Here is a 57,671-nt window from a genome sequence, read left to right as displayed (position 1 = left end):
ACGACCTCGTCCTCGAGATGCCGGCGTGCGCTGGCCAGCGTCTCGTGATCAGAAAAGGGCGTGGGCGATCCGCGTTCCAGCTCACGAACCAGCACGCTCATCGCTGGGAGCGCGCCATCGTCCGGATATTCGCCGGCGAGCAGCTCCAGTGCCGTTCGCGCCGCCACCGCATCGCGCCGCTGCAGCGGCTCCAGCACGTCGTTACGCAACATGACATCACGGCTGTCGGCGAAAATGTCGAGCTGCTGAATGGTGGGCTGCTGCATGTTCATCCCGCTCAGAAGAGCTGATCGTGAAGAGCGGCCAGATTAGCCCACTTCACCGTGCTGCGGAAGGTGCTGCCGTCTTCGTGCACCGACTCGATGATCATGCGCACGGTCCGCTCGCCATAGCGCATCAGCGCGCCGATCGGCGGACAGACCGGGGCCTTCCGTCTCTTGCGCGGGCGGGTTCTATTTTCCATCCCTCTTTCCCCGCTTGCGGTGCACTACGGTCTTGCTGGCTGGCGCGGGCGTGACGCGCGGCGGGCGTGACGCGCGGCGCGCGTGAAGGGCGTGTCGCCACCGGGCGCGCCGGGGTGGAGGCGGACTTCGCGCGGGCTGGGCGGGCGTCGCGAGTATCCGCCTGCCGCAGTGCCGCCAGTTGTTGCTGCAGCGTGACGTTCGTGGCCAGCACGGCATCGAGCCGTCCCTGCAGCACGCCCGCCTGGTGACGCACGTCCCCGAGCTGCGCCTGCAGCGCCTCGACCGCCCGGTGATGGTCCGCCCCGCGACTGTCGGCCCGCTTCACCGCGGCATCGAGGTCCTTCTGCAGCTTCGCGGCCGCACCCCGCTCGCGGTCGATCTCCAGCAGCGCGCGCTTTTCCGACGCTCGCAGGCGCTCTTCGGCGCGTTCCGCGCTCTCGCGCAGCTTCTCGAGATCCCGCGAGAAACCTTCGCACCTTGTCCAGTTCACGGTCGCGCACGAGCGCCTCGGCCTTGAGCCGGACCACCTCGGCCTCGCACGCCTGCGGCGCCGCGTGGCCCTCGGCCTGCGCCTTTTCCAGTTCGCGAACCTCGACCTGCGCGGCAAGGAGCGCCGCCGTGCGCTGTTCGAGCGCGGTCTCGACGCGACCCAGTTCGTCGCGGGCAGCAACGACCGACCGTTGCGCCTCAACGCGTTGCGCCTCGACCTCGTCGCGCAGCGCGTCGAGCGCGGCTTCGGCAGAGGCGGTTGCGCGGGTCCAGAGCGCCGCGACCAGTTCGCCGGCAGCCGGCCCCAGATCGGCGGGCAGGTCGGGGTGTTCGATGCGCACCCGGCTCCTTTCGCGCAGTTCGGCCCAGAATTCACCGAGTACCTGGGTCGGCGTGCTCATGCTGCCGCGCTTGACCAACTGGTAAAGCCGGTTCGCGGTCGGCGTGATCCCGAAGCGGAAGAACAGGAGCGCGCAGACTTCGCGGTATAGCTCACGGGTCTTCGGGAATTCGCCTTTCAGGCGGTCGATTTCAGCCGAGAGGCGGGTTTCGTCGGGCAGGACGCACCTCGATGCGCTTGAACTGTCTGCCGACCTCGACGGCCGCGATGGCAGCAACCGGGCGCGCGGGCATTCACAGATCGCCGCCCACGACGACCTGAATGCGGTCCGCGCATGGCTCGCGCGGGTCGCCGACAAAAAGACCACCTTCGAGAATTACCGCAAGGAAGCCGAACGGCTGCTGCTATGGGCGATCGTGCAACTGGGCAAGCCGCTGTCGTCGCTCACGCACGAAGACCTGCAACTCTTCCGGCAATTCCTGAAAGACCCGTTGCCGCACGCGCGCTGGGTCGCCGACGGCGGGCGCAAATACCCGCGCCATGATCCGCGCTGGCGGCCGTTCTACAGGACGCTCCGGCCGAGTAGCCAGTACCAGGCGATGGTGATCATCAACGCGCTGTTCGCGTGGCTCGTCGAAGCCGGCTATCTGGCTGGCAACCCGCCCCGTAGTCGCTGACTATCACCACGCAGTTGCCTGAATGCAGGTCTATGTCACAGTTCGAAGAGTGTCTTGCGAACACACAACTTTGCCTCCCGGCTCCAATAAAAAACCCCCTCCAGAGAGGGGGCGATGAACCGCTCGCGAACCGTGCTTTTCGTATCGGATCAAAGCGCCATCAATTTCCCCACAATGAGACTTGCGAGGATCTCTGCGAGCCTTGCCGTCACACCAGCTTGATCGATGTCGGGTCTGCTGTCAGATAGCCGACCGACGCGCCGAAGCGATCCCTGTAATTCGCGCGCACAAGCGGATCGAGCGTGTCCCTGAGCGCCTGCGTATGCTGGCTGCCCCAGTCGCCGGCATGCTGGAAGTTGCTCATGATGTAGGTCCAGCCGTTGAGTTCGTCGACCGCATGCAGACCGGTCGATTCGGCGCCGGCGGGTGTCGACAGCAGACGCGTGAGCTGCTTCGTGTCGACGTTGTACGCCCAAAGGAAATTGTTCACGTGGTAGCCGCTGTCCTCGCCGATAAAGAGCGTGCGCAGCTTCTCCGAGAATTTCAGGTTGTCCGGATTGGCGACCAACTCCGGGTCGGCCTTGTTGCCGAGCGCGTCGGCGGCGATGTCCTTGCCGACCAGCAGCGCGCTGGTGTGCACCGGCACCCACTCGCTGTTGATCGCGGCACCCTGGTTATCCTTCTGGCCGCCCGCGAGCTTGTGCTGAAGCACGCCGCCGGCGTTGATCGCGGCGTCGACGGAAATGTTGCTCTCCGCGTTCCAGCCCTTCGCGTTGCCCTTCACCATCGAGTCGACGATGTTCTGCAAAGCGGAGTACGCGATCTTGTCCTTGATGTTGACCGTCGTCCCCTCCATCTTCGTGAAGCCCATGCTGCCGCCCGCCAGGTAAGCGTAGCGATGGGTTTCGAGGAAAGCCGCAACCTTCTCCTTGCCCGGCATGATCCTGACCCACTGCGCGGTGCCGCCGGCGAAGATCTTCCGGTAGTTAGCGTCGGCAGGATCGGTCCACTTGACGTCGATGACGTCCTGCGGCCGATTCGACTTCGCCATGGCCTCGACTTCCGCGCTCGTCGCGTGACCCAGTCTGATCCACGTCAGGTCCGCGCCCGCCGCGGCCGGATCGACCGAGAAGCCCGCGCCCACTTTCGCCACATACAACGTGCCGGCCGACAGGTCCTTCTCGTTGTCCGCCACGAACATGAAGAGGCCGCTGTTGGTCGCGTCGTCGCCCATCAGGACCGTGCGGTTGTCCGGCATCACCTGCACCAGTTCGTGCGAAATGCGCCCGAGGCAATAGTGCTTTCTGACCGAGCCGGTGCCATCCGCCTTGACCGTGATTTCCGGCAGATGACCATAGAGATACGGGTTGAAAGCGATGTTCGTGTTGCCGTACAGGTTATCGTTGAACGCCTTGTACTGCGCCAGATTGCTCGAGCTGGCCGTGAACGCATCCGGCTCGTATTCCTCGCTCGACAGATGCGTGTTCCACGGCGACAGGCTCGCGCCGCAGGTAATCCACAGTCCATTCGCGGGCGACGTGTCGACGTTGTGATACTTGACGAGCGTCAACTTGCCGGTGGCCGGATCCTGATCCAGCGTCAGCACCGCGATCGGCGACGGGAGGCGGCCATACATGTCACTGCCGGACTGCGAGCGCGTCGTGTATTCGAACTGGACCACGGCGAACACCGTGTTGCCCTTTACGCCGGCGACCTTCGCGCCATCGATCTTCAGCAGCGACGTACCGTCCGGCGAGTCCGAAAAGAACTGGCGCCGTTGCGCGGGCACCGAATCGTCGTCGATCGGCTGGTTGTTGATGTCGAAGTACCCGCCTGCCAGCACGGTGCCGCCGTTGCCGTCCGGGACCAGATCGCCGGTCATGAAGAACGGCTGGTACGCGAGTTTGTAAGCCTTTTGGGAGCCGTCGGAATACGAAACCGTCAGGCCTGAGCCGACCGTGGTGGTTGCCATCAGCGACGGATTGGCGAGCGACGGCGCCGGCATGCTGGTGAAAGACGCCGAAGTGAAGTTCGCGACTGGGGTGGCAGGCGTAGGAGGCGTGGTGGAATTGGCCGACGGAGTCGCCAGATCGCCGCCGCAAGCGGTCAGCATCGACGCCGTGGCGATGCCGCCTAGCGGCAGCATCGGCGCACCGGCAAGTAGTTTCAGGGCCTTGCGGCGGGAAATGTCGAACGGCTCTGCCATGTTGTCGTGATCCAGGGTTCGGGTAGCGTGGGTGAATACACAGCCGGCACGCAGTCAGCCCGAAACCACATGGTTCACGCTCGCGCGGCTATGACGCGAGGATTCTATGAAGTTAATATGAAAGTATATTGACAGGTTTTAGTAATTTTTGAATCAGCCTGGTCTGCCGGCCTGCCCGGTTGTGGTGCAATTCCGGTGCGTCGGTCTGTTACCTTGAGCTTTTGACGACCACGAGCCAATGAGCAAGCTGAAAGATCTCGAACGGTTGTTCAACGGGCGTCATTTCGACCGCGAAGTCATCGTCCTTTGCGTGCGTTGGTATCTGCGCTACAAGCTCAGTCTGCGTGATCTTGTCGAGATGATGGCTGAGCGCGGCCTGTCCCTCGCCCACACTACGATCCTGCGTTGGGTGAAGCGCTACACGCCGGAGTTCGTCAAACGCTGGAATCGGTTGGCTACGACAGCCGGTCAGTCGTGGCGAGTCGACGAGACCTACGTGAAGATTCGCGGCAAATGGGCCTATCTCTACCGCGCCGTTGACCGAGCGGGAAAGACGATCGATTTTCGCCTCAGCGCGAGGCGCGACGTGGCGGCAGCAAAGGCGTTCTTCGCGAAGGCAATCAGAACTCAGGGACGCGCTCCTGAGACGATTACGCTGGACGGCTACGCGGCGTCTCTTCGGGCGGTCCGCGAGATGAGGACCGACGAGTCGCTACCCAGGCGAACGAAATTGCGATCCTCGAAGTACCTGAATAACCTCATTGAGCAGGATCACTGCCACATCAAATCGCGGGTGAACGTGATGCTCGGGTTCAAGCGGTTCCACAGCGCCGCCGTTACCCTCTCCGGCATCGAACTGATGCATCGCATTCGCAAAGGCCAATTCGATCTCACCAGCATGCACCTCAAAGATACCACTTCGCCCTCGATTTGGATGCCGGTTCTTTCAGCTCGTTGAGGTCTCCGAAACATGGGCGATTTCTCGCCCGCCTACCCAGTTTGCACCACAGCCACCTTACGTATGTGGAGCCTCGTCTTGACGACTGCTGCTCCACGCCCCGCATACGATCCTTCGATTACGAAAGCTTCAAAACGGTGCCACTCATCGTCACGCTCCCACTTGATACAAGACGTGATATCGCAAGCCCAACCCTAGCTTCGGCATCTCCCGGCGTACGCGACATTCCAATCAGCCGACACACGGATTTGGCGACGTCAGAGGTTGGTGCACTGCCCGTTTCTTCAAGCACATGAAGCACACCGTTAGCCAACTCTTCCAGGCACACATCATCGACCTTCCGACGTGAAGTCTCCTCATCCGAGGCCTCACGAAAAACGCCCCACTCTGCCGGATTTACCTTAGCTGGCCAGTAAAACGTCGCGTTTCCGTCCGAGGTTCGACCTTGCTCGCGAGGCGTCAGCATCCGGAGACGATCAACAATTCGCGTACCCGTTCGCTCCAAACCCCACGCTCTTGCGACTCTGCGGTGAAGGACACTCTCGTGAATCGGTCCTTCAGCTTCGATTATCTCGATCAGTTGTTCCGTCAGCTTCCGGCCGTGGGTGAGGTCGTAAAAGTCTTCCGGCTTGCCTCCCGCTGGGATGATGACCGTGTACTTAGGTAGAGAGACGTCAATGTCCGATGCAAGAGTAGCCGAAGGAACGCTGTCGACGATTTCGGTCTCTACCGTCTCCGGGATTGACGCCGCTGCTGGAGCCTCCTCGTCGGCACCATCATCATCGAGAAGTAGCTTGTCCAAACGAGCGAGGAGCTTCTGAACCTCGACATCCGGATTTAACCACCAGTCGGTCGACCAGATTCTATGTATGCGCCATCCCAACCCTTCGAGCACTACTTGACGAAGGCGGTCTCGATCACGCGCAGTCGCACCCGAGTGGTAGGCGCGACCATCGCACTCTATCCCGATGAGATAACGGCCCGGTGCTCGGGGATCAACGACGCCAATGTCGATGCGATACCCAGAACAACCCACTTGAGGATGAACAACCCAGTTGTGGTCGCGGAGCACCTTGATGACCTGGCCCTCGAATGGACTGTCCGGCTCCATTCCAGTAGGCAATGATTGCTCCAGCAACGCCTTGGGGCCCTTCAGCGCAAACTCGAGATAGTGCTTCAGGTCGCGCACACCCGCAGCCCTCACGCGGGAAAGATCGATCTGCTCCGGTCGCAGGGTGCTGAAAATCACCACTCTTTCGCGAGCACGGGACACCGCCACGTTGAGTCGTCGCTGTCCACCCTCGCTGTTCAGTGGCCCAAAGTTCATGGTGAGTTTGCCGGCTGCGTCGGGACCGTAAGTAATCGAAAAAAGAATCACGTCGCGCTCATCGCCCTGAACGTTCTCAAGGTTCTTGATGAACAACGGCTCGCGCGACTGCGCAGAGATCGCCTTGTCGAGCGCGGCATTGGCTCGGCGACGCGCGTCAAGCAACGACTCAATGAGCGACTGCTGCGGCTGATTAAACGTGACAACGCCCAAAGTCAGATGTTGGTGCTTTGAATCCAGAAAGTGTTGCTCGATTCCACGCACAATCGCTTCGGCCTCTGCCCGGTTTGTCCGGCTACCACCTCTGTCGTAGACACCCGTGACGCGCTCAAGGCGCACCGCCACGTCGTCCGTCACCGGCGACGGAAAGGTGATGAGTTGCGAGTCGTAATAGGTAACGTTGCTGAAGGTAATCAGACTCTCATGCCGGCTGCGATAATGCCACTGCAGCCGCTGACGATTCATCCCCGCACCCAGACATTCGTCCAGAATGCTTTCGAGGTCTTCGATCTGAGCATCATCGCCGCCGTTGTCGTCTGAATCCGTCGACTTACTGAAGAAGCTCGTGGGTGGCAGCTGCTTCGTGTCTCCAACAACGGCCAGTTGCTTGCCACGCGCTATGGCGCCCACGGCGTCCCACACGGGAATCTGGGAAGCCTCATCGAAGACGACGGCATCAAACTGTGCGTGCCCAGCGTCGAGATACTGAGCCACTGATAGCGGCGACATCAACAGACACGGTTTCAGCTTGGGGAGCAGACTCGGAAGTCCGTGCATCAGTTGGCGCACCGGCGCGTGGCGTGTCTTCTTTTGCAGTTCCCTTCGCAACAGCCCGAGTTCACTATCGCTGCTGACCACCATGCCTTTTCCCGCCGGCACCTTGCCAGCAAGCGTCGCGGCAACATGTTGCGCCGTCAGATGCTGGAATCGCTCGTCGGACTGGCGGAACTCACGAATCTTCCGTTCGTGGTCAGCGCTGGAAAACGTGCGCAGCACCGAGTCTTTGTCGATGACCTTTTTCACCCACCAATTCTGGTAGCTGTACTCGAAGTGCTCCTCGACACAATCCAGTGGCACACGGCCATCTTCCAGCGAAGTTACGACGCCTTGCAACCCCAGATGCACGGCCTGCTCTCGAACCTGCCGCCACAGACACCATGACATAAACTGGCTCTTCGCCCGATGCCACGCCGCAGTAATACCGAGCATCCGCTCCAGAGCGCCGTCAGTGTCAGTCGGCCCCTGCAATGGTGCAGTCGGTTCTGCCAGTGCTTCCAGCGCCGACAGGCTGGCACGCACTTCACGCCACGCGTCGCGATAAGCAACCAGCGACTTGCTCATCGGACCTCCCGGCTGCAGCAAAGCACGGTTTTCGACCACCATATGCTGGAAACGGGTTCGCAGTTCAGCTGCCGCGACCGGATCTCCAGCAACCAAGGTGACAGCATCTGAGAAACGTTGCGCCCATTGCTCGCACCGCAATACCTGGTCCCAGTCCGTCTTCACGCCGTTGAACGTATCCTGCAGTACACGTTCCGCGTTGCCTTTCATCGCGAGAAGCTGCTCGTCCTCGGCATTGACGCCTGCAAGATGAGGCAACATTGCTCCAACAGCTTCGTCCGTCGGCCGCGCTCCGGTAATGCTGTAGCTCGCAAGCCGTGTGCGGATAGCGCGCTTCTTGATCGCTGATTTAGGCCACCAGGTGTTCGACGCTTGCGCCCACTCGTCTTTTAGAGATTTCGCGCTGACTTCTGAGATCCGCTCAGTCCAACTCGCCTCGAGATTGCTCCATGACTCGTTGCGCGCCTTCCCATGCCGGGCAAGCCGTTGCAGTTGTGCCCGGACTTCAGCGTCGTAAGCTTGTGCGGCAACGCCTTGAGGCACCTGTGGCGCTCCGAGCAGAACGTCTGCCAAACGGTCAACCTTTTCGTATCCCTCAAGGCTCAAACCGGAAACCGGAAGTCCCAGGCTGCGTTCCGCCTCGGCTGCACCGCCTTTGAATGCCTGGATCGCCTGCTCAAGCGAACGCGCAGTTGTCAAGAGTTCGTCCTGCCAGCTCGGACTCCAGTCGGTTCTGCCAATATGTTCAAGCGGATGGCCATGCAGCGCGACGAGCGCCCCGGAAAGGGTGGCCATCCGTCTCGATGTTTCTCGCAGGCTTTCGAGGGATTTGTGATCGTGAGCGGATACATCTGCCCAAGACATCAGGGAGGCTTCCTCGCCATCGTGCGCGATGCAAGTTCCGATTGCCTGATATACGGTGAGCCCGTTGGAGTGCGGGTGATGTAATGCATCGACGAGATCGTTCAGATCCTGCCGCAGTTGGGCCAGACGTCCTGCTTCCCGGCTCCAGTCTTCGCTCGTTCGCTGGCCGCTGAAATCCAGAGCCTTGCCGAGTTGCTGCAGGACTTCCGACTTCCGCGCTTTGGACGAATGCAGTTCAAGACAAAACGGCCCCAGACCGACCGACTCGAGTCGCCGATGCACAACCTCCAACGCGGCCATCTTCTCGGATACGAACAGGACCGTCTTACCTCTCGCTAACAAATGGGCAATCAGGTTTGTGATGGTTTGGCTTTTGCCCGTACCGGGCGGGCCCTCAAGAACCAGATCACGCCCGGAGTCGACTACGCAGATGGCCTTTAGCTGCGACGAGTCAGACAGCATTGGCGTGAACAGGTCCTGAGGCTTGTGCGATTCATCCAGCCTCTCGAAACGTTCGTCGCCCTCCTCCTTCTCAAATGCTTGCCCGGGGTTCTCTATGAGATGTCGGACTACTCGATTCGCCTTGAGTTGCTCTGTCCGATCCTGGAGATCCTTCCACATCAAATACTTGGTGAAAGAGAAAATACCCAGGTGCGCCTGCTCGACGACCTCCCACTTGGGGATCTCGCGCACCGCCAGACGGAACGCCTGGAGCACCTTCCCGACGTCGACGCCCTTCTCATCCATCGGCATAACGTCCAAACCTGGAATGCGCAATTCGAAGTTCGAACGCAACATCTGCAGCAGCGTTGGATTGATGATCGTCTCATCGTCATGACGGCTAAGCCGGAAACCGCTTCGCACCGACTGGCGCTGTAGCGCCACGGGAACCAGGATGATAGGCGCCTGAGGCACGCTCTCGGCGCTTTCCGCCTCCGTCCACCGCAACATGCCCAAGGCGAGATAGAGTGTGTTCGCGCCGCCTTCCTCCCAAACCAGTCCGCGCCGCACTAAAAATGCTCAGAAGGTTGCCATCCAACGCCTCCTGCGGCATCCGTGCGATCAACTCCTTGTTGTCCAGGGCGTTGAGTGCCATGTCGTCAAGGGGGTGGTGTCCGCTGCGACTCGCATGGACCTCGGCCATGCGCGGATCATTTCCCTCCATCAGGGTCGGCATTGGCCGCACGCGAAACTCGACGCCTTCGGCGATGGCGTCCTCGAGCTTGGCCAGGTCCGGCGCGACCAGCGCCAGTGTCGATTTAGTCGACTTGAAGTTGAGAAGCCGGTTACGAAGCGTCAGATCCAGCAACCGGGATTTCCACTTCGACAAGCGCCCTTCCGGCGTCTCGTCGCCACCTAGATCGAGAGACGTCAGAGACTCCGGGTCAAGCGGTGGGAGGACCGGCGTCGGTTCAATGGCCGCGGGCTTTTCCGCGTCTTCGGTCTCGGATCGCTTAATCCCTGCTACGCGGGACGGCAATGGCCTGATTTGCAGTTCTCGGGCCCGATGGATATCAACCGCATACCGGAACGTGCCTTCTTCGAGCAGATGGACCGCACCCTGTTCCAGGGCGATTCTCAACGAGGGGCGACGGCTCGAATGCTGTGCGACTGCCGTGGTCTCGAATACCAGAAACTCGCCGCTATCGACGCGTTTCCGTACCGCCTGAACATCGTCGGTGAGAGGATCGGCGAAACAGGCCTGATGAAGCCATACACCTACCCAGGCATGACCATCCTTGAGCAAGACAACGGGACGTAGACCAGCCTGCTCCAGACATGACGAGAAAAGCATCGCGAGGTCAAGGCAAGTGGCTACTCTTCCCTCGATAACACGGTCAGGGGTTCGGATTTTCTGACCATCCACCCCGAAAGAAGCTGGCGGCTCAGCGTATTGCAAATTCTCCGCGGCCAGCGTGCTGTAAATCGCGGAAATCTGCTTCCACACCACATCGCGGCTCTTCGACTGATATCCATTCATCGACAGGTCGCTGTGCTGCTCGCGAAGCAACTTGGACGCCTTGCCAATGAGGATGTCGATCGCCGGGTTGTTCGGCATTGAGAAGCACGCGAGCAACTCGGGCATGGCGCGCGTACCGGCCCATTGATCGTAGGCCAGAATCTCGACGGGGTGGTTTATCCGGGCCAGTTCTATATCGCCGGCCTGCGCGACCACAGTAACCGATGAGGTAATAGCCTCCTGGAGGTCGGCCAGATAACCGTGGTCGGCTGCCAGATCTAAAGGGGATATGCGCCTGCTTTCGTCCGGAGTGAGCTTTGCAAAGTGAAGCTTCACGCCTTGAGCGAAGCGAGGATTGCACCCGACCAGGACATCCACGGCCTCGAGAGGTTCGCTACCGCGGTTCGTTACGCGCAAGGCACGGACTACGGGCACGGAATTCTGGATCGACGCATAGCCCAGTGTAGGGTCGGCCTCGATCTCCAGAAGCAGCGGCGCAGGGGTTGTTTCCTCGGCGGTTACGGATTCCAGATCCGGTTCTTGTTGGACGTCCATCGTACCCCCTTATCAGCGTTCTTTTTAAATCGTTCTCAGGTTTTGCACGTAAGAATACGCCAGATGGCCGTCAATCGGGCAAGCCGAAATCGCATTATTGGCTGCATTGAATCGCGGGCTGTTTCAAGCAATCTGGCCCGGACACGCTTTTGCCACCCCTGTCTCGAGGGATCCGAGACGATCAGCGCGCTGGCCGCGCGGGACGGCGTGAGCCGCAAGTTCGTCTACGCGCAAACGCGCAAGGCCGGCGTCGCGCTGGCGGACGCGTTTGCGTCAGCGATACCGGAGGATGAAGTGCTGTTCGAGTTGCCGGTCAGCAAGAGGTGGCTGCGTCAGGTGATGGTCGCGCTGACGCTGATCTGCCGCAGCTCGTATCGCGGCGTGGTGGAGTTCATGCGCGACTTGCTGGGCGTGTCCACCAGTGTGGGCAACGTTCACGACGTGCAGCAATGGGCCGCGCAGCAAGCGGCCGCGCTCAACCGCGAGCAAGACCTGTCCGGCATTCGCGTGGGCTTGCACGACGAGATCTTCCAGGGCTCGCGGCCGGTGCTGGCCGGCGTCGATGCCGAGTCGACCTACTGCTACTTGCTGGCGGCCGAGGCCCATCGCGACGGCGACACCTGGGGCGTGCACCTGCTGGACGCGGCGCAGCAGGGACTGGCGCCCGACTACACGATTGCCGATGCCGGCCGGGGCCTGCGCGCCGGGCAGAAGGCCTCCTGGGGCGACACGCCGTGCCATGGCGATGTGTTCCACATCCAGCGCCAGTGCGAAGGACTGGCCAACACGCTGGGCAACCCTCGCCAGGGGCGCCCGGTCGCGGCGCGAGAAGCTGCAAGCCAGGCTCAACCAGCCGCGCTCGCGGGGGTGCGCCGGCGGCTTCGCTGCCCAGCTGAGGCGGGCACGTCGGACAGAAGCGCAGGCGCATCAGTTTGCCTGCGACATCCGCACGCTGACCCAGTGGCTCAGTCATGACATCGTGTCGCTGGCGGGTCCGCAACTCGCCACGCGGCAAGCGCTGTTCGACTTCATCGTCGAGGAATTGGGCGTGCGCGAAGCGCTGGATACGTGCCGCATCCGCCCGGTGCGCATCGCGCTGCAGAACCAACGCGATGACCTGCTCGCGTTCGCCGGCGTGCTCGATGAGAAGCTCGCCGCGATCGCGCAGCGCGCCAACGTCTCGGATGAGCTCGTGCGCGCCGCGTGTGTGCTGCATCGCAAGCCGCGCACCTCACCCGCGTACTGGCAGGGATGGGGCCGACTGGGCGGCCAGTTCCACGCCGTGTTCGCCGCGGTGTCCGAGGCCATGGCCCACACGCCGCGCAGCAGTGCGCTCGTCGAAAATCTGAACTCGCGCTTGCGCAACTATTTCACGCTGCGTCGCCATCTGGGCGCCCCTTACCTCGACCTACTGCGCTTCTTCCTGAATCATCGGCGCTTCGTGCGCAGCCGCCGGGCCGAGCGTCAAGGCAAAAGTCCGTGCGAGTTGATGACAGGGCGGGACCACCCGCACTGGCTCACGATGCTGGGACTCGGAGCGCTTCAACCGCGGCAAGCCTGAGCGCGGAAGGTCGATACCCAAGACCTCCAAATACACCGGGATACTAATCAACAATCAACACACCGCCCTCCACGAGCGGTGCGGCTCAGTTCGTCCGTGTTACCCAAAATCGGCGCTCTTCGAACCACGCCGTCTGCCGCTCGAGTCGCCCCGCCAGGCAGGTCTCGGTGCGCTCATTGCTCAGCCGAGCCTTATTCCAGCTTGCACCCATTGATCGACTTAGGCAGACACCGTTGCCCGTGGGTCCATCGGGCACCAGACAGATCAGATCCGCTCCAGCTTACATTCACAAACCGCGCGTCTTCGAAGTTGGAATTGCGTAGATTCGCGTTATCGAACGAGACGTTTGTCAGGTCGGCTCGAGAAAAGTCGACACCAGATAGATCCGCGCCACTGAAATCCACATTTTTGCTCACGCTTTCCCGCAACGATGCCGAGGCGAGGTCGGCACGGACTGCACCGACGTTTTCAAGAGTCGCATGGGACAGATCCTTCTTCTTCCAGCTCACCCCCTTCAATTCAGTATTCTGAAGGACGATGTGTGACGACGAAACCTGATCCGATGCAGATCCTTTAGTCACGCTGGACGGCCGAACACCACTGATATTCATTGTCGCCGTCGAACCCGGACCGATTTGCCTGTTAGTAATAATGACATTATGCAGTTCGAGTACCTGATTGGATTCGGTGAATGAATTTTCGGCCAGCGCAGCGCGGCCGAATAGCGCCACATAGACAAATAGCAAAGCGCGGCACATTGCCATTACGTGTCTTCCTAGATTCATTTTTCAACAACCTCTTCCGAGAGAATATCTGCGTGTAGCGGCTTGTCGGCGGAGATATTGGAGGACGAAGGAATGCTTGTCTGCGCAATCTGTCTCATCCAGGCAGGATCAAGCTGCTCGCCATTAGTTGCTGAGAAGATCAATCCAAGCATATTCTTCGCGCGGGAGTACTGTCGCTCTGCGGAGCGCCTGTACCAGACGAGCGCCGCCGAATAATTGATAGTGGTCCCCTTGCCGATGTGGTACATCGTCGCGAGTTCATACATCGCAACCCGATCGCCCTTCTCTGCTTCCTGACGTACATCGGTAAATTGCTCGCGGGCTGTTTTCGGTTCATTCCCGCCATTCAATCGCATCAGGTTGCGAGAGGCAGCAACCAGTCCCTTCACAGCGGCAGAGGCGTACCATCGCTTTGCTTCGGCCAGATCTTCCGGGACTCCGTCGCCCGACTCGTAGATTACTCCGAGTTCGTTCTCGGCGACCCGATTGCCTGCTGACGCCGCCGTACGAATCTCGCGTAGTCCTTTCTCCACATCTCCAGTTGCCCGCATAACGAGTCCCAAAACCAGTCGTCCGCCGGCATTGCCCTTCACAGCCACACCATTCGCGTAGGACTGAGCGGAGAAGAGGTCGCGTGCAACACCACGCCCGTACAGGTACAGCACAGCCATTGCAACATAGTTCCGAGCGTCACCGGAATTTAGACCTTGCTGCCAGATCGCTGCCGCGTATTGAAACTGGCGACCAGTGTCATCCGATTCCATTGCCGCCATGCCAGCACGATACGCCGTAAGGCCGTCGTCATAGGTCTTGTCGGCCAGATCGTCGTATGTGGTTGCGCCTTGCTCGGTCACGCCGCGCTTTGCAGAGAACGATGCATCGCTCTCACCGCGAATACGGAAGTCGGAAAACCTGTCAGACAGTCCCTGGACATCCGGCGCTATCGTGGATTGGTGAATGACCACGGTCGCGTGCGCGGAAGGCATACTCATCGATACGATCAGCGGAAGGAAGCTGGCCGAGCAAGTTTATCTTTGCCGAAATCGGCCACGTATCTTTCTTTGCATATTTCGATTTCACTTGAGTTTGCGGGGCTCGGAGGAGCCCCACTATCGGCTGCCGACAGCGACGTTTAGCCGACCCACACTGAGGCTCGGCGCATTGAGCGCAAGCATCGCGTTCGTAATGTCTACCAGTGCCGGGAATCCCGTGATGGTCTCGAGCCCTGGACCCTTCAACTCGGATGGAAGATGTTCGAACACAGAAGCGTTTGCAGCGAAACACAGCACCTCCTCGTGGCCCGGTTTTTCGAAACGGATTGAAAATCGCTTGTCTTTAACAGGAATCGATGTGCTCGAATAGGCTTGCACCTCGCTCATCGGCTCGAAAGGGTTGGGATAAATCTGCGTAACGGTATGGCTCGCATCTTCGTAGTAGCAACGCAGCGCCGCACTTCGATTGAGCCGCACGTCCAGATTGAGCTCGTCACCCACCCGGGGATGATCGCCGCCTTCTGCACTCAGCGTGACGTCGATCGGACCTTGCCCTCCCTCCTTCAATGACAAGGCGTCCGACGCCGGAGCGACCGCGGATAGATCAACCTTCTGTACATTTCCGTGGACGTCAACCGGAACTCGCTTCGCAAGCATCGCCTGATAGGTCGGGAAGCTCAGCAATCCCGTGGACGGAATGTCCTGGTCCATCTGGAATTCCGCAATCGCAGCCTTCAGTTCGGTGGACGATATACCGTCCACGGGACCGTCGTAATAGGTCTCCCGGCGCAGGACAGTCTGCGCGAGCATCGTGAGATATGCCGGTGTTGCCGCGTCGTACCACGTGCGCAGTTCCCGCTGGAATTCCGGCGCTGCTTCGTTGAGCGACAGACATTGCCAATATGGCAGTTTCAGCCACTTTCCGACCAGCTCGATCATGCCGAGATCGACGAGGCTGCGCAGTGCGAGTCCGGACCCCTGGCTATGGTCGTTGCTCAACGAGAACTGCACCCCCGTCTTGAAGATCGTGCCGCCCCCTTCGATTCCGCTGCCGCTTTTTGCAACGATGGCGGAGTTGGCCGCATAGATACCTGGCACCAGCGTGCGGGTTCGTAACTCGCCCAGGTGCAATTCCAGCGCAATAATCGACGCATGCACGTCGCCATCATAGGCCAAGTCTGTGCTGAATTCGTGACCACGAATCGACCCGTCTGCCGAAATGCCGAGGCTACGCCGCTTGCCGACAACGTTTTCGTCGATATAGCTAACCGCGCCGGACACATAGACCTGCGGCGGCTCGATGTTCATTGCGTTCATTCCGAGCAGCAGACTGCTGAGATATTGAACAGTGTCCTGCTGAACCAGATTGATTTCGTAATCGACGAACTCGAACGTCTTGCTGCGCTCGGACATTTGCGCCAGCGCGGTAATCACGAGGTCCTTGACCGATGTTCCAGCCTTGCCGGAGGGATCGGCGATAGATTTACTCGTGATGCGGATAGGAGTCTGATGGGTGCTGGCGAGCATTTCGTCCATGCACGCCAACGAGCGACTGAAGGAGCTGATCGAACGAACCGGCTCGACGACGGGACTGCCTTCGGAATAGGCCTGCGAAATGACTTCCTTATGGTCGCGAGGCGTAAGCGCACACGATGTGACCGAAACCGCTGTGATGGCCGCGCAAACACGACCTGCAACGGAGGCGACAGGGTGCGGCCTCCGTTGAAAATAACGGTAAATTCCCAATTGATTCGCCTGAAAAAACAATAAGTGGCACTCAACAGCCGTTAACTATGGGACCCTTGATAACGACGATATTATCTTTCGGCGCCCTGACCCCTGGACGCTGGTTACCAAGGTCTACATTGCCGATGTCTGTTGTGCAGCCCTTGCCAACAGACGCGCCTGATGACGCGGAACTACTGGACGAAGAAGAGCCAGGGTTGGCATCCGCCCCGGTGCTTTTCGACAACAGACGATTTCTCGCCAGTGCCCTGGTCACCTTGCTCTGTTGACTGGGATCAAGACCGGTTCGAGAACCAATTTCGTTGGCGCGCGTGGACGCGCCATGCAGTGCGGCGAAAATGACAGCATTAGTAACTATTGCGAAGAGAATGGCGCGCACTCGGTGAGCTCCGCTAAGGCCGCGAGATACGATGTTCGCGACGCCTAAGTCTTACTTGCCCGAGACGGAGCCGATGTTGAGCTTCGCCTTACTCATGGCACCGACGGATGAGTTGGCCAAACCGCTGTTCTCGATGCTCAGCGTTTGCTTGTTATTGCCGCCGATCTTCACGTTGCCTTCGACCGAATTGGCGTTTAGAACAGATTCCGATCCAACACCGACAGCCGAGTTGGCAATCCCGGAGTTCTTGATCGTGGTGCTCTGGTTATTATTTCCTGCGATCTCCACCTTAGCTATAGCGACGCTGGCAGAACAGGCGAGAAGCGCGCACAGAATGTATGACTTCATTAGTTATCAAAAAATGTAAAAATAGAATGAAAAAATGAAACGGCCGTTAAATATCATTTGCAACCATTGTTCATGCAACGGCTCCATCTTCCGACTTTTCATCGAAACATACAATAAGAGTACTCTTAAATTACAAGTTTATATTTGCCAGGGGTGGACGTCGCATGCGCGGCGCGGCTCGAGTGCGCTTCTGTCCACTGGTTGCGCCATAGCGCGGGGTCGAACATGGCCGATGGCAACCTCGATCTGCGGCTCGCGCACGACAAGCTCGACCACGCGTCGCTGACGACCACAAGCCTGTATCTGCACAGCGACGATGTTCAGCGACATCAGGAAACAGAACTGAAACACCACATCGACTGGTGAGGGGTATCCACTTCACCTTATGGCTATTGAGGGCATTGCGCAATCGATCGCGCCTTTGAGAGGCTCCTGGCCGACCTCTGCCCGACGCTGATCGGCCCATCCCGACCCACAAGGGACAGTTGGATTTCTCCGTAACGGACGTTCAAGCGACTGGAAACGTTAAACCTCGCAAATAGCCAGGCACGGGCTGTAGTCGATCCGGGCTAAGCTTGACGCGCCCACGCAGTCTGATGCTGAGTCGCCCCGTTGCCTCCAATCTCGCCCATCAGATAATCGATGAACGACGCTATTCGCGAAGAAACGGCTGTATTGCGGTAATAGACAGCATGGATTGGCTGACGGACGTCCTTGGTTTGACGGGCGAGGATCTGCACGCGACGCCCTGTTTCGCGGTCCCGGTCGGTCATGAAATCCGACAGGCAGACAACGCCCACGCCTTCGAGCGCCAGTTGACGAAGCGTCTCGCCGCTCGATAAACTTGCCACCGGCTCGATACGGTACGGCTCACCGTCGGCACCGAGCAACGGCCAGACATTGAGCGACTCCGGTTGTGTAAAGCCCAGCAGTACGTGCTTGCCAAGGTCAGCGACCTCGCGCGGATGTCCGTGCGCCTCAAGATAGTCGGGACTCGCAAGAACACGCATGCGGCTACTGCCAACAAGCCGGCTATGCAGCGTCGAATCCTTGAGCCGGCCAATTCGAATAGCGACATCGGTGCGGCTCTCGAGTAGATCGATGATGCCGTCGTTCGTGTTCAGCTCCAGGTGAACGTGCGGATAGCGCGCGCGGTAGCCTTGCACAAGCGGTGCGATCATGTGCAGCATGAAAGGCGACGCTGCATTGATCCGCAGGAGCCCCGATGGGTTTTCCCGCCGCGCGACCATCTGTTCCTCCGCGCTTTCCACGGAATCGATGATGGCGCGCGCGTGTTGAAGGAACGCGCGCCCTTCCTCGGTCAGCTCCATCCTGCGCGTGGTCCGGCGCATCAAGGTCGTTTTCAGCTTTTCCTCGAGGCGCCCCAGCGTCCGGCTGGCCGCCGACACTGTCAGGTCGAGATGTTGGGCAGCTGCCGTCATCGAGCCGGTATCGACCACGGCCATGAAAGTCGCCAATTCGTCGAGGGTGATATTCATTCTTGATTTCTTTTCAAAAGAATTTTGTTTATAGAGCGGTTTGTGAACAAAAGTAAAGCTGGCAGACTCGGTCCGTCAGAATCCTCAATTCCTTCACGAGGGAATACAGCCGCCGGAGGGCGAGACAAAACTTTCTCCAATGTCACGGAGATTTAATAAATCCAACAGGCTGTTTCTGGAGACATACGCCGCGACGTTCAGGCTTGCGCAGACCAGGCGGGCAACTAACTCTGCTTAGCCGGAATGCGACTGACACCGGCATAAAGCCGGCGCGCAACTCACCTCGATCAATGCGAGCACAAACATGACGGTTACCGAGCGACCCGCGAATTACGGCACCAGCATGATCGACCTGGGCCGGTTTCAGATCGATTTGGAGATGCGGACGCTGCACCAAAGCGGCACGCTCGTACCTGTCGGATCTCGCGCCTTCGATATTCTTGCCGTGCTCGTGTCGGCCGCTGGACGACTCGTTACGAAAGACGAATTGTTGGATAGTGTCTGGCCGAAAACCGTCGTCGAAGAAAACAATATCCAGGTCCATCTGTCCGCGTTACGCAAAATACTTGGTGAGGATCGCAACCTGATTGTCACGATCCCTGGTCGCGGGTATCAGTTGCGACGACGACCCGTTGAGAGCCCGGCTCCTGCGGTCGAGTCCCGAGCCTTCAGACGTAGCCTGCCGCTACGCGAAACCCGGCTCACAGGCCGCGACGCGGCCGTTCGGCAGATCAGCATGTTGCTCCAGACTACGCAGGTATTGACGCTCACTGGAGCCGGCGGTATAGGGAAGACGAGCCTGGCTATAGAGGTAGCACGGCAGGCATCGAACGATTCTTCCCGCGCTGTGTGTTTTGTCGAACTTGCCACGGCAACAACCGAAGATGCGGTCCTATGCGAGGTCGCCGAAGCATGCGGGCTGTCCACGCTCGATGCTGCAGTCGACATTGCGCAACTGGCTGCGGCGGTTTCCGGCAAACGTCTGCTCCTCGTGCTGGATAACGCCGAGCATGTGATCGACGCGGTCGCGCGGATCGTCGACGCACTCGTAGCGGCAAGCGAAATTCTGCGTGTGATGGTAACGAGTCGTGAACCGCTTCGCCTGATGCAAGAGACGGTGTACCGGGTCGAGCCGCTCGACGTGCCGCCTTCGCATTCAACCCATGCGGAGATCGTCCAGTTTTCAGCGGTAAAGTTGTTTTTGCTGCGCGTCAATTCAATCCAACGGTATGCATACGCCGGCTGCGAGGAAATTCATCTCATCGGCGAGATCTGCCGCCGGCTGGACGGCATTCCTTTGGCGATCGAGCTGGCAGCGGCGCGCGTCGCTGGCCTCGGCATCGGGGGAGTTCATCGCTATCTGCACGACCGTTTCAGTTTGCTGACGGGCGGCTACCGGACCGCTCTGCCACGCCATCAAACCTTACGTGCGACGTTCGACTGGAGTTTCTTCATCCTGAATCCATGCCATCAGTTACTGTTCAGGCGCCTCGCGGTATTCAGCGGCGGCTTTACGTTCGATGCGATGTGCGCGGTGGTGTGCGACGAGAAATACGCTGTGGCGGACGCGATCGGCGGCATCGGCGATCTGGTGGCGAAATCGCTCGTCAACATTGAGCTGGAGGGGCCGGTAAGCAGGTATCGCCTTTCCGATTCGGCACGTGCCTATGCGCTGGAAAAGCTGCATGCGCAAGGCGAGCAGAGGCTGATCGCGGCGCGCCATGCACGCTATGTCTCCCATTGCTTGCGACCGTGTCTGGCTGACAGTGTCGCTGAACAATTGGACCTGGAAATCGATTTCCGGCAGTCGCTGGATGATGCACGCAGCGCTTTCGATTGGGCGTTCTCGCAGCATGGCGATACGCGGATTGGAGTCGAGCTCGCGGCAGGTCTCACAGAGGCGCTGCTCGATGCGGGCCTGATTCACGAATGCCGCACGCGTGCTGAGCAGGCCATCGATGCGCTTGAAGAACTGCCCCCTGCCTCGGTGGACTCAGACACCGAAATGCGCGTACGTGCCGCTCTCGCCTCGGCATTGATCTATGCTCAGGGGCCCGTGTCAAAGTCGGCACAATCGTGGACGGAAGTGCTGGCTCTTGCTGGCGATACAGGCGACGGTTCTGGTGCAAATAGTGAAGGTGAATCGGTTAAAGTGTTGCCCCCCGATCTCATCATCCGACAATGATGTCCGAGCGCGGCCTGTCGCTGGCCCACACGACGATCGCGGTCTCCTATTCGAACTCCGCGATCCGCAGGCCAATTTCCCAATGGCTTCATATCCATTCCGTTATACGACACATAACGAATCGATATTTCGGCCTTGATATTGACTCACCATCATCGCTGACGCGACGCAGCCAGTCGGCTGGACGACTGGCGTCGTCCCCTTCCAGTTCCCCATCTTCGGAGACTCCATGAGAACAAACTTCGCTCGCGCGGTGGTGCGCTCACTGCGCCCTGCGGTTACGCTTTTAGCCGCGCTTGGCATCTATGTCGCGTTGAGCCCCACTGCCACCGCCGCGGTGCCGATGGGCGTCGCGTTCGTCTACCTCGGCAACCCCGGTGACGCTGGCTGGACCTACGCACACGAACAGGGTGTGAAGGCGATCGAAGCGAGGTTCGGTGACAAGATCAAGGTCACGCGCGTCGAGAACGTACCCGAATCCGCTGACTCGGAGCGCGTGTTTCGCGACCTCGCGAACAAGGGCAACAAGATTATCGTGGGCTCGAGCTTCGGATTCCAGGACTTCGAACTGAAGACTGCAAAGGATTATCCCGACGTCGTCTTCGAGCATGCGACCGGATACAAGAAGGCCACGAACTTTGCGACCTATGACGTGCGCACGTACCAGAGCGCCTATCTGGCTGGGCTCGTCGCCGGCTATACGACGAAGACGAATACGCTCGGCTTCGTCGCCTCGGTGCCGGTCCCGGAAGTGGTGCGCAACATTAACGCTTTCACAATGGGTGCGCGTTCGATCAATCCGAATGCGAAGGTAAAGGTCATATGGATCAATAGCTGGTTCGATCCAGGCAAGGAGAAACAGGCGGCCGAAACGCTGATCGGCCAGGGAGCCGACGTGCTGATCCAGAACACCGATTCGACGGCGACAATGCAGACTGCCGAGCAGAGGAAAGTGCACGCGTTCGGTTGGGACTCGGACATGAAGAAGTTCGGCCCGAATGCCCAACTGGGCGCATGCGTGAGCTACTGGGGCGTCTACTACTCTCACCTGATCGAACAGGTGCAATCCGGCACGTGGACCAACGCGCCGACGTGGTGGGGTCTCAAGGAAAAAGCAATCGACCTCGCTGACATCAACACTGCAGCCGTATCGCCTGCCGCGCAAAAGGCGCTGGCGCAAAAGCGCGACGACATTATCGCGGGCAGATTCGATCCGTTCTCCGGACCGATCAGGGATCAGAATGGCGCGATCAAGGTGGCAGCCGGCACGTCGCTGCCCGACGCCGAGCTGCTGCGGCTCAACTGGTTCGTCCAGGGGGTCGAGGGCACGTTGCCGAAGTAACTCAGCCAACGTGGAGGAGACACACTTTGAGCCTTGCCATTTCCCCGAAACAGAACGCGTCGGCGTTCCCTGAGCAGGGGCTCGCGCCGACACGCGAGCAGATCGTCCGCCATCTGCGTCATGCAAGCGTCATCGCAGAACGTGCGATGCTGTTGGGCCGTCACCCGTTTGGCGCCATACTTGTCGGGCCTGATCAGGAGTCGGTTCTAATGGAACAGGGCAATGTCGATTCCGTCAATCATGCGGAAGCGGTGCTCGCGCGTATCGCCGCGCTCGACTTTACGCCGCAATTCTTGTGGGGTTGCACGCTCTATACGACGGTTGAGCCATGTTGCATGTGCGCAGGCACGGCATATTGGGCCAACATTGGGCGGGTGGTGTTTGCAATGACGGAAGAGCGCCTGCTGCAAGCCACGGGCAATCATGCAGAGAATTCGACGATGAGTGTGTCGTCGCGGTATGTCTTCGACCATTGCCAGAAGCGCATTGAACTGGTTGGACCCGTGGCCGAGGTCGAGGAAGAAGTGATGCAGGTGCAGCGCAGGTTCTGGGGACGCCGATGAGCATGGCGCATCGCGGCCTTATGTTCGCATCATGCCGCGCGCGGAGCCGCCACCGCCCGCGCAGCGGCCGCCGCGGCAACTGACGACAACGGTGGACACGAGCGCTGTGCAGACCGGCACGCGGTACCCTTCACCACGCCGCAAACGCGCTACCGCTGCGGTACGCCGTCGCGCCACTCGCCCCAATGCGTGACGATGTCCTGCACGAGCGGATTGCCCGTGAGGAACAGATTGTCGATCGCGATCGTGAAGCCCCCCTGCGACGAGTAGTTGAGCAGATTGTCCGCGCTCGACTGGCCCGCGTACGGCCGGTCGAAGTCCGAGCCAGCGCGCAGCACCGCGACACGGTTTAGGTCAACGCGATGCACGGTCGCCGCGCGCGTCAGCGCCTCGAAGGTGGCGTTGTCTTCCTGCTGCGTCGTGCAATAGGTGCCCTTGCCGTCGGTCAGGATCTTCGTCCATTGCCGCGCGCGCTCGCCGAGATCGGTGCCCGACCACCAGGTATCGCCCGCCAGCGTGTCACACTGGATCACGGTCGGCGGACGGTTCGCGGGCGCATAGTTGTATTTGGCGCGGGCAGCCTGCGCCTGTGCGTCGTCGGTCAGCGTCACGTTGCGCGACAGCGCGAATGCCGCGCTCGAAAGCGCCGGATTGAGCTGGAACACTTCGGTGCGATAGTCGAGCGGCGGCTTCTGCGTCGGGCCCGTCGTGTTGATGCCGAGATAACCGGTATTCCAGCCAGGCGGAATTTCGCGTCCGTCGATTTCCCATTGAATCCCGAAGTCGACGAGCCAGTTCGCCCACGCAGCGGAACCGACGGTGCCCTGAAGCGGATCAATACCAGCGATGCCCGCCACCATGAAGTACGTATGACGCAAGTCGAAACGCGGCGAGAACGTCAGCGCCATGATCGACGCGGCGGCATTCGCGTGCCCCATGCCCGTCGTCATCACGCAGACCTCCTGGCGATTGCAGTGTACGGCAGGGTAGTCAGGAGACAGGCCCGCGACGGTGATGTCCTGCCACGGGCCGAGATGATCGAGCCACACCTGGCCTTCCGGACCGAACATCGAAATGATCATCACCTTGACCGGCCGGCCATGCGACGCGCCGTCGTCCCGCGCGAAGCTGTCGTCGGCATGCGCGATGGCCGGTGCAACTGCCGCGCCTGCCACGAGCAACGAGGAAATCGCTGCACCAAAAGCACGATTTAGCATAAGAGGTCCCACCTGATATGTAAGAACTGCGGTTGCAAACGTGAATCGCGTGCCGTGTTGTCGACTGACGTCGTGGTTTTTTGTCGGCGTGCAGCGTGGGACCTGGGCGTGAGCCGTTCAGGTGACAGTGAGTATAAGCAGAGAAAAATCTGTATTGCCAAGCGGACGAATGTCATGCTCGGCTTTAACCGTTTCAGGAACGCCACGATCACTCTTGCAGGCATTGAGTTGACGCATCGCATTCGCAAAGGCCAATTCAACCTGGCGAAGCTCGGCCTCAAAGATACCGCCGCGTGAGCACACGTTGTGCGCTCAACTCGCGCAACACGCGCGAAACGGTCATGCGTGCGACTCCGGACTCCTCGACCAACTCGGTTTCCGAAGGGATCGCGTCTCCAGGCTTCCAGGTGCCATCGGCTATGCGCTCGATTACATAGCGCTTGATCTATTCGTATGCTGGCGCAAGCTTGCGCTGCAGCTTCAACCGCTTCGCCTCTCCACCCGCCTGCGCCGCCTCAGTCATGACTGTCCTGGTTGCACCGTGAACGATTTGCGCGCGCCGCGCGACGCCGGCCTCAAGTACCGACCGCCCCGGGCAAAGCATCGTTCGCCGAGGCCGCCGCGCTGCCCGCCACGCAGTCCGTTGGTGCCGGAATGCAGAAATCCCGTGAGGGCCGGACCGTCAGCGGGCCGGGCAACGGCGGCGGACCATCATCCATGATCATGTGGAATGCGCGTGTCATGTCGTCCGCAAGCGGACGGTCGTCACGGTAGGTCGGCAAGACAGCGCGAACCTGGCTATACAACGCCTGCGTATACGGCGCGCGCTCGGCCACGATAGGCTGCAGGTCGTATGCCTGAACCGCGGCAAGCAGTTCAATGCCAAATATGCGGCCGCTGTTGTCGATGACGGCCAGCGCCTTGAGCGCGGCCGGCGTGGCGTGGCAAAGGTGATCTTCCTGCAAGCCGGACGTCACACCGCCGTCGAGGCTCGCGGGCGCGGCCTCGCGGCGGTTCTGCGCGACCAGCGCCGCCGCCGTGTATTGCGCGATCATGAAGCCCGAGCGGGTGCCGCTCGCTTGCGCGAGAAACGCGGGCAACCCGCTCACGAGCGGATTGACGAGACGATCGAGACGCCGCTCCGCCATCGCGGCCACCTGCGCGACCGCAACCGCGAGGCTGTCCATGGCGAGCGCGATCGACGCGCCGACGGCGTGCGCCTGCGAGAACACGCGCGGCTCCTCGGGCGTGCCGGCGATGATCGGATTGTCAGTCGTCGAGGCGAGTTCGCGGTTCACGACTTCGGCCGTCGCAGCCAGCACATCGCGCGCCGCACCGTGCACATGCGGAATCGTGCGCATGCTGAGCGGATCCTGCGTACGCCGTCCGAGTGCCGCCGCCAGCAGACCGCTGCCCAGCAGCGCCGCGCGCATGCGCGCGCCGACCTGCGCAAGGCCCGGTGAGATGCGATACGCGAGCGAGCCCGCGTCGAACGCCACCATCTGCCCGCCGAGATTCTCGAAGCTCATCGCCGCCACGGCGTCGGCCCAGTCGAGCAGCCGGTGCGCGCGTTGCAGCGCGAGCGCCGCGAGCCCGGTCACGCACGGCGTGCCGTTCACGAGGCTCAAGCCTTCTTTCGCTTCGAGCGACAAGGGTTCGAGCCCCAGCCGGCGCAGCGCCTCCGCGCCGCTGATGCGCTCACCACGCCAGTTCACGTGCCCCGCGCCGACGCACACGAGTGCGATATGCGCCATGTGGCTCAGATAGCCGACCGAACCGAGCGCGGGCACTTCGGGCAGGCAATCGGCCTGGAGCAGCGCGACGAGCCGCTCGACGAGTTCGACGCGCACGCCCGAATGCCCGTGCGCGTAATTGTTGATGGCTGCGGCCATGATCGCGCGCGTCTCCTGCGCGCCGAGCGACGCGCCGACGCCCACCGCGTGGCTCATCAAAATGTTGTGCGAAAGCGTGTGCTGTTCGGCCGGCGACACCACCACGTCGCACAACGCGCCGACCCCGGTGTTCACGCCATAGGCGCGCATGCCGCGCGCGATGATCTGCTCAACGAGCGCGCGCGCGGCGCCAATGCGCTCGCGCGCTTGCGCGGAAAGCTCGAGCGGTGCGCCTGCCGCGACGGCGCAGACTTCGCGCCAGTCCAGCGGGCTTCCGGTACGGATGACGGTCATGATGAACCCCGACGATGGATCAATGTGCGTTGCGGTCCTGATGGCTCGACACGAACTGGCGGAAGCGCTCCGACTTCAGTTCGCCGAATACCTCCGCGGGCGTGCCGTCCGAATCGACCTGGCCCTGATCCAGGAACATCACGCGATTGGAAACGTGTTTCGCGAAGCCCATCTCGTGCGTGACGACGAGCATCGTGCGGCCCTCGTCGGCAAGCGTGCGCATGACGCGCAGTACTTCGCCCACGAGTTCGGGATCGAGCGCCGAAGTTGGCTCGTCGAACAGCATCACCTTCGGATGCATCGCGAGTGCGCGCGCGATTGCCACGCGCTGCTGCTGGCCGCCCGAAAGATGTGCGGGATAGTGGCCACGCTTGTCGGCGAGGCCGACCTTCGCGAGCAGCGCCTCGGCTTCCTCGACCGCTTCGGCGCGGCTGCGCTTTTGCACGCGCATCGGGCCTTCGATCAGGTTCTGCAGCACCGTCATGTGCGACCACAGGTTGAAGTTCTGGAACACCATACCGAGCTGCGAGCGCACGCGGTCCACCTGGCGGCGGTCGCCCGGTTGCAGCTTGCCGTCACGGCGGCGCTTCATCTTCAGCGCTTCGCCGGCAAGCGCGACGGTGCCGTCGTCGGGCATCTCAAGTAGGTTCAGGCAGCGCAGGAACGTGCTCTTGCCCGAGCCGCTCGCACCCAGGATCGAAATCACGTCGCCTTCGTGGGCGTCGAGCGAAATGCCCTTGAGCACATGATGGTCGCCGAACGACTTGTGGATGTTCCTCACGGACAGGGCGACCGGTGCGACTGCGTTCATACGATTCTCCGGAAAGATGGGCCGATCAAGACGCGACGCGGCGGGTTTCGAGTTGCGTGGCGGGACGGCGCACGACGGTGGGCGCGGCGCGCAGATGGCGCGAGAGGCGCCGCTCGACGAGGCCGATGAGGCGCACCACGAGGAAATTCAGGCATAGATAGATCAGCGCAGCGCACGTGAACACCTCCGTCGTGCGATAGGTCTGCTGAATGATCTGTTGCGCGACACCAGTCACTTCCCAGACGGTGACAAGGCTTGCGAGCGCCGTCGACTTGACGAGCAGCACGGCTTCAGTCGAATAGGCGGGCAGGCACTGCCGCAACGCGATGGGGCCGATCACGCGGCGCAGCAGCGCGAAGCCCGACAGGCCGATTGCATGACCCGCCTCGATCTGCCCGACCGGCACGGCCATCAGGCCGCCGCGGATGATCTCGGCGGTGTAGCCCGCCGTGCACAGCGCGAGCGAGAGCACGGCGCACACGTAGGGCTCGCGCAGCACGGGCCACAGGAAGCTTTCGCGGATCACGCCGAACTGTCCGAGCCCGTAGTAGACGAGAAACATCTGGATCAGCAGCGGCGAGCCGCGGAACACGAGAATATAGGCGCGCGCGAAGCGGTTAGGCAGCCAGTGCGGCGAGACGCGCATCGTGACGATCACGAGCGAAAGCAGGCCGCCGAGCACGAGCGAGGTGAAAAAGAGGCTCAGCGTGGTCGGCACGGCGGCAACGAGCTGGCGCGTCGTGTCGAGAAGAAAATCGAAATCGATATGCATGATGAGGCCGCCCTTGCGTCAGTTGCGCGCGAAGTTGCGCTTGAAGGAGCGGCCGACGATCGTCTCCGCCCGGCCGAACACACGGTTCGAAACGCCCGTCATCGCGAGATAGAGCGCTCCGCCAACGACGAAGAACAGGAAGTACTGGTGTGTCGATCCCGCCGCGACCTGGCTGGCACGCAGCAATTCGACGAGACCGGTGACCGAGATCAGCGCCGAGTCCTTGAGGCTCAACTGCCACACATTGCCGATACCCGGCAGTGCGAATCGCAGCACCTGGGGAATCAGGATGCGGCGCGCCATGGTGAACGTCGGCATGCCGATCGCGCGCGCAGCTTCGAGTTCGCCGCGCGAGACAGCTAGCACGGCGGCGCGATAGACCTCCGTCTGATACGCGCCGGAAATCATGCCCACCGCGAACGCGCCAATCACGAACGGCGGCACGCCGATGAAGCCGTCGGCACCGAACCACTGCCCGATCGAGGACACCAGCGTCGAGCCGCCAAAGTAGAACAGATAGATGACAAGCAGTTCCGGCACGCCGCGGAAGACGGTCGTGTAGAAGTCGCCGATCACGCGCGCCGTGCGAAAGCGCGAGAGCTTTGCCGCTGCGACGAGCGCGCCGAATACCGCGCCGATCGCGAGCGCCGCAAGCGTCAGCACCACCGTCATGAACGCACCGAGCAGGAGCAGGCCGCCCCAGCCATCGGTCCCGAAGCCGAGCATTTCGAAAAGAGCCATCAAGCCACCTCACCAAGCCTGCGAAACAAGCCGCGCGGCATCAGCCTTTCGAGCCGGATCAGGCCGAAGCGCGCGGTCACGTTGTGAGCGACGCTCAGGGCGTCACGTCGGTCTTGAACCACTTCTCCGAAAGCTTCTTCACAGTCCCGTCGGTAATCGCCGACGTTATCGCCGCGTCGAACTTCGTCTTCAGGTCCGCGTCCTGCTTGCGGAACGCGAGGCCTTCGCCCGGCCCCCAGATCAGGCCGCCGATCTTCGGGCCGGCCGTCACCGTCGGCATCGCTTCCTTCTTGTCGGCATTTGCGGCGTAGTACGTCACATCGTCGAACGACGCGTCGATGCGGCCATTGGACAGATCGAGATCGCGTTCCGGCGAGGTCTTGTAGACGCGGATCGACGCGACATCCTTGAAGTTCTCGTTGATGAAGCGCGTATAGACCGTGCCCGACTGAATGCCGATGGTCTTGCCCTTGAGCGCCGTGCGCAGCGCCTGGACAGCGGGCGCGTTCGACTTGGCGTCGGTATCGAGCTTCAGCGACGCCGGGGTGTCGGTTGCCTTCGGCAGGATCTTCGTGTCGGTGACCGCGAAGGTCGCCGGCGTGGACGCATACGGCTTCGAGAAGGCAATGATCTTCTCGCGCTCTGGCGTGATCGAGATCGCATCCATCAGAACATCGAACTTTCCGGCTTGCAAGCCGGGAATCATGCCGTCCCAGTCCTGCGCCACCAGATTGCACTTGAGTTGCGCCCGCGCGCACAGGTTAGCGGCGAGTTCGGGTTCGAAGCCGCCCAGCTTGCCGCCCGGCAGCGTCATGTTCCAGGGCGCGTAGCCGCCTTCGAGGGCGATCGTCACTGTCGTCCAGTCCTTCGCCTCGGCGGTGTTGCCCGTAAGCGCCGCCGCTCCAAACGCGGCACCGATCAAACTCTTGACCAACCATCTGCACTTCGCCTGCATGTCCACACTCCTTGGATTGCCGAAAACTTCATTACGGTAGCGCGCCAATCGCGGTTTCGTCTTGTCTAGACAAGATGCGGGAAGTCGAATTTTGGCGCAAGCGCAATTTCTGAAAATGTCGCCGATTCAGGGTATCCACCAGGTCAGGGTCTCGGATCGGGCGCTTTACCCCGCCTGGCGGCGAACGCACAGTGGCAGTCACGGGTAAATCGCATCAGCGACGATGCCGATGCAGTTCGTCGCTGGGCGATAGCCGGGGAAGGCCTTGTCTACAAGTCGCGACTGGACCTCATCGACGATCTGAAGGCAGGTCGACTGGTGGAGTTGTTTCCGCCGGCGTATTGGAGCCTTCGCCGCTGCACTTGATTTGTGCTCACCGTGCGCAACTGACACCGACGATCAGCGCGTTGAATGCCTTCCTGCGCGAGCGCTGCTCTGCATTGCTGGCCAGCTACCTCTCGGGAGGCTCCCGATCTGCGTAACGAAGTTCGCCCTTTCCTGATCGTCTCAATGAGTCGACCGAAGGCTCAGGCGCTAGCTCAGTGTCTTGAACTGGATACCCGGCCAGGTGAGTTTTGGCAGCCTGCTTTCCAGGCAGGTGCGGAGTTCCTGCACCTGCGCCGCTTGGTCGGAATCTTCCGGTCTGATGAGGTAATACGCGTCACCACTTCCAACGGCGGTTTTAAACGGCAGCACGAGTTGCCGCTCGTCGATCGCGTCCTGTCGACCAGTTGCATCTCGCCGACGACGTTGCGCTCGCGGTCCGCGCGAACGTCGCGGTCATTACGACGCTCTCCGCACAGATCGCCATCGTGGAAAAGCGTCTTCGAAAAAACGTCGCACACACGCGGACTGCGCCCTCTTTACTCCAGTACCCGGCAATTGATGAAGCACGCTTAATTCGCACCCTTTGTCTTATAACAGTTTCACGAATTGATTGAATTAAATGTCATTTCACTTATCCTGTTTCCATAGTCGCGCGATGGTCCAAACCAGCAGTCCTCTCGTCGGAGGTCACGGCCAATGAGTCCCGTCGTCGTCACCCTGCTCGTGCTGCTGGGGGTCGGGCTACTGCTCGCGCTCCGCCTCATGGGCATCTACAACGGGCTAGTGGTCGCCCGGAACCGCTTCGCGAACGCCTTCGCCCAAATCGACGTGCAGCTCAAACGCCGCTACGAGCTGATTCCGAACTTAGTCGAAGCGGTCAAGGGCTACATGGGTCACGAGAGGGAGACACTCGACGCCGTCATCAAGGCCCGCAACAGCGCGATGGCAGCCGAGCAGAAAGTCGCCGCCAACCCCAGCGACCCGGCGGCCATCAGGGGGTTTAACGAGGCCGAGGCCCAGCTCGGCGGCATTCTGGGCCGGCTCTTTGCGCTATCCGAAGCGTACCCGGACCTCAAGGCCAACCAGAACATGCTCGCCCTGCAGGAGGAACTGAGCTCGACCGAGAACAAGATCGGCTTCGCCAGGCAAGCCTTCAACGACGCCGCCACCGACTACAACAACCAGCGCGAAGTCTTCCCAGCCGTCATGGTGGCCGGCATGTTTGGTTTCAAGGAAGCGTCACTGCTCGAAACCACAGAGGCCGAGCGCGCAGCGCCCAAGGTGTCGTTCCGGTAACCCGGAACCGCCACGGCTCCGTGCGCTTCACGCTCTCAAAACCGCGCCGGCCATGGCCACCAATTTCTTTCAGCAGCAGGATTCGGCACGGCGCAAGACCTTCCAGCTGGTGGTCTATTTCGTCCTCGCGTTCCTGATTCTGATCGCCCTCGTGTACGGTCTGTTGGTGGCGCTCAGCATGTATGGCGCTCACGAGCCAGTGTCCTGGTGGCAACCTGACATGCTCCTGCTCGCGGCGCCGGCGGTGGGCATCCTGGTCGGCGGTGCCAGCGCGCTCAAGGTGGCCCAGCTCGCTTCTGGCGGGCAGGCCGTCGCCTTGATGTTGGGCGGTAAGGAGGTGCCCGGCACGACCACCGACGCGCGGCAGAAGCGGCTGCTCAACGTCGTCGAGGAGATGGCCCTCGCTGCGGGAGTGCCGGTGCCCCCCGTATATGTTCTGCCGGAGACCGGCATCAATGCCTTCGCGGCCGGCTACGCCCCGGGCGATGCTGTGGTCGCCGTCTCCCAGGGCTGCCTCGACTACTTGACCCGTGACGAGCTGCAGGGCGTGGTGGCGCACGAGTTCAGCCATATCCTCAACGGCGACATGCGGCTCAACATCCGGCTGATCGGCCTGATCTTTGGGATCATGGCGTTGTCCATCATCGGCCGCAGCCCCAGTTCCTGCCGCAGCGTCAGACGCGTCCATTGCACAGCTCGCCGCAAAAACTGGCGGGTTCCGGCCGGCCTTCCCACGCCAACAGCGCGGGATCGAAGAACCGGGGGTTACACCCCCTGCTCCGGTTTTCTGATCGCGGATGACCCTGCCTGACCGGCGGCTGCGCCGGTGACCGACGCGGCCGTCGCGCTCGGCACGATGTGCAATTCACGGGTGCGCAACGGCAGCGAACATTGCGCGTCGGTCAATGTTTGACGCACCCGGCGCGCGAGTTCCCAGCGCATGGTCCAGAACATGTCCGTGTTCGACCAGACGCGGATATTCAGCACCGCGGTGCTGTCGTCGAAGCGGATGACCATCACCTGCGGCGCGGGATCGCGGAGCGCACGCGGGTCGGCGGCGGCGAGCGTGCGCAGCGCCTCAAGCGCGCGATCCACATCGTCACCGATCGAGATCTCCACTTCGAGATCGAGCCGGCGCATCGGATTACGGCTGAAGTTGCGGATCGAATTGCTCCACAACGCGCTGTTCGGCACGTATTCGCAGATGCCGTCGGGTTTGGTGAGACGCGTCGTGAACAGATTGACTTCGTCGACCGTGCCCGCGACACTGCCGGCTCCGCCCTCGATATACTCGCCGACCTTGAACGGCCGCAACACTAGCAGCATGATGCCGGCCGCGATGTTCTGCATCGTGCCTTGCAGCGCGAGACCGACCGCAAGACCGGCTGCGCCAAGCACGGCAATGATGCTGGCCGTCTGGATGCCTAACTGCGACAGCGCACCGACGATCGCGACAATGCGAATGCCCCACAGGCCGATGTCGCAGAGGATCGGTCGCAGCGTGGCGTCCATGCGTGATTGACGCGCAAGAAGCCGGCTCAGCGACATCGAAGCGCGGCGCGCGACCCACCATCCGATCACCAGTATGCCCGCAGCGGCGCCCAGATGAATCGAGAACGCGGTGAGCATATCCAGCAGGAAGGCCCATCTGCCTGGACTGATTTCGACGAGAAGATTCTCCATGTTTCTTGACGATCCCTATATTGGACAGCGGGTAGATTGCCGCGCGCGAGCATCGACGGTATATGTGGACGAACTCGACTGGCTTCCGGGAATTTAACCAGATAACTTCCGTTTTGGGCATTATCAGCGGTTAAAGCTGCGTGTTTTTTCTGAGCTGTTATCCAGATCGCTTCTGTCGTAACGGCAGCCGCCCGAGCTAGCGGCTGCCCGCCTCGAGTTCCGTGAACGGCCCCGCCGGCGTGACTTCGAGAAGACGGAAACGATGTCCTCACGCCCCGTTCGACCTTCTCTGCAGGCGTTTCGATAACCACTCAAGATACCCACAGAAGCTGGGCACAAGCCTGTGGACAACAGGCTCATGACTCGCTCAACTCATTGAGCGCATTGGTTTTCACTCACTTGCTTCCGATAGGTCGGCTGCGTCGCGGCCACACGCGTGTCGGACGAGCCGCCGTCGCCGCGGCGGCGCTCTCGCTCACCTTCATCGTGCGCGGCGCGCTGCACGTACCGATTGAAGGATCGGTCGCGCTCTTTCTCGCTGGCGCGGCGCTGCACCTGTTCGCCACCACTTCGATGGGCATTTTCATGGCCACGCTCGCGCGCAGCATGCCGCAGTTCGTGCAGAACGTCATGCTCGCCGCGCCCACCACGCATTTCGTCGAGCTCGGCCAGGCCATACTCTTTCGTGGCGCGGGCATCGCCGTGGTCTGGCAACCCTTCCGGTGGCTCGCGGCGATAAGAGGTCATGCAGCGCATGAATGAGCGCCTGCTACGCCGCGCCGAGGTCAAGCAGCGTATCGGCCTGACCGGATCGACGATCTATCTGAAGATCGCGCAAGGCAAGTTCCGCAAACCTATCAAGGTCGGCGTGGCGGCGGTGCGCTGGCGTGAAAGCGAGGTCAATCAATGGATCGCAGGACATCCACCCGACCCGCATCGCGCGGGTCTTTTTTTGCCTGCGCGCTGCGCTCGATCAGATCGCAATCACACTTCCGATGTTTGTTAAATCACGTCAAAGTATTGACAGTGCATAGCATCCCCGTTGCAAATGCTTGCGTATCTGGGTAAAAGATTGTCCGTTCGTAGTGCATACCTTATTAAAAATGAGGTCGTAACCATGCAGCGCTCATTTGACCATTCAAGGAAAAATTCAAGATGCCAATTCCTGCCCATATGTGGCTGAAAGATGATGGCGGCGCAGACATCAAAGGCTCGTCAACCGTTCAGGATCGCGAGGGAAGTATTGAAATTATCGGCTTCAGCCACGGCGTGAATCTGCCGGTTGATGCGGCTAACGGCAAGATCACCGGCGCGCGTGCGCACTCGCCGATTGCGTTCGAAAAGGAGTTCGATGCGGCGACGCCTTATCTTTACAAGGCCGTGGCGAAGGGGCAAACGCTGCAGTCCGCCGAGATCAAGTGGTATCGCATCAACGATGCAGGCAAAGAGGAAGTCTATTTCATGATGACGATCGAAGGTGTGAAAGTGTGTGGCATCAACCCCGGCATGGCTAATACCAGGCTGGCGCAGGCATCCGCACTCAATCACGTTGAAGCGGTCTCCATGATGTACGACCGCATCACGTGGCATTACCTTGATGGCAATATCAAATACACCGATTCGTGGAATGAGCGCGGATAAGGGGGCGTGACAATGGCCTATCAGGGTAAGTTTTTGGTGAACAACGAGCAGTTTTCACCGCTCACAATTTTCGGTGTCGGCACGTTCGACGCGTATTCTGGAAACGGTCAATACCGCAATCGCGGTGGCTGCACGGCTGTGCCAAGTAACGGTCCAATCCCTACCGGAAAATACTGGATCGTAGACCGGCCCACTGGCGGTATCGGGTCTCAAGCTTGGGCTTCGATAAAGGACACAGTTAATTCAGCGATTGGGAGTGCGGTACATCATCGCGAATGGTTCGCACTGTATCGGGATGATGGACTTATTGACGACGTGACATGGATTGATGGTGTCAAGCGCGGACAATTCCGGTTGCATCCGGCAGGTGGCGAAGGTATTTCACTCGGCTGTATTACGCTTCCGAGCCGCACGGATTTTCTGAGAATCCGTAACGCGCTGCTGCACACCATGACCATTCCTGCCGGCAATTCGGGGCTTCGCGCCTACGGAACAATTGAGGTCATCACGTATGGCAACACTTGTCCGTAGGCTGTTCAAGGTGGCGCTATTTGTCGGCCTGTTCTGCCTTTCCGTGCCCTACGTCCACACATACCCTATACCGATGCCGGAAAGGCAGGCGCTTGCGTGGTTACACGCTGCAAATCGGCTTGGCATTCGCGACCCGGATGATTTATACATCCCGGTCATGCTGCTGGCTGATCTGCTTGTGGCGACGCTTGCCTATGTGGTGATCATGAGGCTATGGCGGCGCTATCAACGCAAAAACTAACAGGGTCGATGAGCGGCGATCAGGCCGAATTCATTCCTGCGCGGTCCCGTCCAGTCCGGCGCGTGATGATCGCGTTGCGGGGGTTAACTGGTGGGTCAGAAAGTGCGCGTTTGCTCAGAGCCAGGCGGGACAAGGCTTTGCACGGCGCGCGCGAATTTTGGTCTGGAAGGCGATCCCTTCGATGATCCCGGTGATATCCGCGATTCTGGTGGAACTCGTCCTGATCTCGCTCATCGTATCGACCAACGACGGTGCTCAGCGCAATTTTTCAAAGACCCAGCTCGCTCAGACCTGGGTGATCGTCGGGGCGGCGACCCAGCGGCGAATGGAACTTGCGATCGCTTGCCTTGATCGGCATGTCGTTGATACAGGCATACCGGTGGTGCATCAGACCATCAGGTCCAAACTCCCAGTTCCCGTTTCCGTGGGAGCGAAACCAATTACCAGCGTCTTCCGCAAGTCGAACCTTCTCGATTGCCGATTCAAGGGTGAACGGCGGGATGGGCGGGCGCACTTCAGCGTTTATGGACATCACAGACTCCCCTTATCCAGGCGGGATTGAGATAGAAATCGGCACTACTCAGCAGCGCAACCGCGCTACACGTTCGTCATCTCGAGAGAACTCAGTCTGAGAAATCGGTTGACGCCGACAGTGCCTTCCATGTTTCAGTTTCCGTAGCCACATAGGCGTTCTTTTCGGCTATCGCCTTCAGCGTGTCGGTTCCGAGCGGCAGACGCAGTGGCGGTCTCGGTACATCGACAAGCGTGACGAGGGCCTTCGCAAGCTTCTGCGGGTCGCCCGGCTGATTGTGATTCATTCCTTCAGCGAATCGACGCACGTTGCCCGACGTCTCGTCGTAGTCGTCGATGACCTCCTTGCCGACGACGAGCGACGACGCATCGAGGAAATCGGTACGGAAATAGCCGGGCTCAACGACGGTCGCGTGAATGCCGAGTGGCTTCAACTCCGCGTGGAGCGCTTCCGTAATGCCTTCGACGGCGAATTTCGTCGAGCAATACACCCCGAATCCCGCCGCCGAGCGATAGCCGCCGATCGAGGACACGTTGATCACATGGCCCGAGCGCTGTCCCCGCATCACTGGCAGCACCGCACGCGTGACATTGAGCAGTCCAAAAACGTTGGTGTCGTATATGCGACGCACGTCTGCGTCGGCCGATTCCTCTACGGCTGCGAGCAGTCCGAAGCCGGCGTTGTTGACCAACACGTCGATCCTGCCAAACTTTGCCAAAGCTGCCTGCGCGGCTCTTTTGGCCTGCTCCTCGTCAGTTACGTCGAGCGCGACCGGCAACAGCGCAGATGATTCGCCGAGACGCTCAATGATCGCCCGAACGTTGCGTCCCGCCGCAACCACTGCATTTCCGTCCGCCAGGGCCGCTTGTGCGATCAGTGCGCCTAACCCGCGTGAGGCGCCCGTAACGAACCAGACGCGCTTGAACTCGTGCTTCGTAGCGTTGCTCATGATTTGCTCCCGTTTCGTGGTGAACGTGAAGAGAAGCATAGGGCGCGCGATTAACAGCTACTAGGCATCGAATGCTAGACTCATAATCAACCAATATTTGCGAATGGACTCAGCCATGAATGAGGTCCGGGCGATTTCGGTGTTCGTCCGCGCAGCAACGCTCGGCAGCTTCCGTCGGGCAGCTGCGGACCTGGGCATCTCGCCGCAGGCCGCGAGCCACGCGGTCATGCAGCTCGAAAAGTCGCTTGGCGTCCGGCTGTTTCATCGGACAACGCGAAAGTTGAGTCTGACCGAAGAGGGGCAAAGACTATTGCAAGGTGTCGAGCCAGCGCTCGCTATGTTGTCGTCCGCGATTGACGATGCTCGCCGTTCAGGGGAAGAAGTTGCGGGGCCCCTACGGATAAGCGCTCCGACGGCACTCGGGCGAACGGCACTCTGGCCATCGATCCTTGAGTTTGCGGCGCTATACCCTGACGTGCAGATCGATATTCGCTTCGACGATCATTTCACGGACCTCGTCAGCGATCGCGCCGACGTCGGCTTGCGCGGCGGGTCCCCGCCGTCCGAGGGGGCGATTGCCAGGCGACTGCTACCGATTCAGTTGATCGTATGCGCGTCGCCAGCCTATCTCGAACGGTACGGCACGCCGAAAACCGTGGACGAGCTCGATGCGCATCGTTGTTCTGGATACCGGCGTGCGAACACCGGCAAGCAGGCGCCGTGGGAATTTATGGTGGGCGGGGAGATTGTGTATCGGGAGATGGCTGCTTCGGTCTGTTCGAACGATATCGACGCGGAAACCGAAGCGGTACTGGCCGGCGTGGCAATTGGGCAGCTTGGAAGTTTCTCGGCCGTCTCACACATCCGGGCTGGACGGCTCGTGCCTTTGCTCACTCAGCATTTGACCCAGCGCGAGTCGATTTACGTCTACTACCGTCGCCGGATGGAACAACCGCTGCGCGTGAGAACCTTCATCGACTTCATCGTTGCGCGCCTCGCGGACAACAGTCAATTTTTCCTCACAGCAGAGGAGTTGGTTACTTCGACGAGCAGAAGCGGCCGCGCCAGGAGCAGACGAAGTGCCGCGTAGGGGTGTCTGTTGCGGCAAGCGTAGCCAGCCGTGGTAAATCACTCCAAACGCAGACAAGGCTTCGTAGCGGGACAAGGGCGTGGCGAACGAGCCGTTTGCGCCTGTACATCAATGATCGTGTAACAATCCCTCCAACGACCGCGAGACGCCAGCGAGCGTCGAGCCGGCGGATGCGCACGTCAGCCCGGGAGCATCAGATGAAGCCCATACGTAATACCGACTCTGCTTCAGGAGAGTGGTACATCGACACTGCATGCATCAATTGCGGTGCATCTCGTCACGTCGCGCCTGGGCTGATTGTCGAGCGCAACGACAAGAGTGTCTTCGTTCGGCAGCCGGCCACACCGGAAGAGCAGCTTGATGCCTGGCGTGCGGTGCTCGTCTGCCCTACGGCGTCGGTACGCAGCGAAACGAAACAGCTTCGTCCTAACGCAGCGATCTTTCCGCAGCAGATCACATCGGGCGTGTGGCGCTGCGGATTCAACGCACGGTCGTCGTTTGGCGCACATTCTTATTTTGCCGCGCGTCCGGAAGGCAATCTGCTCATCGACTCTCCGCGCTATGCGGCGGAACTCGTGAAATGGTTTGACGGCGCTGGCGGTATTGCGCACATTCTGCTGTCGCATCGTGACGACGTCGCAGACGCGGACAAATACGCGCGTCAATTCGGCGCGCGCGTCTGGATTCACCGCGAGGATGTGTCGGCCGCCCCATATGCGACGGATCTGCTCGACGACGGTTCAGCACTGAACATTGCGGCCGGCGTGCGCGCGATCCCTGTACCCGGGCACACTCGGGGTAGCGTCGTGTACCAGCTCGATGATCGCGTGCTGTTCTCGGGGGATTCGCTTGCCTGGAGCCCACGCCAGCAGGACCTCGTCGCGTTCAGGGACGCGTGCTGGTACTCGTGGACAGCGCTCACCGAATCGCTCGGCAAGTTGGCCGCGTATCGCTTCGAATGGCTGCTTCCTGGTCACGGTTGGCACGCGCATTTGCAGGCTGCGGAAATGAATGCCCGCTTGCTCGCATTGGTTGCACGCATGCGAAAGGACTGAATTCGCTGTTTTTCGCTAAAACGCGTCGTCCTTGCCCCTGTGGAAACGCTTGAACTCGAACCGCACGTGCTAAACAATCGCCTCGACCAGGATCGACGAAGTCGTCAACGATCTGGAGCGCGGGGTCGAATGACTCTTTCTGGGTCGCTTGCCGCCTCCAGAGTCCGCAAGAGCCGGGCTCTATAGCCGCTCGATCAGGCGTCGGTCTCCCTGCTCGCAGTATTCATGACACGCCGCACGTGCCGCGTTCGCTGCGCCGTGCACGAAAAGCGGCGCATCCGCGCGTCGGGACATCGACACCACGATGGACGGCGGCGAGGGCTGCAGCGGCAGTTCGACCACCTCGCCTCGCGCGATCAGATCATCGACGAACAGACGCGGAATTGCCGCCACGCCGAAGCCGTCGCGCACGAGTTGCACGATCACCGAAATCGATGGCGAACCCGTAATGCGCGTATCCGCGAGCGGCACGCCGTTGGCGAGTGCGAGCTTGCTGACGATGTCCTCCAGCGCGCGATGAGGCGCCGTCCCGCGCCCGAATGTGAGGATCGGATGACGCAGCACGCGTTTCGCGAGTCCGCTGCGCGAAGACGGCAGCAGCCCCGCGCGCGCGATCCAGTGCACCGGATAGTTCGCGAGCGCATCGCAGACGATCGATTCCTCGTCGCTGCCTTCCACGCGAATGATGAGATCGAGTTCGCCCGCCATCAGACGCCGCTGCAGCACCACGCTCACGTCCACCGCAAGCTCCACTTCGAGCTGCGGATAGTCCTTCGAGAGCCGCCGCAGATAGTCGGCAAGCCAGCTATGCACGACCGTCTCGATCACGCCGAGTCGCAACTTGCCGCGCATCGCGCCTTCATGTGACGCGGCGGCCTGCAACTGGCGCGTCGCCTCGACCACGGCCTTCGCGTAGCCGAGCAGATATTCGCCGTTCGGCGTGAGCCGAAATTCGCGGCTCTCGCGATCGACGAGCACGGTATGCAATTCGTCTTCCAGTGCCTTCAGGCGCTGCGAGATCGCCGCCGGCGTGGCGTGAAGCGCGGTCGCCGTCGTGCGGAAACTGCGCAGCTTGGCAAGCGTGACGAAGGTTTCGAGGAAGCGCGTATTCATCAGTCAAAGGTGGGCAGTGCAACGGAAGCAAACCGCTCCAAAAATCTCAACGTGACTCGGGAAAACCCTCGATTCCATTAAGAAATTCTATTCATCTGGCGCAAAGAAAACTAGCTGGCGTCAAATTTTCTTCTTTTCTATGCTTGGCCTGACGGTAGGCAAGACGCATCGCCCACCGCAGACAATCCGATGCAACCGCCAGAGCACGCTAACACCATGACTCCATCCGAATTCCGCCAGGCCGTCCGTCACCGCGACTTCCGTGGCCCGACGGCCGGCCATTGCGGCGACTACGCGCAAGCCAATCTCGCGATCCTGCCCGCTGCGCACGCGCACGATTTCCTGCGCTTTTGCCATGCGAATCCGAAGCCATGTCCGCTGCTCGGCGTGGGCGAGCCTGGCGAGTTCCGCGTGCCGATGCTCGGGCGCGACATCGACATCCGCACCGACGTGCCCGCGTACAACGTATATCGCGACGGCAACCTGAGCGAGCGCGTCGAATCGATCGAAGCGCTCTGGCAGGACGATTTCGTCGTATTTGCAATTGGCTGTTCGTTCTCGTTCGAGCACATGCTCGCGAAGGAAGGCATCGGCCTGCGCCACGTCGAAGAAGGCCGCAACGTGCCGATGTACCGCACCAGCATCCCCAACCAGCGGGCGGGCGTGTTCGGCGGCGAACTCGTCGTGTCGATGCGGCCGCTGCGCGGCGCCGACGCGATCCGTGCCGTGCAGATCACGAGCCGCTTTCCGGGCGTGCATGGCGCGCCCGTGCATATTGGCGATCCAGCGGAACTCGGCATCGTCGATCTCGCGCGCCCCGAGTTCGGCGACCCGGTGACGATCCGCGCGGGCGAACTGCCTGTCTACTGGGCTTGCGGCGTGACGCCGCAAACGGCACTGATGGCCGCGAAGCTGCCACTCGCGATTGCGCACGCGCCGGGCCACATGCTGATGACGGATATCACTAACGCGTCGCTGGCTATTTTCTGACCGTCCCGGCGGCGCGCGGCGCCGTCGTGCAACAAGCGATTCACAGCACCATGAAGCCATCGGGCCGCGCGGCCCGGAGGGAATGACGCATCCCTACGTTCGTGCGTGGCTTCGATCGTTTCCCATGCGTCTATCCATAGGAGCAGCAGATGGACAGCAAGACACTCACGGCGAGCGTCGACGATGCCGCCGACATGAAGTCAAGAACGGGAAGCCCGCAGCTTTCCTGGTATGCCGAAGCCGGTCCGCACGCGCGTCGCGCGTTCTGGAGTTGCAAGGTCGGCTACATGCTCGACGGCATGGACACGCAGATGCTTTCCTTCGTCATCCCGACGCTCGTCGCTACCTGGGGCATCTCGCTCGCGGACGCCGGCTTCATCGGCACGTTGACGCTGCTGTCCTCTGCGCTCGGCGGCTGGATTGCCGGCATTCTTTCCGATCGCATCGGCCGGGTGCGCACGTTGCAGCTCACCGTCTTGTGGTTCGCCGTGTTCACCGGCCTATGCGGCCTCGCGCAGAACTACGGCCAGTTGCTCGCGGCTCGCGCGTTGATGGGCTTCGGCTTCGGCGGCGAGTGGACGGCGGGCGCGGTGCTGATCGGCGAGGTGATCCGCGCGCGCGACCGCGGCAAAGCGGTCGGTCTCGTGCAGTCGGGCTGGGCGCTCGGCTGGGGCGTGGCGGCCCTGCTCTATGCGGTGCTGTTCTCCGTGATGGCGCCTGAAATCGCGTGGCGCGCATTGTTCCTGATCGGACTCGTGCCTGCCCTGCTCGTGCTCGCGATCCGCCGCTATGTGAAGGAACCTGAAGTATTCGAACAGGCCAGGGTTCAGCAGTACGACACTCAGGACACGCCGCGCTTCACTGAGATCTTCTCTCCCAAGCTGCTTTCGACGACATTGCGCGCCGCACTGCTTACGACGGGCGCACAGGGCGGCTACTACGCGATCACGACGTGGCTGCCGACTTTCCTCAAGACCGAACGTCATCTCACGGTAATGGGCACGGGCGGCTATCTGGCGATGATCATCGCGGGCTCGTACGCGGGCTATCTGTGCAGCGCGTGGCTCACGGACCGCATCGGCCGCAAGCCAAACTTCATTTTGTTCGCGCTGGGCTCGATGGCGATTGCCTTCGCGTATACCTCGTTGCCGCTCACGAATGCATCGATGCTATGGCTCGGCTTTCCGCTCGGCTTTTTCGCGTCGGGCATTTTTTCCGGCATGGGCGCGTTTCTCACCGAACTGTTTCCGACCCGTGTGCGCGGCTCGGGCCAGGGGTTTTGCTACAACGTCGGCCGCGCGATCGGGGCGCTGTTTCCGGTGCTGATCGGCGTGCTGTCGAGCCGCTTCGGCCTGGGCACGAGCATCGGGATTTTCGCCGTGGCCGCGTATGGCGTACTGATCATCGCCGCGCTTACGCTGCCCGAGACGCGCGGTCGCGAACTCGAATCGGCCTGATTTTCACCTTGCGCACACCACTACCACTTTCGCATCACGACCACGACACCATGAAGCACGATCACGCCTCCGATGTTTGCACGCCGTCCCGCTGGCAGTTCTGGATCGACCGCGGCGGCACGTTCACCGATATCATTGCGCGCCGCCCGGATGGCACGCTCACCACGCACAAGCTGCTTTCCGAACACCCGGAGCAGTATCGCGATGCGGCTGTCGCCGGGATTCGCCATGTGCTTGGCCTGCGAGCCGGAGAACCCATTACGTCGCGCGACGTCGAGATGGTCAAAATGGGCACGACGGTCGCGACCAACGCGCTGCTCGAACGCAAGGGCGAGCCGGTAGCGCTCGTCACCACGCGAGGCTTGCGCGATGTGTTGCGGATCGCGTATCAGAACCGCCCCCGCCTGTTCGATCTCGACATCGCGTTGCCGGAAGCGCTCTATGAGAGCGTGGTGGAAATCGACGAACGCATGAGCGCGCAAGGCGAAGTGGTCGCGACGCTCGATCACGCGGCAGCGGAGCGCGCACTGCGCGAGGTCTACCACAAGGGCATCCGCGCGCTCGCAATCGTGCTGATCCACGGTTATCGCCACACGTCGCATGAAAGCGAGCTTGCGGATCTGGCGCGCCGAATCGGCTTCACGCAGATCTCGGTTTCCCACGAAGTCTCGCCGCTGATGAAGATGGTCTCGCGCGGCGATACGACCGTGGTGGATGCCTATCTGTCGCCCATCCTGCGCCGATATGTGGACCAGGTCGCCAGCGAAATGCCGGGCGTGAACCTGCAGTTCATGCAAAGCAGCGGCGGACTGACACGCGCCGATGTATTTCAGGGCAAAGATGCGATTCTCTCCGGCCCGGCGGGCGGTATCGTCGGCATGGTGCGCGCGGCACAGGCAGCGGGCTTCGAGCGCGTGATCGGCTTCGACATGGGCGGCACGTCGACGGACGTCTCGCACTTCAACGGCGAGTTCGAGCGCGTATTCGAAACGCAGGTGGCAGGCGTGCGGATGCGCGCGCCGATGATGAGCATCCATACCGTGGCGGCAGGTGGCGGCTCGGTGCTCGGCTTCGACGGCGCCCGGCTGCGTGTCGGCCCCGACTCGGCGGGCGCCAATCCGGGTCCGGCGGCGTACCGGCGCGGCGGCCCGCTCGCGGTCACCGACTGCAACGTGATGCTCGGCAAGATTCAGCCCGACTATTTCCCGCGCGTCTTCGGTCCGAACGCGAACGAGTCGCTCGATCGCGAGGTCGTCGCTGAACGCTTTCGGGCACTCGCCGATGAAATCTTCGCGGCTACGGGTCAGCGTCGCACACCAGAAGAGCTCGCTGAAGGTTTCCTGGAGATCGCCATTGGCAGCATGGCTAACGCGATCAAGAAAATTTCAGTGCAACGCGGCCACGACGTCTCGCAGTATGTGCTGACGACTTTCGGCGGCGCGGGCGGCCAGCATGCGTGCGGTGTGGCCGACGCGCTCGGCATGACGCGGGTGTTCGCGCATCCGCTTGCCGGTGTGCTCTCCGCTTACGGCATGGGCCTCGCGGATCAGACGGCGATGCGCGAGCGAGCGCTCGAAATCTCGCTCGACGACTCATCGCTTGCGACGCTGGAAGCCGCGCTCGATGCGCTCGCGGCCGATGCAACCGGCGCACTGCTCGAACAGGGCGTGGACGCCGCGCGTATCACGACTGAGCGACGTGTCCATCTGCGCTATCAGGGCACCGATTCATCGCTCGCAGTGCCAGCGGGCAGCGTCGATGCGATGCGCGCCGCTTTCGAAGCTGCGTATCGTCAACGCTATGCGTTCCTGATGGCAGATACGCCGCTCATCGCGGAACTGGCTTGCGTCGAAGCGATCGGCCATGCCGACGCGCCAGTCGATGCCGGCAGCCTGCCGCAGCGCGCGGCAGGCGACGCGCCCCATGCGCAGTCGGTTGTGCGCATGTATTCGAGCGGTAGCTGGCACGACGCATCGCTCTACCAGCGCGAAACGCTGTGCGCAGGCGACACGCTCGACGGCCCGGCGATCATCGCCGAAAAGAACGGCACGACCGTGGTCGAGCCGGGATGGCAGGCGGTGCTGACCGTTCAAGGCAACGTGGTGATGACCCGCGTGCAACCGCTGCCCACACGCCGCTCGATCGGCACCGAGGCCGACCCCGTGCGCCTCGAAATATTCAACAATCTGTTCATGTCGATTGCCGAGCAGATGGGATTGCGTCTGCAAAACACGGCGTATTCGGTGAACATCAAGGAGCGCCTCGACTTCTCGTGCGCGATCTTCGATGCCGCGGGCAATCTGATTGCGAACGCGCCGCACATGCCCGTGCATCTGGGATCGATGGGCGAGAGCATCAAGACCGTCATCGAGCGAAATCGCGGCGCGATGCGCGACGGCGATGTGTTCATGCTCAACGACCCGTATCACGGCGGCACACATTTGCCCGACGTGACCGTCATCACGCCCGTGTTCGCAGACGGTTCGGCCGAGCCGCTCTTCTACGTCGGCTCGCGCGGCCACCATGCGGATATCGGCGGAATCACACCCGGTTCGATGCCAGCCGCTTCGTCGCATATCGAAGAAGAAGGCGTATTGGTCGATAACTGGCAGCTTGTTTCAGCGGGCGTGCTGCGCGACGCCGAAACACGCGCGCTGCTCGCATCGGGCCGCTATCCGGCACGCAACGTCGCACAGAACATGGCCGATCTGCGCGCGCAGATCGCCGCGAACCAGAAGGGCGTGGACGAGCTGCGCCGCATGGTCGCGCAATTCGGCCGCGACGTGGTGCTCGCCTTCATGCAGCACGTGCAGGACAATGCCGAAGAAGCGGTGCGCCGCGTGATCGGCGCCCTCAAGGACGGCGCGTACCGTTACGAACTCGATAACGGCGCGGTGATCGACGTCGCGATTCGCGTCGATGCTGCGACGCGCAGTGCGACCGTGGACTTCAGCGGAACGTCCGTGCAACTGCCGAACAACTTCAACGCGCCGAAGGCGGTCTGCATGGCAGCCGTGCTGTACGTGTTCCGCACGCTCGTCGGCGACGACATCCCGCTCAACGCGGGTTGCCTGAAGCCCCTCTCGGTGATCGTCCCGGACCGCTCGATGCTCAATCCGGTTTATCCGGCAGCGGTGGTCTCGGGCAACGTGGAGACATCGTCCGCGATTACGAATGCGCTCTATGGTGCGCTGGGCATCGTCGCGTCCAGTCAGGGCACGATGAACAACTTCACGTTCGGCGACGCGCGCTACCAGTACTACGAGACGATCGCAGGCGGCAGCGGCGCGGGCGATGGCTTCTGCGGCGTCGACGCGGTACAGACGCACATGACCAACTCGCGCCTGACCGATCCCGAAGTGCTCGAATGGCGCTATCCCGTGCGGCTCGAGTCGCACCTGATCCGCGCGGAGTCGGGCGGCGCGGGACGCTGGCGCGGCGGTAACGGCGCGATCCGCCGCATCCGCTTTCTCGCGCCGATGACCGCGTCGATTCTCTCGAACAACCGCATTCACGCGCCTTTCGGCGCGGCAGGTGGACGCGCGGGAAGGCGGGGCAGCAATCGCGTCGAGCGCGCGGACGGCGAGATCGTCGCATTGGGCCATATCGCCAGCGTCGAGATGGCCGCGGGCGACGTGTTCGTGGTGGAAACGCCGGGTGGCGGGGGTTTCGGGGAACCGTAATGCTTCATGGACTGCGGATGTTCAATGCCGGACAGCGGCGTCGGCTCGCCGATGCCGAGCAGGTTGCCCACGCTATCCCGGAACCAGGCAGCTCTTTCGCCTACCCCACTGCAACGCGTCCAGCTCATCTCCATCGGCCCCTCGCTTCATCTGAATGCGCTGCCCGATTCTGGCGAAGCAACGAAATGCCCCGGCGTCACGCCGACCGCGCGCCGAAAGTGTCGGCCAAGATGACTTTGATCGAAAAATCCGACTTCGGCAGCGACCTCACAGGGCGGGACGCCGTCACGCAATAGCCGTTTAGCGTGCTGAATTCGCACCAGACACACATAGCGATGAGGCGAAATACCCACCTCTTTGCGAAACAGGGTGGCGAAGCGCGAAACACTCAACCCGGCGGTGCCGGCGAGCGTCGCGAGGCTGACGGGCTGCGCGAACGAACTCTCGATAAAAGCCACGGCCCGCCTGATCGCGCGCGACATCGCCACGGTCCTGTCGCCTGCGCAGTCGTAGAAGACTCCGGTCATGTTCTATCCCCTCGCGCTACGTTTTCCTAGCGGCATCAGACCCGCACCGTGCCAGACTGCGCGAGCACGCTCGCCGCAGCAGCACCGTCGGGCGGCCCGCTCTGGTATCGCTCCAGTTCCGCTTCGCTGCGATGGCACAGCACCTGCGCGCCGCTCGCGAGCGTGCGCACGCTCGGCGACGTGCGATTGCAGACACCGTCGATGCGCATCGGGCATCGCGCGAGAAATGTGCAAAGCTCCGGCTCATGAGTCGACTCACCGATCGGCGGCAACGTCTGATGACAACGCTCGCCCGCTTCTTCGAGCCAGCCGGCGCGAAGCTCCGGCGCCGACGACACGAGCAGATGCGAATACGGGTGATATGGCGGCGCCGACAACGCGTCGCGGTTGCCCGTCTCGACGCGGTGCCCAGCGTACAGCACGACGATGTCGTCGCTGATCGCACGCACCTTGGCGATGTCGTGCGTGATGAACAGATATGACACGCCGAGCTTCTTTTGCAGATCGCGCAACAGCTCGAGAATGGCAGCGCCGACCACCGTATCGAGCGCGGACGTGACTTCGTCGCACAGGATCAACTTCGGTTCGGCGGCCAGCGCCCGCGCGAGATTCACGCGCTGTTTCTGCCCGCCCGACAGCTCTCCGGTGCGCCGCTGCGCCAGCTCGACAGGCAGGCGCACCAGGCCGAGCAGTTCGGCGACGCGGCGCCGCGCGGCCTCGCCCTTCATGCCGTGATAGAACTTCAGCGGACGCGCCAGCGTGCGCTCGACGGTGTGCGTCGGATTCAGCGCGGTGTCGGCGTTCTGGAACACGATCTGGATACAGCGAAACTGTTCGCGGCTGCGGCGGCTGAGGTTGGCGGCGAGCGGCTCACCGTCGAGCAGCAGATTGCCGCGCGCCATCGGCACGAGCCCGGCGATCACCTTCGCGAGCGTCGTCTTGCCCGAACCGGATTCGCCGATCACGCCTACCGTCTGCCCACGATCGATCACGAGGTCCACGTCGCGCAGAATGACCTTGTGCGGCCAGCCCTTCGCGTCGGTGCGGCCGTAGCCGGCCGTCAGACCGCGCAGTTCGAGCAGCGGCGTGTTCGGCTGGGCTGCGTCGGGAGCCGCCGAGGTGGAGGCAGCCGGGGCGATGGGCGTCACGGCAGCAATCAGGCTCTGCGTGTACGGGTGCGCCGGCGCATGCAGAATCTGTTCAGTGCGGCCCGTTTCGCGGATTTCACCATTGCTTAGCACGACGATGCGATCCGCCATCTGCGCGACCACCGCCAGATCGTGCGATACGTAGACGGCCGTCATTCCGCATTGGCGGATCACGCTGCGAAACGCTTGCAGCACGTCGATCTGCGTGGTGACGTCGAGCGCCGTGGTCGGTTCATCGAGGATCACGAGTTCGGGGTCGGTGATCAGCGCCATCGCCGCCATCAGCCGCTGCAACTGGCCGCCCGACACCTGGTGCGGGTAGCGCCGGCCGATCGTCTCCGGCTCCGGCAGCGCGAGCGCGCGGAACAGTTCGACCGCTTTGGCCCGCGCGGCGCGCTTGCTGAGCGTGCCGTGAATCAGCGCGCTTTCGATCACCTGGTCCATGATTGGGCGCGCCGGGTTGAACGCCGCGGCCGCGCTTTGCGCGATGTAGGCAACCTTGCGGCCACGCAATCCCGCGAGCGCTTTCGGCGAGAGCCCGAGCACGTCGGTGTCGCCCACCCGGATCGCGCCGCCCGCGATGCGGCAGCCGCTGCGTGCATGGCCCATCAGCGACAGTGCGATCGTGGTTTTGCCCGAGCCCGACTCGCCGATCAATGCGAGCACCTCGCCGCGCGCAATTTCGAAGTCGATGTCATGCACGATCGTCGTATCCGGCTCGCCGGGCCGGCTTCCCACCACGCGCAGCCCCCGTACCTCGACCAGATTCGACGGGGGTAGCGGCGCGGTCCTCGAGACGGCCTCAAAGGCCGCGTGAGCACGTCTGAAAAAGGGTGCCTTCATCAGTGGCCTCCATCGGCATCAGGCATGCCCTTGCGGCGGCCATGATGCGGCAGTCCGTCGATCAGCAGGTTCACGCCGACCGTGAGGATCGCGATTGCGATCGCGGGCAGGATCACGACCGGCACGCCTTCACCGAGGCCGGCGATGTTCTCGCGTACCAGCGAACCGAGATCGGCATACGGCGGCTGCACGCCGAGACCGAGAAAGCTCAGGCTGCTCAATAGCAGCACGACGAAAGTGAAGCGCAGTCCGGTGTCGGCGAGTATCGGATGAATCATGTTCGGCAGCATCTCGAAGCACGCGATGTAGAGCGCGCTTTCGCCGCGCGCCCGCGCGACCTGCACGTATTCGAGCGTGCCGATATTGACCGCCAGCGAGCGGGCGATCCGGTACGAGCCCGGCATGTAGCTGATCGCCGCGGTCACGATCAGCAACGGCAGTGACGAGCCGAACGCGGCGACGATCATCAGCGCGAACATCTTCGACGGGATCGACGTCACCGCATCGAGCAGCCGGCTCATGGTTTCGTCGATCCGGCGGCCGGCCACGGCCGCCAGCAGTCCCAGCATGGTCCCCGTGAGCGCCGCGAGCAGCGCCGCCGCCAGCGCGAGCACGACCGTCAGGCGCATCCCGTAGATGATGCGGGTCAACATGTCGCGACCCAGGTAGTCGGAGCCGAACGGCAGCTTCGCGCTGAAGCCCGCGAAGACGTCAGGCGTGAGGATCGCGCCGATCGAATGCGGCGCGAGCCACGGTGCGAACGCCGCGACGAACAACGCGCAACTGACCATCGCCAGGCCGATCCAGCCGCCGGTCGACAGGTTCATGCGTTGCGCGAGGCTGCGGCGGCGCACCGGTCGAGGCGCCGGGCCTCCGCCGCCGCCCCAGGACCGCGCGGGATCGGCGCCCTCCGGCATCATGCTGCTGCGTTGCACCGGTTCGAGCGCACCGAGCCGGTGAGGCGCATCGGAAGAAGGTCGAAGAATCGTCATGTCCGCAGCCTCGGGTTCGAGATGATGGCGCACAGGTCGGCTAGCAGCACGAGCAGCAGATAGCCGAGGCAGAACAGCAGCGTGCAGGCCTGTACGAGCGGGAAGTCGCGGTTGCTGACCGCGTCGACCATCAGGCTGGCGAGGCCCGGGTAGTTGAAGATGGTCTCGACGACGATCACGCCGCCAAGCAGATAAGACAGGCTCAGCGCGATTGCATTGGCGATCGGGCCGATCGCATTCGGCAGTGCGTGGCGCAGTACCACGCGGGCGGGGCTCGCGCCCTTGAGCATCGCCATTTCCACATACGAAGAACTGAGTTGCTCGATCACCGCGGCGCGTGTCATGCGGGCCATCTGCGCGATCACGACCGCGCACAGCGTGACGACCGGCATCGCATACGCGCGCAGAAAGTCGTGCAGGCTCTCGATCTCACCGCTGTACGACAGCGCCGACAGCCAGTGCAGCTTGACGGCCAGCACCAGCACCGCCAGCGTCGCGATCAGGAACTCGGGCGTGGCGACCAGCGACAGCGTACCGAGGCTCACGATCCGATCGATCAGCGAGTCGCGCTTGACTGCCGCAAGAATGCCCGCCGACACCGCGATCGGCACCGACACCCCGGTGGTGATCGCCGCGAGGGTCAGCGACTTCGGCAGGCGCCCTTCGATCATCTCGGACACCGGCAGATTGCTCGACAGCGACACGCCAAAGTTCGCGTGCAGCAGACCGACGAGCCAATGGAAGTACCGCAGGTATGCCGGCTGGTCGAGGCCGAACTGCAGCCGCAGCGCCGCGACCGTATCCGCCGTCGCCGACTGGCCGAGTGCGGCCTGCGCGGCATCGCCCGGCAACAGGTTGGTGATCACGAAGATGATGATCGAGACAATCAGCAGCGTCAGCGCAGTGACGGCGACGCGCCGGCCGATCAACTGGGCGATATTCCCGTTCATGGGCATGAGCTCCTCGGTTAGGCTGCGCGACACGGCGAGTCATACATGAGCCGTGCCGCTCGGGCGCGCTGCGGCTGCCTGCCGCGAGCGGCGCGGCGGGGGCCACCCGCCGCGTCCGGGCGCTTCAGCGGGTCACGCGTTCCACCACACGTACTCGGCGAAGTTGAAGCCCATCATCGCGCCGGTAGGCACGGGCTGGAGCCCTTGCAAGTGCTTGTCGTTCGCATCGAGCAGGCTCAGGAAGGTCGGGATGCCAATGCCGCCCTGCTCCGATACCAGCACCTGCATGTCGCCGTACATCTGCTTGCGCTTTGCATCGTCGGTTTCCGAGCGGGCCGCGGCCAGCAACTGGTCGAACTTCGGGTTGTTCCAGCCCGACTCGTTCCACGGGGCGTCCGACTTGAAGAACTGCGTGAACAGCACATCGGCGCTCGAGCGCGGATTGACGTTGCCGAACCCGAGCGGATGCTTCATCCAGTGCGTCGACCAGTAACCATCCGCCGGCACGCGGTTGATCTCCAGGTTCACGCCGATCTTCGCGGCGGACTGCTGCAGCAGCACACCCATCTCGATCGAGCCGTTCGCATCGGTCGTCGCATAGATCGGCGGCAGCGTCGTACCGATTGCTCCGGCTTTCTGGAAGTGGAACTTCGCCTTGTCCGGGTCGTGGGGACGCTGCGGCAGCGACGCATTGAAGTAGCGGTGTCCGGGCGGAATCGGCTGATCGTTGCCGATCACCGCATAACCGCGAAACACCGCCGAGCGGATCTGCTCACGGTCGAACAGATACTTCATGCCCTGCACGAAATCGGGGTTGCCCGTCAGCGGGTTGTCGCGGCGCATGATCAGATCGGTATAGAGGCCCGACTTGGTCTCGCGCACCTCGTAGCCCGGCGTCGCGGCAATGCGCTGCGTCGCGCGCGGATCGACGGAATTGATCAGGTGAACATCGCCGGACAGCAGCGCATTCACCCGTGCCGAGTTATCGCCGATACCGATCAGTTCGATCTGGTCGAGGTAAGGGCCGCCGCCGGTCTTCCAGAAACTGTCGTTACGGATGCCGACGGTCGAAACGCCGGGCTTGAACGTCTTCAGCTTGTACGGGCCGGTGCCGACGGCCGTCGTGAAGTCCGTCGTGCCGTCCTTGATGATCACGAATTGCGGCGTGGCAAGAATCACCGGCAGGTCCGCGTTGGCGGAAACGAGCGTCAGCGTGACTTCGTTGGGACCGGTCTGCTTCGCCTCCACGAACTGATCGGCCAGCGTCTTCACCTTCGACGCCGTTGCCGGATTCTTGTGACGCATCAGCGAGTAGACGACATCGGCGGGCGCGAGTGGCTTGCCGTCGTGGAACGTGACGCCTTTGCGCAGTTTGATCACCCACACTTTCGCGTCGCTGGTGTCGATCGATTCGGCGAGATTCATCCTCGGCGTCAGCGACGAATCGAGCTGCGTCAGGCTGCTATAGAACATGAAGAAGCGGATGTAATCGGAGCCTGCCGAACCCTTGGCCGGGTCGAGCGTATCCGCGGTCGAGGATGCGTCGTAGGCCACCCGGATCTTGCCGCCTTTCTTCGGCATGGGTGCCGCGAATGCCGGGCGAGCCCCCGCCAGCAGACCTCCCGCGCCGGTGGCAAGGATGCCGCCGGCGGCCAGCAAACGCATCATGTCACGGCGGCTGAAGCCGCCCGTTTTGATTGGGTCGTCGTACATGCAACTGCTCCTCACTCGGGATTGAACGCGGGGTATCCAGCATTGGTGTTCGACGGCGCTCCGCGTGCTGGTCGCGGCGCGGTGGCATTGCATGAATCGATTTAAGCACTGCAAAAAATGGCGTTGATCGCGTATCGGTGGACTCGACCATTCGAAAACATGGTTTTGAGTGGTCAAAACAGCATGATTTGCCGCTCCTGGCGTTGACCCTGATGTTCTGGACAGGACGCCCCCCACGATGAGAAGTTCGTACTAGTCAATCACCGGGCAACGTGCAACAGTCGCGGCACGGCCGACTATTCACGGAGCGCCCCGTGTCCGATCCAACGCCTCACGCACGTTTCACCTACAGACGCCTGACAGCCGACGACATCCCTGCCGCTCAACGCCTGTCCGCGGCGATTGGCTGGCCGCATCGCCGTGAAGATTGGCGGTTTTCGGCGCGCATCGGGATCGGCTTCGTCGCCGAGACGGCGGGCGCGCTGGTCGGCACCGTGGTCTGCTGGAAGTTCGGCGCGGATCAGGCGACGCTGGGCATGCTGATCGTCGCGCCGGAGCATCGCGGCGTGGGTATCGGCCGCACGTTGCTCGCGCACGCGCTCGACGAGCTTGGCAAGCGTGACATCACGCTCTATGCGACCGAGGCTGGCCAGCCGTTGTGCGACGCGCTCGGCTTCGAGCGCTGCGGCGCCCTCGACCAGATGCAGGGTGCAGCGTTCCGGCCGCCGCTCGTTGCGCTGCCCGCCAACGAGCGGCTGCGCCCGCTCGGGACGAGCGACGCGCAGCAACTCGTCGCGCTCGAATCACGCGCTAGCGGCCTCGATCGCAGCCACGTACTGCCGCCGCTGCTCGATCTGGCCGACGGTATCGCGCTCGATCGCGACGGCGAACTGCTCGGCTTCTCGCTGTTCCGCCGCTTCGGACGCGGCTTCGTGATCGGCCCCGTCGTCGCCAGCGCGTTTCCCGACGCCGTGCGGGCCAAGGCGCTGATCAGCCATTGGCTCGCGCTGAACGAAGGCGCGCTGGTGCGCATCGACGTGCCGCACGGGCACGGCCTGCGCGAGTGGCTAACCGGCCTCGGTCTCGCACGCTCGGAGACGGTCGTGAAGATGCGCCGGCTTGCATCCGCGCCAGCCGATGGCGAGTCGAGCCGCGCCGACCCGGGGCTGCATCAGTATGCGGTGATCGCGCAGTCGCTCACCTGAGCCAGGTGAAGCCACGCTGAACCTGAACCCGCTGCACCGCGGCGCCTCTCTCTTCCACACGCAAACACGCTCGCTCATGCACGGCAGCGTTGGGGTTCGCCCTGCTATTAAGCACACGCAGCAGAAAATGCTGTCTGCAGGGTGAAAAACGCTGCGTCGACGCTCTTTAGGCTTTTTTTTGGCTGAACGGCACGCATACGGCTGTCGCTACTATCGAGGGGTGACTCTTACCTGATCGCCACGTGCGGGGAACCACCATCATGTCAAACTCATCGCTGATCGACGCCGACCGCAAGCACCTGATTCACCCGGTCATCAACTATCGCGCGCACGAAGCGCGCGGCACCACCGTACTCGAATCCGGCCAGGGCGCGTATCTGCGCGATATCGACGGCAACGAACTGCTCGACGCATTTGCGGGCCTGTGGTGCGTGAACGTGGGTTACGGCCAGCAGAGCATCGTCGAAGCGGCGACGCGCCAGATGACGAAGCTGCCCTACGCGACCACCTACTTCCACTTCTCGTCGGAACCCGCGATCGAACTGGCCGAAAAACTGGTGTCGCTTGCGCCCGCTTCGCTGCAGCACGTCTATTTCACGCTCGGCGGCTCCGATGCGATCGACTCCGCGATACGCTTCATCACGCATTACTTCAATGCAACGGGGCGCCCGGCGAAAAAGCAGATGATCGCGCTCGAACGTGGCTATCACGGATCGTCGTCGGTCGGCGCGGGGCTCACTGCGCTGCCCGCGTTCCACCGCAACTTCGACCTGCCGCTGCCGCACCAGCACCATCTGCCGTCGCCGTATGCGTACCGTCAGCCGCAAGGCAGTGACGCGCAAGCGCTGATCGCCGCATCCGTCGCCGCGCTCGAAGCGAAAGTCGCGTCACTCGGGGCGGAGAACGTCGCCGCGTTCTTCTGCGAGCCGATCCAGGGTTCGGGCGGCGTGATCGTGCCGCCGGTCGGCTGGTTAAAGGCGATGCGCGACGCGTGCCGTCGCCTCGACATCCTGTTCGTCGCCGACGAGGTCATCACGGGCTTCGGTCGTACCGGCCCGCTCTTCGCGTGCGAGGCCGAACAGGTCGAGCCGGATCTGATGACGGTGGCGAAGGGGCTGACCTCCGGTTATGCGCCGATGGGCGCGGTGCTGATGTCCGACGAAATCTACCAGGGCATTGCAGGCGATGCGCGCGATACCGCGGTCGTCGGTCACGGTCAGACCTACTCCGCGCATCCGGTGAGCGCCGCCATCGGACTCGAAGTACTGCGGCTCTATCAGGAGGGCGGTCTGCTCGCGAACGGCATCGCGCAGGCACCGCGCTTTGCCGCCGGGCTCGACGCGCTGCTCGCTCATCCGCTGGTGGGCGACTCGCGTCATCGCGGGCTGCTCGGCGCGCTGGAACTGGTCGCGGACAAGAACTCGCGGGCACGCTTCGATCCGTCGCTGAAGCTGCCGGACCGGATCACGGCCGCAGCCTACCGCAACCGCCTCGTGTTCCGCGCATTCGGCGACAGCATTCTCGGTTTCGCGCCCGCGCTGTGCTTCGGCGAGGCCGAGTTCGAACAACTGTTCGGCCGTCTGCGGCGCACGCTCGACGACGTGCTCGAGCAGGCGGAGGTGCGTGCCGCATTGCGCGGCGCGAGCCGCGCGGCCGCCTGAGCGCGTGATAACATCGGCCTGCGCGTTGCTTGACCAAGGCGAAGCGCAACGAAGCGAAAAGCAGAACCTTCGACGGGCAGACCGATACATGACGACAAGCGGCGACACGAAGCTGGACCGGATCGACCTGCGTATTCTTTCGCAACTCCAGAAGAAAGGCCGTATCACGAACGTCGAGCTTGCGGACGCCGTGGGGCTCTCGCCGAGCCCCTGTCTGATTCGCGTGAAAAGGCTTGAAAAGGCCGGCTATATCGTCGGCTACGGCGCACATATCCAACTGCAGAAACTCGGTGACGTGCAGATCGTGTTCACCGAGGTCACGCTCGCCGACCATCGTCGCGAAGACTTCGCCAAGTTCGAGGCGGCGATCCGTCCTGTGGACGAGATCATTGAATGCCATCTGGCGAGCGGCGGCTACGATTACCTGCTGAAGTTCGTCACGCGCAGCGTCAATCATTATCAGAGCGTGATCGAAGGGCTGCTGGAGCGCGACATCGGCATCGAGAAGTATTTCAGCTACGTCATCATCAAGACGCCATTCGTGAAATCCGAATACCCGCTGGAAACGCTCTTCTCGCAGCAGCATCAATGAAGCGGTGATGGTTTCGGCTACGCGCAGCCGGCCCGATCGGGTCGAATGCGTTCGAGGCCACCGGCGCGACGCCGGTGGCCTGTCGACTTGCAGTCAACCATTCGCGCTCAGCCATTCCCCCGGCGTTCTGCCAAGCACACGTTTGAAGTGCCGGCATAGATGGCTTTGATCGAAGAAGCCCACCTCGGTCGCCACGATCGACGGCGGCAAGCCTCGTCGCAACAGGCGCTGCGCATGCCGTACGCGCACTAGCCGCACATATTGCTGCGGCGACACGCCAATCTCCGCGCTGAAGCGCACCGCAAACCTCGAAATGCTCAACTGCGCGACGGCCGCCAGTTCGGACAGGCTGATTGGCTCGGCGAAACAGGCATCGATGAAGTCGAGCGCACGCTGCACGGCGCGGCTCACGCGATTCGGCGCGCGCGTCGGATGACGGCTCGCGCCCGCAAGCTCAGGCGCGGATGATGACGAAGTTGGGCTCAGGCTCAGCATCGACGCTCCGCTCACGCAACGCGCGACGTGGGCGGCACTGTCGGTGCCGTCTCCCGACTGGCCGCGAAGCGGCGGATGTCGAACGGCTCGAGCGGCGTGCTGGTGGCGCCGGTGTCGATCAGTTCGGCCATCGTGTCGCCCACGCCCGGACCAAGCTGAAAACCGTGGCCGCAAAAACCGAACGCATAGAACAGGCCGCTGGTCGTCCCGCTTGCGCCCATGATCGGCTTGTCATCGGGCATATAGCCTTCCACGCCGCTCCACACCCGGATGATGCTCAGCTTGCGCAGCATCGGCGCGACCCGCTGCAGCTGTCTGAACTGCAGCAACGTGCTTGACGGGAGAACCTTCGCGCGGCGTTCGTCGAGATACGCAGGTGCACGCGCGCAGCCGCCGATCACGATATTGCCGCGCGCGACCTGGCGGAAATACACCACCTCTTCGATCTGCGGCGACGACACGCCGACCACCGGCTGGATCGCATACGGCACGGGTTCGGTAACGGCCATCTGTGGACCGTTGACGGCGATCGGCACCGCTTCGCCGAATTGCTCCGACAGCAGGTTGCCCCACGCACCCGCCGTGATCAGCAGCACGGGCGCATGAAACGTGCGGCCGTCGGCGCTCGTGGCGCGAAACTCGGCGCCCTCTTTTTCCACCGTCACGACATCGCAGTTTTCGACGATCTGCGCACCGAGCCGAGCCGCGGCGCGGGCGAACGCGGGCGCCGCGAGGCGCGGATTCGCGTGCCCGTCCATCTGCGAATAGGAGCCCGCCAGCACCTCCGCACCGAGAAACGGAAACCGCGCGCGCAGCGCGTCGCCGCGCAACAGGTCGAGCTTGAGACCGTAGTGCGCGGCCTCCTTCGCATAGGTTTCGAACTGGTCGGCCTGCTCTTCGCGATAACAGACGCGGACATGGCCCGACATCAGAAACTCGGCGTCGTGCTGGATCAATTTCGGCAGACGCCCCCAGATTTCGCGCGAACGGTTCGCCAGCGGCAACTGCGGCAGAAAGCGCCCTTGACGGCGCACGTTACCGAAGTTGGTGCCGCTCGCCTGCTGCCCGACGAGCTGGCGCTCGAGCAGGATCACCGAGCGGCCCCGCTGCCTCAGAAAAAATGCGGCGGACGCACCCATGAACCCGCCGCCCACGATCAGAACATCGGCTTGTGCACGGTTCACTCGGTATCCTCCACGGTTGCAATGGCCAGCGGCTTGACCGGCGCCTGTCCACGAAGTCTGCCAACCTGCTCGAGCGGCACGTTCGCCGCCGCCGCGATCACCTCCGCACCCGCATGGCCGCAGTAACGTCCCTGACAGCGCCCCATACCGACACGGCTAAAGGCCTTCGCACGGTTCGCTTCCTGCGCGCCTTCATCGCGCACCACGCGGCGCAGTTCGCCCGCGGTGATGCCTTCGCACCGGCAAACGATCGTATCGTCGGACAGACGCGCGGCCTGCGCGGCAGGCCACGCAAACGCCTCCACGAGACCCAGCCGGAAGCGATCCATTTTGCGCTGTTCGCGCGTCAACGCGTCGAGCGTGGTCGCCGCAACGGGCCGCCCGAGATCGCTCAGCGCAGCGTGGGCCGCGAGCCGTCCGGCGACCTCGGCGCCGTCCGCGCCGAGCACGCGCGCGCCATCGCCCGCAATATAGACGCCCTTTTCGCTACTGCGACCGAGTTCGTCGATT

At 62.1% G+C, this 57,671-nt stretch carries 47 protein-coding genes and 6 pseudogenes (2 of these 53 cut by a window edge); 24 read left to right on the top strand and 29 right to left on the bottom strand.

Features of this window, described 5'->3' with window-relative positions; all coding sequences use genetic code 11:
• Both OKW27_RS05490 and OKW27_RS05485 read right to left on the bottom strand, forming a co-directional pair.
• Positions 1-272, bottom strand: the 5' end (the start) of a protein-coding gene (locus OKW27_RS05490) for a hypothetical protein (RefSeq protein WP_090811179.1). 640 nt of this gene lie to the left of the window's left edge; 272 of the gene's 912 nt are visible here — the first part of the coding sequence; the start codon lies at positions 270-272; its stop codon lies beyond the left edge, outside the window.
• Between the two features lie 124 nt (positions 273-396).
• A pseudogene (locus OKW27_RS05485) lies at positions 397-1,513 on the bottom strand (DNA-binding protein).
• Here OKW27_RS05485 and OKW27_RS05480 point away from each other — a divergent pair.
• A pseudogene (locus OKW27_RS05480) lies at positions 1,482-1,955 on the top strand (tyrosine-type recombinase/integrase); the annotation flags it as partial. The pseudogenes OKW27_RS05485 and OKW27_RS05480 overlap by 32 nt on opposite strands.
• Positions 1,956-2,178: 223 nt before the next feature.
• Here OKW27_RS05480 and OKW27_RS05475 read toward each other — a convergent pair.
• A complete protein-coding gene (locus OKW27_RS05475) occupies positions 2,179-4,176 on the bottom strand; it encodes a PhoX family protein (RefSeq protein ID WP_429332781.1) in 1,998 nt (665 codons plus the stop codon).
• Between the two features lie 238 nt (positions 4,177-4,414).
• Here OKW27_RS05475 and OKW27_RS05470 point away from each other — a divergent pair, with 238 nt between their 5' ends.
• Positions 4,415-5,134 (top strand): IS6 family transposase, encoded by a 720-nt coding sequence (locus tag OKW27_RS05470; protein ID WP_429332780.1) that lies wholly within the window; start codon positions 4,415-4,417, stop codon positions 5,132-5,134.
• A gap of 118 nt (positions 5,135-5,252) precedes the next feature.
• Here OKW27_RS05470 and OKW27_RS05465 read toward each other — a convergent pair.
• Positions 5,253-11,181 (bottom strand): annotated as a pseudogene (locus OKW27_RS05465) (DUF3320 domain-containing protein).
• A 63-nt stretch (positions 11,182-11,244) separates the two neighbouring features.
• On the opposite strand from OKW27_RS05465, the gene OKW27_RS05460 reads away from it, so the two are divergent.
• Both OKW27_RS05460 and OKW27_RS05455 read left to right on the top strand, forming a co-directional pair.
• Positions 11,245-12,156, top strand: coding sequence for a hypothetical protein (locus OKW27_RS05460; protein WP_429332779.1), 912 nt, complete (start codon positions 11,245-11,247; stop codon positions 12,154-12,156).
• 4 nt (positions 12,157-12,160) lie between these two features.
• Positions 12,161-12,742: a hypothetical protein gene (locus OKW27_RS05455; RefSeq protein WP_429332778.1), complete on the top strand. Its 582-nt coding sequence runs from the start codon at positions 12,161-12,163 to the stop codon at positions 12,740-12,742.
• A 191-nt stretch (positions 12,743-12,933) separates the two neighbouring features.
• Here the strand turns inward: OKW27_RS05455 and OKW27_RS05450 are convergent, their stop codons facing one another.
• From OKW27_RS05450 to OKW27_RS05435, 4 genes are all read right to left on the bottom strand, one after another.
• Positions 12,934-13,506 (bottom strand): pentapeptide repeat-containing protein, encoded by a 573-nt coding sequence (locus OKW27_RS05450; RefSeq protein WP_429332777.1) that lies wholly within the window; start codon positions 13,504-13,506, stop codon positions 12,934-12,936.
• A gap of 17 nt (positions 13,507-13,523) precedes the next feature.
• A complete protein-coding gene (locus OKW27_RS05445) occupies positions 13,524-14,519 on the bottom strand; it encodes a tetratricopeptide repeat protein (protein WP_429332776.1) in 996 nt (331 codons plus the stop codon).
• A 117-nt stretch (positions 14,520-14,636) separates the two neighbouring features.
• The gene (locus tag OKW27_RS05440) at positions 14,637-16,055 is read right to left on the bottom strand and encodes a DUF4384 domain-containing protein (protein WP_429332775.1); all 1,419 of its coding nucleotides are present in this window, start codon (positions 16,053-16,055) and stop codon (positions 14,637-14,639) included.
• A gap of 640 nt (positions 16,056-16,695) precedes the next feature.
• Complete coding sequence (locus OKW27_RS05435) at positions 16,696-16,992, bottom strand: hypothetical protein (protein ID WP_184044542.1); 297 nt, start codon at positions 16,990-16,992, stop codon at positions 16,696-16,698.
• A gap of 153 nt (positions 16,993-17,145) precedes the next feature.
• Between OKW27_RS05435 and OKW27_RS05430 the strand changes: the two genes are divergently transcribed.
• On the top strand, positions 17,146-17,358 hold the full coding sequence (locus OKW27_RS05430; RefSeq protein WP_429332854.1) for a tyrosine-type recombinase/integrase: 213 nt from the start codon (positions 17,146-17,148) through the stop codon (positions 17,356-17,358).
• Between the two features lie 203 nt (positions 17,359-17,561).
• Here the strand turns inward: OKW27_RS05430 and OKW27_RS05425 are convergent, their stop codons facing one another.
• Positions 17,562-18,491, bottom strand: a complete 930-nt coding sequence (locus OKW27_RS05425) for a LysR substrate-binding domain-containing protein (RefSeq protein WP_429332774.1) — start codon at positions 18,489-18,491, stop codon at positions 17,562-17,564.
• A 304-nt stretch (positions 18,492-18,795) separates the two neighbouring features.
• Between OKW27_RS05425 and OKW27_RS05420 the strand changes: the two genes are divergently transcribed.
• From OKW27_RS05420 to OKW27_RS05410, 3 genes are all read left to right on the top strand, one after another.
• A complete protein-coding gene (locus tag OKW27_RS05420) occupies positions 18,796-20,676 on the top strand; it encodes an ATP-binding protein (protein WP_429332773.1) in 1,881 nt (626 codons plus the stop codon).
• 229 nt (positions 20,677-20,905) lie between these two features.
• Entirely contained in the window at positions 20,906-22,018 is a 1,113-nt protein-coding gene (locus OKW27_RS05415) for a BMP family ABC transporter substrate-binding protein (protein ID WP_090811171.1), read from the top strand.
• Positions 22,019-22,044: 26 nt separating this feature from the next.
• Positions 22,045-22,581 carry a nucleoside deaminase gene (locus OKW27_RS05410; protein ID WP_429332772.1) on the top strand — a complete coding sequence of 179 codons (537 nt, stop codon included), beginning with the start codon at positions 22,045-22,047 and terminating at the stop codon, positions 22,579-22,581.
• 149 nt (positions 22,582-22,730) lie between these two features.
• On the opposite strand, the gene OKW27_RS05405 is transcribed toward OKW27_RS05410, so the two are convergent.
• Positions 22,731-23,798 (bottom strand): purine-nucleoside phosphorylase, encoded by a 1,068-nt coding sequence (locus OKW27_RS05405; protein WP_429332771.1) that lies wholly within the window; start codon positions 23,796-23,798, stop codon positions 22,731-22,733.
• A gap of 153 nt (positions 23,799-23,951) precedes the next feature.
• On the opposite strand from OKW27_RS05405, the pseudogene OKW27_RS05400 reads away from it, so the two are divergent.
• A pseudogene (locus OKW27_RS05400) lies at positions 23,952-24,095 on the top strand (IS6 family transposase); the annotation flags it as partial.
• Here OKW27_RS05400 and OKW27_RS05395 read toward each other — a convergent pair.
• The 7 genes and pseudogenes from OKW27_RS05395 to OKW27_RS05365 all read right to left on the bottom strand — a co-directional run.
• Positions 24,088-24,243, bottom strand: a pseudogene (locus tag OKW27_RS05395) (GntR family transcriptional regulator); the annotation flags it as partial. The pseudogenes OKW27_RS05400 and OKW27_RS05395 sit on opposite strands and share 8 nt — an antisense overlap.
• A 130-nt stretch (positions 24,244-24,373) precedes the next feature.
• Entirely contained in the window at positions 24,374-25,984 is a 1,611-nt protein-coding gene (locus OKW27_RS05390) for an HAL/PAL/TAL family ammonia-lyase (protein ID WP_429332770.1), read from the bottom strand.
• 19 nt (positions 25,985-26,003) lie between these two features.
• Entirely contained in the window at positions 26,004-26,795 is a 792-nt protein-coding gene (locus tag OKW27_RS05385) for an ABC transporter ATP-binding protein (RefSeq protein WP_090811163.1), read from the bottom strand.
• A 25-nt stretch (positions 26,796-26,820) separates the two neighbouring features.
• Entirely contained in the window at positions 26,821-27,567 is a 747-nt protein-coding gene (locus OKW27_RS05380; RefSeq protein WP_184012210.1) for an ABC transporter permease, read from the bottom strand.
• 18 nt (positions 27,568-27,585) lie between these two features.
• Entirely contained in the window at positions 27,586-28,308 is a 723-nt protein-coding gene (locus tag OKW27_RS05375) for an ABC transporter permease (RefSeq protein ID WP_429332769.1), read from the bottom strand.
• A 94-nt stretch (positions 28,309-28,402) separates the two neighbouring features.
• On the bottom strand, positions 28,403-29,263 hold the full coding sequence (locus OKW27_RS05370; protein WP_429332768.1) for a transporter substrate-binding domain-containing protein: 861 nt from the start codon (positions 29,261-29,263) through the stop codon (positions 28,403-28,405).
• Positions 29,264-29,797: 534 nt separating this feature from the next.
• Positions 29,798-29,959 carry a hypothetical protein gene (locus OKW27_RS05365; RefSeq protein ID WP_429332767.1) on the bottom strand — a complete coding sequence of 54 codons (162 nt, stop codon included), beginning with the start codon at positions 29,957-29,959 and terminating at the stop codon, positions 29,798-29,800.
• 327 nt (positions 29,960-30,286) lie between these two features.
• Between OKW27_RS05365 and OKW27_RS05360 the strand changes: the two genes are divergently transcribed.
• Complete coding sequence (locus tag OKW27_RS05360; RefSeq protein WP_184058641.1) at positions 30,287-30,886, top strand: LemA family protein; 600 nt, start codon at positions 30,287-30,289, stop codon at positions 30,884-30,886.
• A gap of 52 nt (positions 30,887-30,938) precedes the next feature.
• Entirely contained in the window at positions 30,939-31,697 is a 759-nt protein-coding gene (locus OKW27_RS05355) for a M48 family metalloprotease (protein WP_429332766.1), read from the top strand.
• On the opposite strand, the gene OKW27_RS05350 is transcribed toward OKW27_RS05355, so the two are convergent.
• Positions 31,652-32,569, bottom strand: a complete 918-nt coding sequence (locus tag OKW27_RS05350) for a mechanosensitive ion channel family protein (RefSeq protein WP_184058637.1) — start codon at positions 32,567-32,569, stop codon at positions 31,652-31,654. The two genes, OKW27_RS05355 and OKW27_RS05350, sit on opposite strands and share 46 nt — an antisense overlap.
• Positions 32,570-33,007: 438 nt before the next feature.
• Here OKW27_RS05350 and OKW27_RS05345 point away from each other — a divergent pair.
• The 5 genes and pseudogenes from OKW27_RS05345 to OKW27_RS05325 form a co-directional block, all read left to right on the top strand.
• Positions 33,008-33,331: pseudogene (locus OKW27_RS05345) on the top strand (hypothetical protein); the annotation flags it as partial.
• Entirely contained in the window at positions 33,324-33,575 is a 252-nt protein-coding gene (locus tag OKW27_RS05340) for a helix-turn-helix transcriptional regulator (RefSeq protein WP_429332765.1), read from the top strand. The pseudogene OKW27_RS05345 and the gene OKW27_RS05340, both read left to right, overlap by 8 nt.
• 149 nt (positions 33,576-33,724) lie before the next feature.
• Positions 33,725-34,210, top strand: a complete 486-nt coding sequence (locus tag OKW27_RS05335; protein WP_090811148.1) for an Hcp family type VI secretion system effector — start codon at positions 33,725-33,727, stop codon at positions 34,208-34,210.
• A 12-nt stretch (positions 34,211-34,222) separates the two neighbouring features.
• On the top strand, positions 34,223-34,741 hold the full coding sequence (locus tag OKW27_RS05330) for a DUF2778 domain-containing protein (RefSeq protein ID WP_090811146.1): 519 nt from the start codon (positions 34,223-34,225) through the stop codon (positions 34,739-34,741).
• On the top strand, positions 34,722-34,982 hold the full coding sequence (locus OKW27_RS05325; RefSeq protein WP_187613508.1) for a hypothetical protein: 261 nt from the start codon (positions 34,722-34,724) through the stop codon (positions 34,980-34,982). The genes OKW27_RS05330 and OKW27_RS05325 overlap by 20 nt, the downstream gene beginning before the upstream one ends.
• 268 nt (positions 34,983-35,250) lie before the next feature.
• Here OKW27_RS05325 and OKW27_RS05320 read toward each other — a convergent pair whose 3' ends face one another.
• Positions 35,251-35,514, bottom strand: coding sequence for a DUF1348 family protein (locus OKW27_RS05320; RefSeq protein ID WP_429332764.1), 264 nt, complete (start codon positions 35,512-35,514; stop codon positions 35,251-35,253).
• A gap of 91 nt (positions 35,515-35,605) precedes the next feature.
• The gene (locus OKW27_RS05315) at positions 35,606-36,463 is read right to left on the bottom strand and encodes an oxidoreductase (RefSeq protein ID WP_429332853.1); all 858 of its coding nucleotides are present in this window, start codon (positions 36,461-36,463) and stop codon (positions 35,606-35,608) included.
• A gap of 115 nt (positions 36,464-36,578) precedes the next feature.
• Here OKW27_RS05315 and OKW27_RS05310 point away from each other — a divergent pair, with 115 nt between their 5' ends.
• Together OKW27_RS05310 and OKW27_RS05305 are read left to right on the top strand one after the other, a co-directional pair.
• Positions 36,579-37,553: a LysR family transcriptional regulator gene (locus tag OKW27_RS05310; RefSeq protein WP_429332763.1), complete on the top strand. Its 975-nt coding sequence runs from the start codon at positions 36,579-36,581 to the stop codon at positions 37,551-37,553.
• A gap of 197 nt (positions 37,554-37,750) precedes the next feature.
• On the top strand, positions 37,751-38,608 hold the full coding sequence (locus tag OKW27_RS05305) for an MBL fold metallo-hydrolase (RefSeq protein ID WP_429332762.1): 858 nt from the start codon (positions 37,751-37,753) through the stop codon (positions 38,606-38,608).
• A 180-nt stretch (positions 38,609-38,788) separates the two neighbouring features.
• On the opposite strand, the gene OKW27_RS05300 is transcribed toward OKW27_RS05305, so the two are convergent.
• Positions 38,789-39,721, bottom strand: a complete 933-nt coding sequence (locus tag OKW27_RS05300; RefSeq protein WP_090811135.1) for a LysR family transcriptional regulator — start codon at positions 39,719-39,721, stop codon at positions 38,789-38,791.
• Positions 39,722-39,910: 189 nt separating this feature from the next.
• Here OKW27_RS05300 and OKW27_RS05295 point away from each other — a divergent pair, with 189 nt between their 5' ends.
• The 3 genes from OKW27_RS05295 (at position 39,911) to OKW27_RS05285 (ending at position 45,851) form a co-directional block, all read left to right on the top strand.
• Positions 39,911-40,711, top strand: coding sequence for a putative hydro-lyase (locus tag OKW27_RS05295; RefSeq protein ID WP_279613305.1), 801 nt, complete (start codon positions 39,911-39,913; stop codon positions 40,709-40,711).
• A gap of 149 nt (positions 40,712-40,860) precedes the next feature.
• Entirely contained in the window at positions 40,861-42,168 is a 1,308-nt protein-coding gene (locus OKW27_RS05290; RefSeq protein ID WP_429332761.1) for an MFS transporter, read from the top strand.
• Positions 42,169-42,218: 50 nt separating this feature from the next.
• Positions 42,219-45,851, top strand: a complete 3,633-nt coding sequence (locus tag OKW27_RS05285; RefSeq protein ID WP_429332760.1) for a hydantoinase B/oxoprolinase family protein — start codon at positions 42,219-42,221, stop codon at positions 45,849-45,851.
• Between the two features lie 146 nt (positions 45,852-45,997).
• Here the strand turns inward: OKW27_RS05285 and OKW27_RS05280 are convergent, their stop codons facing one another.
• The 5 genes from OKW27_RS05280 to OKW27_RS05260 all read right to left on the bottom strand — a co-directional run bounded on the left by OKW27_RS05280 (position 45,998) and on the right by OKW27_RS05260 (position 52,024).
• Positions 45,998-46,333: a helix-turn-helix domain-containing protein gene (locus OKW27_RS05280; protein ID WP_409259726.1), complete on the bottom strand. Its 336-nt coding sequence runs from the start codon at positions 46,331-46,333 to the stop codon at positions 45,998-46,000.
• 80 nt (positions 46,334-46,413) lie between these two features.
• Positions 46,414-48,369, bottom strand: coding sequence for an ABC transporter ATP-binding protein (locus OKW27_RS05275; RefSeq protein WP_429332759.1), 1,956 nt, complete (start codon positions 48,367-48,369; stop codon positions 46,414-46,416).
• Positions 48,369-49,361: an ABC transporter permease gene (locus tag OKW27_RS05270; RefSeq protein ID WP_090811125.1), complete on the bottom strand. Its 993-nt coding sequence runs from the start codon at positions 49,359-49,361 to the stop codon at positions 48,369-48,371. Before OKW27_RS05270 ends, OKW27_RS05275 begins: the two co-directional genes overlap by 1 nt.
• The gene (locus OKW27_RS05265; RefSeq protein ID WP_026226132.1) at positions 49,358-50,311 is read right to left on the bottom strand and encodes an ABC transporter permease; all 954 of its coding nucleotides are present in this window, start codon (positions 50,309-50,311) and stop codon (positions 49,358-49,360) included. Before OKW27_RS05265 ends, OKW27_RS05270 begins: the two co-directional genes overlap by 4 nt.
• 132 nt (positions 50,312-50,443) lie before the next feature.
• Complete coding sequence (locus tag OKW27_RS05260) at positions 50,444-52,024, bottom strand: ABC transporter substrate-binding protein (protein WP_429332758.1); 1,581 nt, start codon at positions 52,022-52,024, stop codon at positions 50,444-50,446.
• Between the two features lie 314 nt (positions 52,025-52,338).
• Between OKW27_RS05260 and OKW27_RS05255 the strand changes: the two genes are divergently transcribed.
• The 3 genes from OKW27_RS05255 to OKW27_RS05245 all read left to right on the top strand — a co-directional run bounded on the left by OKW27_RS05255 (position 52,339) and on the right by OKW27_RS05245 (position 55,482).
• The gene (locus OKW27_RS05255) at positions 52,339-53,229 is read left to right on the top strand and encodes a GNAT family N-acetyltransferase (protein WP_429332757.1); all 891 of its coding nucleotides are present in this window, start codon (positions 52,339-52,341) and stop codon (positions 53,227-53,229) included.
• 260 nt (positions 53,230-53,489) lie between these two features.
• Positions 53,490-54,890, top strand: a complete 1,401-nt coding sequence (locus OKW27_RS05250) for an aspartate aminotransferase family protein (RefSeq protein WP_187630692.1) — start codon at positions 53,490-53,492, stop codon at positions 54,888-54,890.
• Between the two features lie 88 nt (positions 54,891-54,978).
• Entirely contained in the window at positions 54,979-55,482 is a 504-nt protein-coding gene (locus OKW27_RS05245; RefSeq protein WP_090811115.1) for an Lrp/AsnC family transcriptional regulator, read from the top strand.
• A gap of 93 nt (positions 55,483-55,575) precedes the next feature.
• Here OKW27_RS05245 and OKW27_RS05240 read toward each other — a convergent pair whose 3' ends face one another.
• The 3 genes in view from OKW27_RS05240 to OKW27_RS05230 are tightly spaced (at most 11 nt apart) and all read right to left on the bottom strand, a layout consistent with a single transcriptional unit that may run on beyond the window.
• The gene (locus OKW27_RS05240) at positions 55,576-55,977 is read right to left on the bottom strand and encodes a helix-turn-helix domain-containing protein (RefSeq protein WP_184071916.1); all 402 of its coding nucleotides are present in this window, start codon (positions 55,975-55,977) and stop codon (positions 55,576-55,578) included.
• A gap of 11 nt (positions 55,978-55,988) precedes the next feature.
• Positions 55,989-57,161 carry an NAD(P)/FAD-dependent oxidoreductase gene (locus tag OKW27_RS05235; protein WP_429332756.1) on the bottom strand — a complete coding sequence of 391 codons (1,173 nt, stop codon included), beginning with the start codon at positions 57,159-57,161 and terminating at the stop codon, positions 55,989-55,991.
• A protein-coding gene (locus tag OKW27_RS05230) for an NAD(P)/FAD-dependent oxidoreductase (protein WP_184068216.1) crosses the window boundary here: on the bottom strand, positions 57,158-57,671 show its 3' portion. Its footprint extends 863 nt past the window's final position; the window shows 514 of its 1,377 coding nt (coding positions 864-1,377); its start codon lies beyond the right edge, outside the window — the gene reads right to left on this strand; the stop codon is at positions 57,158-57,160. The genes OKW27_RS05235 and OKW27_RS05230 overlap by 4 nt, the downstream gene beginning before the upstream one ends.

This window comes from Paraburkholderia sp. 35.1 (assembly GCF_050436525.1).
Classification (GTDB): Bacteria; Pseudomonadota; Gammaproteobacteria; order Burkholderiales; family Burkholderiaceae; genus Paraburkholderia; species Paraburkholderia tuberum.
This window is presented reverse-complemented; position numbering and strand designations above follow the sequence as displayed.

Excerpts from the sequence above, each read along its gene's own strand:
- OKW27_RS05475 (WP_429332781.1), bottom strand. The coding sequence starts at position 4,176 with ATGGCAGAGCCGTTCGACATTTCCCGCCGCAAGGCCCTGAAACTACTT.
- OKW27_RS05470 (WP_429332780.1), top strand. The coding sequence starts at position 4,415 with ATGAGCAAGCTGAAAGATCTCGAACGGTTGTTCAACGGGCGTCATTTC.
- OKW27_RS05460 (WP_429332779.1), top strand. The coding sequence starts at position 11,245 with ATGGCCGTCAATCGGGCAAGCCGAAATCGCATTATTGGCTGCATTGAA.
- OKW27_RS05450 (WP_429332777.1), bottom strand. The coding sequence starts at position 13,506 with ATGGCAATGTGCCGCGCTTTGCTATTTGTCTATGTGGCGCTATTCGGC.
- OKW27_RS05445 (WP_429332776.1), bottom strand. The coding sequence starts at position 14,519 with ATGAGTATGCCTTCCGCGCACGCGACCGTGGTCATTCACCAATCCACG.
- OKW27_RS05440 (WP_429332775.1), bottom strand. The coding sequence starts at position 16,055 with ATGGACGAAATGCTCGCCAGCACCCATCAGACTCCTATCCGCATCACG.
- OKW27_RS05435 (WP_184044542.1), bottom strand. The coding sequence starts at position 16,992 with ATGAAGTCATACATTCTGTGCGCGCTTCTCGCCTGTTCTGCCAGCGTC.
- OKW27_RS05425 (WP_429332774.1), bottom strand. The coding sequence starts at position 18,491 with ATGAATATCACCCTCGACGAATTGGCGACTTTCATGGCCGTGGTCGAT.
- OKW27_RS05420 (WP_429332773.1), top strand. The coding sequence starts at position 18,796 with ATGACGGTTACCGAGCGACCCGCGAATTACGGCACCAGCATGATCGAC.
- OKW27_RS05415 (WP_090811171.1), top strand. The coding sequence starts at position 20,906 with ATGAGAACAAACTTCGCTCGCGCGGTGGTGCGCTCACTGCGCCCTGCG.
- OKW27_RS05405 (WP_429332771.1), bottom strand. The coding sequence starts at position 23,798 with ATGCTAAATCGTGCTTTTGGTGCAGCGATTTCCTCGTTGCTCGTGGCA.
- OKW27_RS05390 (WP_429332770.1), bottom strand. The coding sequence starts at position 25,984 with ATGACCGTCATCCGTACCGGAAGCCCGCTGGACTGGCGCGAAGTCTGC.
- OKW27_RS05385 (WP_090811163.1), bottom strand. The coding sequence starts at position 26,795 with ATGAACGCAGTCGCACCGGTCGCCCTGTCCGTGAGGAACATCCACAAG.
- OKW27_RS05380 (WP_184012210.1), bottom strand. The coding sequence starts at position 27,567 with ATGCATATCGATTTCGATTTTCTTCTCGACACGACGCGCCAGCTCGTT.
- OKW27_RS05375 (WP_429332769.1), bottom strand. The coding sequence starts at position 28,308 with ATGGCTCTTTTCGAAATGCTCGGCTTCGGGACCGATGGCTGGGGCGGC.
- OKW27_RS05370 (WP_429332768.1), bottom strand. The coding sequence starts at position 29,263 with ATGCAGGCGAAGTGCAGATGGTTGGTCAAGAGTTTGATCGGTGCCGCG.
- OKW27_RS05360 (WP_184058641.1), top strand. The coding sequence starts at position 30,287 with ATGAGTCCCGTCGTCGTCACCCTGCTCGTGCTGCTGGGGGTCGGGCTA.
- OKW27_RS05355 (WP_429332766.1), top strand. The coding sequence starts at position 30,939 with ATGGCCACCAATTTCTTTCAGCAGCAGGATTCGGCACGGCGCAAGACC.
- OKW27_RS05350 (WP_184058637.1), bottom strand. The coding sequence starts at position 32,569 with ATGGAGAATCTTCTCGTCGAAATCAGTCCAGGCAGATGGGCCTTCCTG.
- OKW27_RS05340 (WP_429332765.1), top strand. The coding sequence starts at position 33,324 with ATGAATGAGCGCCTGCTACGCCGCGCCGAGGTCAAGCAGCGTATCGGC.
- OKW27_RS05335 (WP_090811148.1), top strand. The coding sequence starts at position 33,725 with ATGCCAATTCCTGCCCATATGTGGCTGAAAGATGATGGCGGCGCAGAC.
- OKW27_RS05330 (WP_090811146.1), top strand. The coding sequence starts at position 34,223 with ATGGCCTATCAGGGTAAGTTTTTGGTGAACAACGAGCAGTTTTCACCG.
- OKW27_RS05325 (WP_187613508.1), top strand. The coding sequence starts at position 34,722 with ATGGCAACACTTGTCCGTAGGCTGTTCAAGGTGGCGCTATTTGTCGGC.
- OKW27_RS05320 (WP_429332764.1), bottom strand. The coding sequence starts at position 35,514 with ATGTCCATAAACGCTGAAGTGCGCCCGCCCATCCCGCCGTTCACCCTT.
- OKW27_RS05315 (WP_429332853.1), bottom strand. The coding sequence starts at position 36,463 with ATGAGCAACGCTACGAAGCACGAGTTCAAGCGCGTCTGGTTCGTTACG.
- OKW27_RS05310 (WP_429332763.1), top strand. The coding sequence starts at position 36,579 with ATGAATGAGGTCCGGGCGATTTCGGTGTTCGTCCGCGCAGCAACGCTC.
- OKW27_RS05305 (WP_429332762.1), top strand. The coding sequence starts at position 37,751 with ATGAAGCCCATACGTAATACCGACTCTGCTTCAGGAGAGTGGTACATC.
- OKW27_RS05300 (WP_090811135.1), bottom strand. The coding sequence starts at position 39,721 with ATGAATACGCGCTTCCTCGAAACCTTCGTCACGCTTGCCAAGCTGCGC.
- OKW27_RS05295 (WP_279613305.1), top strand. The coding sequence starts at position 39,911 with ATGCAACCGCCAGAGCACGCTAACACCATGACTCCATCCGAATTCCGC.
- OKW27_RS05290 (WP_429332761.1), top strand. The coding sequence starts at position 40,861 with ATGGACAGCAAGACACTCACGGCGAGCGTCGACGATGCCGCCGACATG.
- OKW27_RS05285 (WP_429332760.1), top strand. The coding sequence starts at position 42,219 with ATGAAGCACGATCACGCCTCCGATGTTTGCACGCCGTCCCGCTGGCAG.
- OKW27_RS05280 (WP_409259726.1), bottom strand. The coding sequence starts at position 46,333 with ATGTCGCGCGCGATCAGGCGGGCCGTGGCTTTTATCGAGAGTTCGTTC.
- OKW27_RS05275 (WP_429332759.1), bottom strand. The coding sequence starts at position 48,369 with ATGAAGGCACCCTTTTTCAGACGTGCTCACGCGGCCTTTGAGGCCGTC.
- OKW27_RS05270 (WP_090811125.1), bottom strand. The coding sequence starts at position 49,361 with ATGACGATTCTTCGACCTTCTTCCGATGCGCCTCACCGGCTCGGTGCG.
- OKW27_RS05265 (WP_026226132.1), bottom strand. The coding sequence starts at position 50,311 with ATGAACGGGAATATCGCCCAGTTGATCGGCCGGCGCGTCGCCGTCACT.
- OKW27_RS05260 (WP_429332758.1), bottom strand. The coding sequence starts at position 52,024 with ATGTACGACGACCCAATCAAAACGGGCGGCTTCAGCCGCCGTGACATG.
- OKW27_RS05250 (WP_187630692.1), top strand. The coding sequence starts at position 53,490 with ATGTCAAACTCATCGCTGATCGACGCCGACCGCAAGCACCTGATTCAC.
- OKW27_RS05245 (WP_090811115.1), top strand. The coding sequence starts at position 54,979 with ATGACGACAAGCGGCGACACGAAGCTGGACCGGATCGACCTGCGTATT.
- OKW27_RS05240 (WP_184071916.1), bottom strand. The coding sequence starts at position 55,977 with ATGCTGAGCCTGAGCCCAACTTCGTCATCATCCGCGCCTGAGCTTGCG.